This window comes from Aeromonas sp. s3 (assembly GCF_040907805.1).
Lineage (GTDB): Bacteria > Pseudomonadota > Gammaproteobacteria > Enterobacterales > Aeromonadaceae > Aeromonas > Aeromonas dhakensis.
The window spans coordinates 1-56,044 of the sequence record NZ_JBFOCQ010000025.1; the positions used below are offsets into that span (position 1 = coordinate 1).

General features: G+C 62.8%; 50 protein-coding genes and 1 pseudogene. 26 read left to right on the top strand and 25 right to left on the bottom strand.

The features are described from left to right. Window positions 1–83: 83 nt before the first annotated feature. A complete protein-coding gene (locus tag AB5Y98_RS12470; RefSeq protein WP_005306245.1) occupies window positions 84–416 on the bottom strand; it encodes a cupin domain-containing protein in 333 nt (110 codons plus the stop codon). Between the two features lie 229 nt (window positions 417–645). Between AB5Y98_RS12470 and AB5Y98_RS12475 the strand changes: the two genes are divergently transcribed. From AB5Y98_RS12475 to AB5Y98_RS12495, 5 genes are all read left to right on the top strand, one after another. Next, window positions 646–2,004: an NCS2 family permease gene (locus AB5Y98_RS12475; protein ID WP_368231993.1), complete on the top strand. Its 1,359-nt coding sequence runs from the start codon at window positions 646–648 to the stop codon at window positions 2,002–2,004. 239 nt (window positions 2,005–2,243) lie between these two features. Next, window positions 2,244–3,314 (top strand): dihydroxyacetone kinase subunit DhaK, encoded by a 1,071-nt coding sequence (dhaK, locus tag AB5Y98_RS12480; protein ID WP_368231994.1) that lies wholly within the window; start codon window positions 2,244–2,246, stop codon window positions 3,312–3,314. 9 nt (window positions 3,315–3,323) lie between these two features. Beyond that, window positions 3,324–3,953 carry a dihydroxyacetone kinase subunit DhaL gene (dhaL, locus tag AB5Y98_RS12485; RefSeq protein ID WP_005306235.1) on the top strand — a complete coding sequence of 210 codons (630 nt, stop codon included), beginning with the start codon at window positions 3,324–3,326 and terminating at the stop codon, window positions 3,951–3,953. A gap of 2 nt (window positions 3,954–3,955) precedes the next feature. Then, on the top strand, window positions 3,956–4,672 hold the full coding sequence (dhaM, locus tag AB5Y98_RS12490; protein ID WP_368231995.1) for a dihydroxyacetone kinase phosphoryl donor subunit DhaM: 717 nt from the start codon (window positions 3,956–3,958) through the stop codon (window positions 4,670–4,672). 152 nt (window positions 4,673–4,824) lie between these two features. Then, window positions 4,825–5,907 carry a glycerol dehydrogenase gene (locus AB5Y98_RS12495; protein WP_268000118.1) on the top strand — a complete coding sequence of 361 codons (1,083 nt, stop codon included), beginning with the start codon at window positions 4,825–4,827 and terminating at the stop codon, window positions 5,905–5,907. An 89-nt stretch (window positions 5,908–5,996) separates the two neighbouring features. On the opposite strand, the gene dhaR is transcribed toward AB5Y98_RS12495, so the two are convergent. Beyond that, the gene (gene dhaR, locus AB5Y98_RS12500; protein WP_368231996.1) at window positions 5,997–7,907 is read right to left on the bottom strand and encodes a dihydroxyacetone kinase operon transcriptional regulator DhaR; all 1,911 of its coding nucleotides are present in this window, start codon (window positions 7,905–7,907) and stop codon (window positions 5,997–5,999) included. A gap of 67 nt (window positions 7,908–7,974) precedes the next feature. After that, entirely contained in the window at window positions 7,975–8,868 is an 894-nt protein-coding gene (locus AB5Y98_RS12505; RefSeq protein ID WP_368231997.1) for a LysR family transcriptional regulator, read from the bottom strand. Window positions 8,869–9,023: 155 nt separating this feature from the next. Here AB5Y98_RS12505 and AB5Y98_RS12510 point away from each other — a divergent pair, with 155 nt between their 5' ends. Both AB5Y98_RS12510 and AB5Y98_RS12515 read left to right on the top strand, forming a co-directional pair. After that, a complete protein-coding gene (locus AB5Y98_RS12510) occupies window positions 9,024–10,157 on the top strand; it encodes an agmatine/peptidylarginine deiminase (RefSeq protein WP_368231998.1) in 1,134 nt (377 codons plus the stop codon). Between the two features lie 376 nt (window positions 10,158–10,533). Next, entirely contained in the window at window positions 10,534–10,986 is a 453-nt protein-coding gene (locus AB5Y98_RS12515; RefSeq protein ID WP_368231999.1) for a hypothetical protein, read from the top strand. Window positions 10,987–11,514: 528 nt separating this feature from the next. Here AB5Y98_RS12515 and ydiK read toward each other — a convergent pair. Both ydiK and AB5Y98_RS12525 read right to left on the bottom strand, forming a co-directional pair. Beyond that, window positions 11,515–12,600 (bottom strand): AI-2E family transporter YdiK, encoded by a 1,086-nt coding sequence (gene ydiK / locus AB5Y98_RS12520; protein WP_368232000.1) that lies wholly within the window; start codon window positions 12,598–12,600, stop codon window positions 11,515–11,517. Next, window positions 12,597–13,976 carry a phosphatase PAP2 family protein gene (locus tag AB5Y98_RS12525; protein ID WP_368232001.1) on the bottom strand — a complete coding sequence of 460 codons (1,380 nt, stop codon included), beginning with the start codon at window positions 13,974–13,976 and terminating at the stop codon, window positions 12,597–12,599. Before AB5Y98_RS12525 ends, ydiK begins: the two co-directional genes overlap by 4 nt. A 196-nt stretch (window positions 13,977–14,172) precedes the next feature. Between AB5Y98_RS12525 and AB5Y98_RS12530 the strand changes: the two genes are divergently transcribed. Continuing rightward, the gene (locus AB5Y98_RS12530; protein ID WP_268000113.1) at window positions 14,173–14,553 is read left to right on the top strand and encodes a hypothetical protein; all 381 of its coding nucleotides are present in this window, start codon (window positions 14,173–14,175) and stop codon (window positions 14,551–14,553) included. A 54-nt stretch (window positions 14,554–14,607) separates the two neighbouring features. Here AB5Y98_RS12530 and AB5Y98_RS12535 read toward each other — a convergent pair whose 3' ends face one another. Continuing rightward, the gene (locus tag AB5Y98_RS12535) at window positions 14,608–15,381 is read right to left on the bottom strand and encodes an ABC transporter substrate-binding protein (protein ID WP_017787909.1); all 774 of its coding nucleotides are present in this window, start codon (window positions 15,379–15,381) and stop codon (window positions 14,608–14,610) included. Window positions 15,382–15,526: 145 nt separating this feature from the next. Further along, entirely contained in the window at window positions 15,527–16,687 is a 1,161-nt protein-coding gene (locus tag AB5Y98_RS12540) for a hypothetical protein (protein WP_043171844.1), read from the bottom strand. A gap of 214 nt (window positions 16,688–16,901) precedes the next feature. On the opposite strand from AB5Y98_RS12540, the gene AB5Y98_RS12545 reads away from it, so the two are divergent. The 3 genes from AB5Y98_RS12545 (at window position 16,902) to AB5Y98_RS12555 (ending at window position 19,034) form a co-directional block, all read left to right on the top strand. Next, window positions 16,902–17,228 carry a YnjH family protein gene (locus AB5Y98_RS12545; protein ID WP_368232002.1) on the top strand — a complete coding sequence of 109 codons (327 nt, stop codon included), beginning with the start codon at window positions 16,902–16,904 and terminating at the stop codon, window positions 17,226–17,228. A 446-nt stretch (window positions 17,229–17,674) separates the two neighbouring features. Continuing rightward, window positions 17,675–18,172: a GNAT family N-acetyltransferase gene (locus AB5Y98_RS12550; protein WP_368232003.1), complete on the top strand. Its 498-nt coding sequence runs from the start codon at window positions 17,675–17,677 to the stop codon at window positions 18,170–18,172. Between the two features lie 4 nt (window positions 18,173–18,176). After that, a complete protein-coding gene (locus AB5Y98_RS12555; protein WP_368232004.1) occupies window positions 18,177–19,034 on the top strand; it encodes a GyrI-like domain-containing protein in 858 nt (285 codons plus the stop codon). A gap of 71 nt (window positions 19,035–19,105) precedes the next feature. On the opposite strand, the gene AB5Y98_RS12560 is transcribed toward AB5Y98_RS12555, so the two are convergent. Further along, window positions 19,106–20,005, bottom strand: coding sequence for a DMT family transporter (locus tag AB5Y98_RS12560; RefSeq protein WP_017782149.1), 900 nt, complete (start codon window positions 20,003–20,005; stop codon window positions 19,106–19,108). Between the two features lie 148 nt (window positions 20,006–20,153). Beyond that, entirely contained in the window at window positions 20,154–20,594 is a 441-nt protein-coding gene (locus tag AB5Y98_RS12565; RefSeq protein WP_005306181.1) for a DUF2214 family protein, read from the bottom strand. Window positions 20,595–20,703: 109 nt separating this feature from the next. On the opposite strand from AB5Y98_RS12565, the gene AB5Y98_RS12570 reads away from it, so the two are divergent. Beyond that, window positions 20,704–22,314, top strand: coding sequence for a diguanylate cyclase (locus AB5Y98_RS12570; RefSeq protein ID WP_368232005.1), 1,611 nt, complete (start codon window positions 20,704–20,706; stop codon window positions 22,312–22,314). Window positions 22,315–22,329: 15 nt separating this feature from the next. On the opposite strand, the gene AB5Y98_RS12575 is transcribed toward AB5Y98_RS12570, so the two are convergent. From AB5Y98_RS12575 to AB5Y98_RS12600, 6 genes are read right to left on the bottom strand one after another with little or no spacing between them, the layout of a single operon-like run. After that, the gene (locus tag AB5Y98_RS12575) at window positions 22,330–22,989 is read right to left on the bottom strand and encodes an HAD family hydrolase (RefSeq protein ID WP_368232006.1); all 660 of its coding nucleotides are present in this window, start codon (window positions 22,987–22,989) and stop codon (window positions 22,330–22,332) included. A 39-nt stretch (window positions 22,990–23,028) separates the two neighbouring features. Continuing rightward, window positions 23,029–24,036: an ABC transporter ATP-binding protein gene (locus AB5Y98_RS12580; protein WP_260751457.1), complete on the bottom strand. Its 1,008-nt coding sequence runs from the start codon at window positions 24,034–24,036 to the stop codon at window positions 23,029–23,031. Window positions 24,037–24,042: 6 nt separating this feature from the next. Next, on the bottom strand, window positions 24,043–24,819 hold the full coding sequence (locus tag AB5Y98_RS12585; protein ID WP_010635871.1) for an ABC transporter permease: 777 nt from the start codon (window positions 24,817–24,819) through the stop codon (window positions 24,043–24,045). Further along, complete coding sequence (locus AB5Y98_RS12590) at window positions 24,812–25,711, bottom strand: ABC transporter permease subunit (RefSeq protein WP_005306164.1); 900 nt, start codon at window positions 25,709–25,711, stop codon at window positions 24,812–24,814. Before AB5Y98_RS12590 ends, AB5Y98_RS12585 begins: the two co-directional genes overlap by 8 nt. Next, window positions 25,711–26,544, bottom strand: a complete 834-nt coding sequence (locus AB5Y98_RS12595; protein WP_017780865.1) for an alkaline phosphatase family protein — start codon at window positions 26,542–26,544, stop codon at window positions 25,711–25,713. Before AB5Y98_RS12595 ends, AB5Y98_RS12590 begins: the two co-directional genes overlap by 1 nt. A gap of 10 nt (window positions 26,545–26,554) precedes the next feature. Continuing rightward, a complete protein-coding gene (locus tag AB5Y98_RS12600; protein ID WP_005306158.1) occupies window positions 26,555–27,601 on the bottom strand; it encodes an ABC transporter substrate-binding protein in 1,047 nt (348 codons plus the stop codon). Window positions 27,602–27,798: 197 nt separating this feature from the next. Between AB5Y98_RS12600 and AB5Y98_RS12605 the strand changes: the two genes are divergently transcribed. Continuing rightward, complete coding sequence (locus AB5Y98_RS12605) at window positions 27,799–28,617, top strand: UTRA domain-containing protein (protein ID WP_368232007.1); 819 nt, start codon at window positions 27,799–27,801, stop codon at window positions 28,615–28,617. 70 nt (window positions 28,618–28,687) lie between these two features. Here the strand turns inward: AB5Y98_RS12605 and AB5Y98_RS12610 are convergent, their stop codons facing one another. Next, a complete protein-coding gene (locus AB5Y98_RS12610; RefSeq protein ID WP_005306152.1) occupies window positions 28,688–29,452 on the bottom strand; it encodes a helix-turn-helix transcriptional regulator in 765 nt (254 codons plus the stop codon). 445 nt (window positions 29,453–29,897) lie between these two features. Beyond that, the gene (locus AB5Y98_RS12615) at window positions 29,898–30,812 is read right to left on the bottom strand and encodes a LysR family transcriptional regulator (RefSeq protein ID WP_010635876.1); all 915 of its coding nucleotides are present in this window, start codon (window positions 30,810–30,812) and stop codon (window positions 29,898–29,900) included. 257 nt (window positions 30,813–31,069) lie between these two features. Here AB5Y98_RS12615 and AB5Y98_RS12620 point away from each other — a divergent pair, with 257 nt between their 5' ends. From AB5Y98_RS12620 to recD, 6 genes are all read left to right on the top strand, one after another. Further along, a complete protein-coding gene (locus tag AB5Y98_RS12620) occupies window positions 31,070–31,402 on the top strand; it encodes a hypothetical protein (protein WP_042873246.1) in 333 nt (110 codons plus the stop codon). 30 nt (window positions 31,403–31,432) lie between these two features. Beyond that, the gene (locus tag AB5Y98_RS12625; protein ID WP_042006079.1) at window positions 31,433–32,119 is read left to right on the top strand and encodes a pirin family protein; all 687 of its coding nucleotides are present in this window, start codon (window positions 31,433–31,435) and stop codon (window positions 32,117–32,119) included. Window positions 32,120–32,159: 40 nt separating this feature from the next. Further along, on the top strand, window positions 32,160–32,552 hold the full coding sequence (locus AB5Y98_RS12630; RefSeq protein ID WP_024941255.1) for a DoxX family protein: 393 nt from the start codon (window positions 32,160–32,162) through the stop codon (window positions 32,550–32,552). Window positions 32,553–32,775: 223 nt separating this feature from the next. After that, window positions 32,776–36,126 (top strand): exodeoxyribonuclease V subunit gamma, encoded by a 3,351-nt coding sequence (gene recC, locus AB5Y98_RS12635; RefSeq protein ID WP_368232008.1) that lies wholly within the window; start codon window positions 32,776–32,778, stop codon window positions 36,124–36,126. Then, the gene (recB, locus tag AB5Y98_RS12640; protein ID WP_368232009.1) at window positions 36,126–39,743 is read left to right on the top strand and encodes an exodeoxyribonuclease V subunit beta; all 3,618 of its coding nucleotides are present in this window, start codon (window positions 36,126–36,128) and stop codon (window positions 39,741–39,743) included. Before recC ends, recB begins: the two co-directional genes overlap by 1 nt. Further along, window positions 39,740–41,779, top strand: a complete 2,040-nt coding sequence (gene recD / locus AB5Y98_RS12645) for an exodeoxyribonuclease V subunit alpha (protein ID WP_368232010.1) — start codon at window positions 39,740–39,742, stop codon at window positions 41,777–41,779. The genes recB and recD overlap by 4 nt, the downstream gene beginning before the upstream one ends. A 41-nt stretch (window positions 41,780–41,820) precedes the next feature. Here recD and AB5Y98_RS12650 read toward each other — a convergent pair whose 3' ends face one another. Next, window positions 41,821–42,990 carry a helix-turn-helix domain-containing protein gene (locus AB5Y98_RS12650; RefSeq protein ID WP_368232011.1) on the bottom strand — a complete coding sequence of 390 codons (1,170 nt, stop codon included), beginning with the start codon at window positions 42,988–42,990 and terminating at the stop codon, window positions 41,821–41,823. Window positions 42,991–43,429: 439 nt separating this feature from the next. After that, a complete protein-coding gene (locus tag AB5Y98_RS12655) occupies window positions 43,430–44,374 on the bottom strand; it encodes a LysR substrate-binding domain-containing protein (protein WP_368232012.1) in 945 nt (314 codons plus the stop codon). 71 nt (window positions 44,375–44,445) lie between these two features. Here AB5Y98_RS12655 and AB5Y98_RS12660 point away from each other — a divergent pair, with 71 nt between their 5' ends. Continuing rightward, entirely contained in the window at window positions 44,446–44,622 is a 177-nt protein-coding gene (locus tag AB5Y98_RS12660) for a hypothetical protein (protein WP_017780874.1), read from the top strand. 426 nt (window positions 44,623–45,048) lie between these two features. On the opposite strand, the gene AB5Y98_RS12665 is transcribed toward AB5Y98_RS12660, so the two are convergent. Continuing rightward, window positions 45,049–45,447 (bottom strand): VOC family protein, encoded by a 399-nt coding sequence (locus AB5Y98_RS12665; protein WP_021466292.1) that lies wholly within the window; start codon window positions 45,445–45,447, stop codon window positions 45,049–45,051. Between the two features lie 75 nt (window positions 45,448–45,522). Here AB5Y98_RS12665 and AB5Y98_RS12670 point away from each other — a divergent pair, with 75 nt between their 5' ends. The 3 genes and pseudogenes from AB5Y98_RS12670 to AB5Y98_RS12680 all read left to right on the top strand — a co-directional run bounded on the left by AB5Y98_RS12670 (window position 45,523) and on the right by AB5Y98_RS12680 (window position 48,208). After that, window positions 45,523–46,458, top strand: a complete 936-nt coding sequence (locus AB5Y98_RS12670; protein ID WP_164464918.1) for an AraC family transcriptional regulator — start codon at window positions 45,523–45,525, stop codon at window positions 46,456–46,458. Between the two features lie 188 nt (window positions 46,459–46,646). Next, window positions 46,647–47,648 carry a diguanylate cyclase gene (locus AB5Y98_RS12675; RefSeq protein WP_368232013.1) on the top strand — a complete coding sequence of 334 codons (1,002 nt, stop codon included), beginning with the start codon at window positions 46,647–46,649 and terminating at the stop codon, window positions 47,646–47,648. 140 nt (window positions 47,649–47,788) lie between these two features. Continuing rightward, window positions 47,789–48,208 (top strand): annotated as a pseudogene (locus AB5Y98_RS12680) (hypothetical protein). A gap of 57 nt (window positions 48,209–48,265) precedes the next feature. On the opposite strand, the gene AB5Y98_RS12685 reads toward AB5Y98_RS12680, so the two are convergent. The 3 genes from AB5Y98_RS12685 to AB5Y98_RS12695 all read right to left on the bottom strand — a co-directional run bounded on the left by AB5Y98_RS12685 (window position 48,266) and on the right by AB5Y98_RS12695 (window position 49,407). Further along, window positions 48,266–48,616: a hypothetical protein gene (locus AB5Y98_RS12685; RefSeq protein ID WP_005306105.1), complete on the bottom strand. Its 351-nt coding sequence runs from the start codon at window positions 48,614–48,616 to the stop codon at window positions 48,266–48,268. Window positions 48,617–48,836: 220 nt separating this feature from the next. Then, on the bottom strand, window positions 48,837–49,163 hold the full coding sequence (locus AB5Y98_RS12690) for a hypothetical protein (RefSeq protein ID WP_336291761.1): 327 nt from the start codon (window positions 49,161–49,163) through the stop codon (window positions 48,837–48,839). Window positions 49,164–49,233: 70 nt separating this feature from the next. Next, window positions 49,234–49,407 (bottom strand): hypothetical protein, encoded by a 174-nt coding sequence (locus tag AB5Y98_RS12695; RefSeq protein ID WP_279701433.1) that lies wholly within the window; start codon window positions 49,405–49,407, stop codon window positions 49,234–49,236. A gap of 179 nt (window positions 49,408–49,586) precedes the next feature. On the opposite strand from AB5Y98_RS12695, the gene AB5Y98_RS12700 reads away from it, so the two are divergent. The 3 genes from AB5Y98_RS12700 (at window position 49,587) to AB5Y98_RS12710 (ending at window position 53,295) form a co-directional block, all read left to right on the top strand. After that, window positions 49,587–50,309 carry a response regulator gene (locus AB5Y98_RS12700; protein ID WP_005306095.1) on the top strand — a complete coding sequence of 241 codons (723 nt, stop codon included), beginning with the start codon at window positions 49,587–49,589 and terminating at the stop codon, window positions 50,307–50,309. Between the two features lie 10 nt (window positions 50,310–50,319). After that, window positions 50,320–51,705 (top strand): ATP-binding protein, encoded by a 1,386-nt coding sequence (locus tag AB5Y98_RS12705; RefSeq protein WP_005306091.1) that lies wholly within the window; start codon window positions 50,320–50,322, stop codon window positions 51,703–51,705. Window positions 51,706–51,807: 102 nt separating this feature from the next. Then, window positions 51,808–53,295 carry a transporter substrate-binding domain-containing protein gene (locus tag AB5Y98_RS12710; protein ID WP_368232014.1) on the top strand — a complete coding sequence of 496 codons (1,488 nt, stop codon included), beginning with the start codon at window positions 51,808–51,810 and terminating at the stop codon, window positions 53,293–53,295. 34 nt (window positions 53,296–53,329) lie between these two features. Here the strand turns inward: AB5Y98_RS12710 and AB5Y98_RS12715 are convergent, their stop codons facing one another. Both AB5Y98_RS12715 and AB5Y98_RS12720 read right to left on the bottom strand, forming a co-directional pair. Continuing rightward, on the bottom strand, window positions 53,330–55,276 hold the full coding sequence (locus tag AB5Y98_RS12715) for a ligand-gated channel protein (RefSeq protein WP_017782169.1): 1,947 nt from the start codon (window positions 55,274–55,276) through the stop codon (window positions 53,330–53,332). Window positions 55,277–55,646: 370 nt separating this feature from the next. Continuing rightward, complete coding sequence (locus AB5Y98_RS12720) at window positions 55,647–55,856, bottom strand: cold-shock protein (protein WP_005306081.1); 210 nt, start codon at window positions 55,854–55,856, stop codon at window positions 55,647–55,649. Between the last annotated feature and the right edge of the window lie 188 nt (window positions 55,857–56,044).

The following is a 56,044-nucleotide window of genomic DNA, read 5'->3' on the forward strand; positions in this document are numbered from 1 at the left end:
AAGCCCAGTCGAAAGACTGGGCTTTTTTTCGTTTCCGACACCGTCCTCATTTCCCCCGAATTGCCTCTTTTTCCTCACGCGACTCAGTAAAACACGCAGAGCCAGACGGTGGTCATGTCGGGATGGGTCCACTCGACCCTGTGCTTCTGGCGGGCAGGGATATTGATGTGATCTCCCGGCCCCAGCTGGACCAGCTGCTGTTGTTGGGTTTGCGGATCGATGAACAGCAGGCTGGCTTCACCCTGCACCACCAGGATCCACTCATGTTCGTCCTGATCGTACCATTCACCGGGGGCCGTCTGATGGCCATGGGAGAGAATGCGCTCAATCCTCAGGTGATTGGTGCTGACCAGATCCTGAAAGAGTTCGGTGGGGAGTGGCGAGGGGATATCGTTCAGCAGATTGCGGGTGTGCATGGGTATCTCCCGTCTGGCGGCGTGAATGGTTACCTGCAGTATTATAGGTGGGTCGTGCATGCTCGCAGGGGAAGAGGGGCAGCCTGAACCCGTCATATCCGTGCCCGAACGAGAACGTTCCCTGTGATTTTGATGAAAAAATCAGGGAAATCGCTGCAATCCGGATAAATTCTTGCTATTTTGCGCGCCATTCACGCAAACGATTTCCTTCACACTTTCAGGATTAGTTATGGCAAAGCAAGATATGGCCGCCCAATCAGGGAACGGCGGCTTTCTGGACTCTTATTTTTCCATTTCTGCGCGCGGCAGCAGCGTGCGTCAGGAGCTGGTCGCAGGGCTGACCACCTTCCTGGCTATGGTCTACAGCATCATAGTGGTGCCGAACATGTTGGGTGCTGCTGGCTTTGAGCAGGGGCCGGTGTTTGTGGCGACCTGTTTGATCGCCGCTTTCGGCTCCCTGCTGATGGGGCTGTGGGCCAAGCTGCCGATGGCCATCGGTTGCGCCATCTCCCTCACCGCCTTTACCGCCTTCAGCCTGGTGCTGGGGCAGGGGCTGAGCATTCCGGTGGCGCTGGGCGCAATCTTCCTGATGGGTGTGCTGTTCACCCTGATCAGTGTCACCGGTGTGCGCCAGTGGATCCTGGACAACCTCCCCTCCGGCATCGCCCACGGCACCGGCATTGGTATCGGCCTGTTCCTGCTGCTGATCGCCACCAATGGCGTCGGCATGGTGATCAAGAACGAAGGTGCTGGTCTGCCTGTTCAGCTAGGTGAAGTGACCGCCTTTCCGGTCATCATGACGGTGCTGGGTCTGGCCGCCATCTTCGGGCTGGAGCGTCGCAAGGTGCCGGGCGGCATCCTGATGGTGATCATCGCCATCTCCATTCTCGGCCTTGTGTTCGATCCGAAAGTGACCTGGCAGGGCTTCTTCGCCATGCCGAGCCTGACTGGCGAGAAGGGCTCTCTGGTTGGCAGCATGGATCTGCTGGGCGCCCTCAATCCTGTGGTCATTCCGACCGTACTGGCACTGGTGATGACCGCGGTGTTTGACGCCACCGGCACCATCCGTGCCGTGGCTGGTCAGGCGGGCCTCATCAACGAACGTGGTCACATCATCAGTGGCGGCAAGGCCCTGACCGCGGACTCCGTCAGCAGCATGGTGGCAGGCGTCGTCGGTGGTGCACCGGCTGCCGTCTACATCGAATCCGCTGCAGGCACTGCCGCCGGTGGCAAGACGGGTCTGACCGCCGCTCTGGTCGGCGTGCTGTTCCTGCTGATGATCTTCCTCTCGCCGCTGAGCTACCTGGTACCGGCCTACGCCACCGCACCTGCGCTGATGTACGTCGGTCTGCTGATGCTGGGCAACGTCACCAAGCTGGACTTCAACGACTCGGTCGATGCGCTCTCCGGCATGCTGTGCGCCGTCTTCATCGTGCTCACCTGCAACATAGTCACCGGCATCATGCTGGGCTTCGTGGCCCTGGTGATCGGTCGCCTGTTTGCCGCCGAGTGGAAGAAGCTCAACATCGGCACCGTCATCATCGCCGTGGCGCTGGTTGTCTTCTATGCCGGTGGTTGGGCCATCTAACCCGTCAGCTTATTGCTGTTGTAGCGAAGGGCCCCTGCGGGGCCCTTTTTGTTGGCTGTGAGGCGGCTAACAGTTTTCCTCTTATTTGCTCTGCACTGTTTCAGATTGAAACACCAACCCCTCTTCTGCTGTTTCAAATCCGAACCAAACAGCCCGTCATTTTTATCCTCTTTTCTGCCGTTAGACTGGCTCCATCAACCATTTGCCCACCCGAGCGGTGGCAAGCCAAGGAGTGAGCCATGAAGAAACTGATCAATGCCGTCGATGCCGTGGTCCGTGAACAGCTGATGGGGATGGCAGCCGCCCACCCCGAGCTCAAGGTGCGTATCGAGCCCCACTTCATCACCCGTGCCGATGCTCCCGTGATGGGCAAGGTGGCGCTGGTTTCCGGCGGTGGCAGCGGCCACGAGCCGATGCACGGTGGCCTGGTGGGCAAGGGGATGCTAGATGGTGCCTGCCCCGGCGAGATTTTCACCTCGCCTACGCCGGATCAGATGTACGAGTGCGGCCAGGCGGTCGACGGGGGCGCCGGCGTGCTGTTTCTGGTGAAGAACTACACCGGCGACGTGCTCAACTTCGAGACTGCGGTTGAGCTGCTGCACGGTGACGGGGTCAAGGTGGGCTTCGCCCTCATCGATGACGATGTGGCTGTGAAAGACAGCCTCTATACCGCCGGTCGCCGTGGCGTTGCCACGACCGTGCTGTGCGAGAAGCTGGTCGGTGCCGCCGCCGAGGCGGGTTACGATCTGGCGCGCTGCGAGGCACTGGCCCGCCGTATCAACAACCAGAGCCGTACCATAGGGGTAGCCATGCATGCCTGTACAGTTCCTGCTGCCGGCAAGCCCTCCTTCACCCTGGCGGACAACGAGGTGGAGTTCGGCGTCGGCATCCACGGTGAGCCCGGTATCGAGCGCCGCCCCTTCACCGACCTCAACGCCCTGGTGGAGGACATGTTCAAGGAGCTGGTCGACAACACCCCCTATGGCCGCACCCTGCGCCACTGGGACAGAGCCTCCGGCAGCTGGCAGGAGGAGCACACCTTCATCGAGCCGTTCAACAAGGGCGACCGGGTCATCGCACTGGTCAACAGCCTGGGTGGTACCCCCATCTCCGAGCTCTACGGCGTCTATGGCTGTCTTGCAACCCTGTGCGAAGAGGCAGGTATCCATCTGGTGCGCAACCTGATCGGCCCCTACTGCACCTCCCTCGACATGACCGGCATCTCCATCACCCTGCTCAAGGTGGATGACGAGCTGATGACCCTGTGGGATGCCCCCGTTCACACCCCCGCCCTGCGTCGCGGCTGCTGAGGAATATTCATGTTAAGCAAGCATCAAATCGTCAACTGGCTGCTCGACTGCGAGCACATCTTCACCGAGCAGCGTGACTACCTCACGGCGCTGGATACCGACATCGGCGATGGCGACCACGGCCTCAACATGCAACGCGGCTTCGCCAAGGTGGCCGAGAAGCTGCCGGCGGTGGCGGACAAAGACATCGGCCAGGTGCTGAAAACCACCGGCATGACCCTGCTCTCCTCGGTCGGCGGCGCCAGCGGCCCGCTCTACGGCACCTTCTTCATCCGGGCTGCGGCCAGCAGCGATGCATGCCAGAGCCTGACCCTCGGCCAGCTCGGCAAGATGCTGAGCGACGGGGTGGAGGGGATCGTCTCGCGCGGTCGCGCCGAGCCGGGTGACAAGACCATGTGCGACGCCTGGTGGCCGGCCCTGGCCGCCCTGCAGCAGGCGGAACAGCAAGGCTTGCCGCTGCCCGAGGCGCTGGACAAGGCGGTGGCGGCCGCCGCGGCCGGCACCGAGGCCACCATCCAGATGCAGGCCCGCAAGGGGCGCGCCAGCTATCTTGGCGAGCGCAGCATCGGCCATCAGGATGCCGGGGCCACCTCGACCCTGCTGCTGCTGACCGCCCTGCGTGACAGAGCGAGGTTGTAGACATGATCGGAATCGTAGTTGTCTCTCACAGCGCCCAGCTTGCGGCCGGCTTGAAAGCGCTGGCCGATCAGCTGGGCAGCCCGGCGAAGCTGTTGCTGGCGGCCGGGGTCGATGACCCCAACCATCCCATCGGCACCGACGCCATCGCCGTGATGAGTGCGATTGAAGAAGCGGATGATGGCAGCGGCGTGCTGGTACTGATGGATCTGGGCAGCGCCCTGCTCAGCGCCGAGACCGCCCTCGAGCTGTTGCCCCCGCAGCTGAGTGATCGGGTACGGCTCTGCCCGGCGCCGCTGGTCGAAGGCACCCTGGCCGCCGTGGTGGCGGCCGGATCCGGTCTGACGCTGGACGAGGTGGCCGCCGAGGCGCTCGGTGCGCTGGGCCCGAAACAGGCGATGCTGCCGGGCAAGTCGGAGCCGCAGGCCGTTGAAGCCGCTCCTGCCCCCGACGACGGCTGGCAGCGCTGCGAGGTGGTGGTGGACAATCCCCACGGCCTGCACGTGCGCCCCGCCGCCCGCCTGGTGGCCGCCCTCAAGCCCTTTGCCGCCGAACTCAAGCTGCAGAAGGGGGAGAAAGAGGCCAATCCCCGCAGTCTGACCCGGCTCACCATGCTCGATGTGCGCCAGGGGGACACGCTCACCCTGCTGGCACGCGGGGAGGATGCCGAGGCCGCCTTGGCCTGCTTCCAGCAACTGGCAGCGGAGCGCTTCGGCGACTGACCTGCCTGCTTCAAGGCGCTGTGCTCGCTCGCCGAGCCTGCGCAGCGCCACTGTCATGCAAGTAAAAGACGAAGGAGTCCCCGGCACTGCCGCCCCTTCGCCTCCTTTAGTTTCAAAAGAAGTCTTACGAAATAAAGAGAGAGGGATAAAATATGGACCGCATCATCATCAGCCCCAGCAAATACGTGCAAGGCAACGGGGCCCTCGCCAACATAGGCAACTACGTCAAGGCACTCGGCGCCAAGCCGCTGATCCTGGCCGACGCCTTCGTCACCAAGCTGGTTGGCGATACCGTGGCCACCAGCTTCCACGGGGCAGGCATCCAGCCCGAGTTCGACTGCTTCAACGGCGAATGCTCCCGCCCCGAGATCGACCGCCTGCTGGCCCGCTGCAAGCAGACCCCGTTTGACGTCATCATCGGCATCGGCGGCGGCAAGACGCTGGATACCGCCAAGTCGGTCGCCTTCTACCAGCAGGTGCCGGTGGTCATAGTGCCGACCATCGCCTCCACCGATGCCCCCACCAGCGCGCTGGCGGTCATCTACACCCCAGAGGGGCAGTTCAGCGAATACCTGATGATCCCGACCAACCCCAACATGGTCATCATGGATACCGGCGTGGTTGCCCGTGCCCCGGTGCGGCTCTTGGTCTCCGGCATGGGGGATGCGCTCTCCACCTACTTCGAGGCGCGCGCCAACAAGGTGTCCGGTTGCCAGACCATGGCCGGTGGTGCCTCCACCCTGGCGGCGCAAGCCATCGCCGAGCTCTGCTACAAGACCCTGCTGGCCGATGGCTACAAGGCCAAGCTGGCGGTGGAGCAGGGGCTCTGCACCAAGGCGGTGGAGAACATCATCGAGGCCAACACCTATCTGAGCGGTATCGGCTTCGAGAGCAGCGGGCTGGCCGCCGCCCACGCCATCCACAACGGCCTGACCCAGCTGGCCGAGTGTCACCACCTCTACCACGGTGAGAAAGTAGCGTTCGGTACCCTGGTACAGCTGGTGCTGGAGAACGCTCCCATGGCGGAGATCGAGACGGTGCTGGGTTTCTGCCGCTCCATCGGCCTGCCGACCAACCTGCATATGATGGGGGTCAAGGAGCTGGACATGGCGCGCCTGATGGAGGTGGCCAAGGCCTCTACTGCGGAAGGGGAGACCATCCACAACATGCCGTTCAAGGTCACCGCCGAGGATGTGTTGGCGGCCATCGTCACCGCCCATCAGCTGGGGCTGTAACGACCAGCCAGCTTGCCATAGAAAAGGCCCCGCCACTGCGGGGCCTTTTTCATTTTCTGCGAACCGATATGTAGTGGCTCGGGCCGGCGTCAGCCGTGATAGTCGGCGGGATCGATCTCGAGCAGTTTGAGCCGCCGCCAGAGGGTGGTGCGGCTGATGCCAAGATGCTGGGCCATCTGGCTCACCTGCCCCTTGCAGGCGTGGGCACAGCGCAAGATGGTCTGACGCTCCAGCTCGGCCAGAGTGAGCAGCGGTTGTCCCACCACCTCGTCCGCCACCTGCTGATAACCGTGCCGAATGGCGGCTGGCAGCGCCTCGGGCGGGATCTGCGGTTGGCTGGAGTGAAGCAACGCATGCTCGACGGCGCTGCGCAGCTCCCCCAGATTGCCGGGCCAGGGGTAGGCGAGCAGGCAGTCGAGAGCTGCCGGGCTGAACTGGCGCACCGGCTCGCGCCCCTGCGCAGCCAACTGCTGGCTGATAAGGCCGGGCAGATCGGCTGTGCGCTCGTGCAGGCTCGGCAGCCACAGCTCGCATGCCTGCAGGGCATAGAGCAACTGCCGCCCGAAGTGCCCCTCCTGCACCTTCTGCTCCAGCGGGGCGCTGCTGGTGGCGATGATCCGCACCTTGAGCGGCAGGATACGGGCCGAGTCGAAGCGCTGGAGGCGACCGGTCTTGAGCAGTTGCAGCAGCGCCGCCTGCATGGGGGCAGAGAGGCACTCCACCTGCTCCAGCACTAGCGTGCCGCCGTGGGCCAGTTCGAACTTGCCGGCCCGCTCCTGTCCCGCTTCGTCAGAGCCCATCAGCTCCAGCGCCATCCGCTCGCTCGGCAGCGCCTGGCAGTTGAGGGTGATGAGCGGCCCGGCGGCCCGCTCGCTGCCGAAGTGGATCGCCTCCGCCAGCTGGGCCTTGCCCACCTCCTCCTCGCCGCGCAGCAGGATGGGGCCCTGGCTTTGGGCTGCCTGCCGGGCGTAACGCAGCAGCTTGCGCATGGCGCTCGATTCGCCCACCAGCGCCGACAGCTCGGGTACCGTCTGGCGCAGCTGACTGATGGCCCGCAGCCGATCGACCGGGTGCAGCAGGGCGATAAAACTGACCCCGTCCGGCCCGGGTAGCGGCTTGAGGCTCACCAGCGCATTGATGAACTCCCCCTCCTGAGCGCCGAGCTTCTCCAGCGTCACCTCCACATGGCTGAGCGGGGTCTGCCCCTTGATGGCCAGCTGCAACCGCTGGGGCAGCAGCAGGTGCTGCCCCAGCGGCTGGCCGAGGCAGAGATCCGGGTCGAGCCGCAGCCGATTGGCCGCCAGCGCGTTGAGGTAGCGCAACCGGCCCTGCGGATCCCAGGCCAGCACGCCGTCATCCACGCCGTCCAGCAGGGCGTAGAGCTCGCTCAGGTGGTGCTGGGACTCCTGCATCAGGGTCTCCATCTGCAGCAGGTGGGCCAGCTCGCGTCCCGCGCTGACGGTGAGCGCCAGATCGCCGGCGCTCGCCTCCTCCACCTTGCAGGTCAGCGCCATGATGGCGACCTGACGGCCGTTGCTGTTGTAGACCGGGCTGGCGCAGCAGTGCCAGGGGTGCAGGGTCTGGTTGAAGTGCTGGGGGCCGCTGACGCAGAGCGGCACCCCCTCCAGCGCCGCCAGATTGATGGCATTGGTGCCGATGCGCCCCTCGCTGAAGAAGGCGCCGGGGCCAAACCCCAGCGCCGCCAGCTCGCGCAGGGTGTCGGGGTGGCCGGTCTGGGCCAGCAGGCAGCCGCTCTCGTCGGTGAGCAGCAGGGCGCAGGGGCGCCCCTCCATGAATTCGTAGAGATCCTCGAGCGCCATCTCGCCGGTGGTGAGCAGGTCGCGCTTGCGCTGGCGCAGACTCTGCAAGGTCTGCCCCTTGGCACTGTGGGGCGGATGCCAGAGGGTGGCGCTGGTCTGGTGAGCGCAGCGCAGCCAGGAGGCCTGCAGATAGTCTGGCCAGTCCCGGGCTGGCGGCATGGAGGCGGACAGGATGGTCACGACAAGATCCGGCAAAGAGACGAACGCCCATTTAACCACCCTTGTGGGCCCGATTCAGTGACCTGCCTCAGAGGGATGGCAAACCATCCTCGGCGGGAGCTGGGTCGGCAAATTGCAACTCAAGCCAGCGACAGAAGGCGCGGCACTCCGGCATGGTCTCGCTCTCCTGATGTACCAGCAGATGCCACTGCGGCCCCTTGACCCTGTGGGTGGAGAGCGGCAACAGCTGCCCCTGCTGACGGGCGGGACGGGAGAGCCGCTCGCTTACCAGGGCGATGCCGAGCCCCTGGCAGGCGGCGTCCAGCAAGAGGCCGGGATCGGAGAAGTTAAGCCCCCGGGTCTGCAGGTGCAGATCTTCCCCGCCCTTGAGGGTCCAGTGGTGCCAGTCCAGCTCCCGCTCCCCGTGCAATGTGGTGCGCTCTGCCGCAGGCAACGCCAGCACGGCGGGGGCAGCCACCGGCAGCAGGCGGTCTGTCAGCAGCAGCTGGTGACGACACTCGGCCTGGGGAGCCAGATCCCAGCGCAGGGCGAGATCGATGGTCTGCTCGGCCATGTCGGGCTCTTCGTCGCTGGTGAACAGCCAGAGATCGACCTCGGGATGGGCGCGATGAAAGGCCCCCAGCCGCGGCAACAGCCAGTGGCGAGCGATGGCTGTGCTGGTGTTGAGCACCAGCTGGTTGGGTTTGCGGTACTGCTCCAGCCGCTGGATCCCCATCGCCAGCTGCAGCAGCACGCTCTGGGTGGTCTCCAGCAGATCCTGCCCCGCATCGGTGAGGGTGACCGAGCGCCCCTGCCGGTGAAACAGCGGCTGGCCCAGCAGTTCTTCCAGCGAGCGGATCTGCTGGCTGATGGCGGACTGGCTCAGGTGCAGCGCCTGCGCCGCCTGATGAAAACTGCCGAGCCTGGCCGCCGCCTCAAAGCCCCGCAGCACGTTAAGCGGGGGCCACTGTTTGAACACCATTGATTAGCTCCACTTATCACGTTTACGGAAAATCGATCGTTTGTTCGCCATCCATGCGACAGATAGTCTATTACTCAACGCAATTCGATTAACAGCGCTTGTCATTTTCGGCCACTCATCGACGGTCAAGAGCGCAATCATCCAAGGAGTTTTTCATGTCATCCCGACGCAACGTCTTGAAACAGCTGGCCGCCATTGGCGCGCTGGCCGGGCTCGGCAACCTGCCGGGCAAGGCCAGTGCAGCCAGCAACAACGCAGGTGAAGATACCGCCACCAGCGGCGAGCCGTTCCATATGCCCGATGAGGCCGCCTCTCAGACCCGGGTCTGGGTCGCCTTTGCCGCCAGCGCGGATATCTGGGGCCGCGATTACCAAGAGGTGCAGGCCACCATAGGCCGGCTGGTGCAGGCCATGGTGCCCTATACCCAGGTGAACGTGCTCTGCCGCGCAGCCAAACAGGCGCTGGCCCGCCAGCTCTGCGGCGAGCAGAACACCCGCTTTGTCATCGCCGAGCTGGACGACATCTGGCTGCGGGATACCGGCGGCGTCTTCGTCCAGAACGGCGAAGGGGCGCTGGGGCTGGTGGATTTCAACTTCAACGGCTGGGGTGACAAGCAGGAGCACGAACAGGATGCGGATGTGGCCGAGCTGATCAGCCAGCAGGCCAGCGCCCGTTATCTGCGGAGCAGGCTGACCGGTGAGGGGGGCGGCATCGAGGTGGATGGCAACGGCACCGCCATCCTGACCGAGAGCTGCTGGCTCAACAACAACCGCAATCCGGGGGTGAGCAAGGCGCAACTGGAGGCGGAGCTGAAGGCCAATCTGGGGCTGCGCAAAATCATCTGGCTGCCCGGCATCAAGGGCAAGGACATCACAGATGCTCACGTCGACTTCTACGCCCGCTTCGTGCGCCCCGGGGTGGTAGTGGTCAATCTGGACAACGACCCGCACTCCCACGACTACGAGGTGACCCGCCGGCACCTGGCCATCCTCAAGCAGGCCACCGATGCCGACGGCAACAAGCTGGAGCTGCATGTGCTGCCGCCACCGCTGGACGGGCGGGACAACCGTTTCAGCCGCAGCCGTGACTTTGCCGCCGGCTATATCAACTATCTGCCGATCAATGGCGCCGTCATCGCCCCCGAGTTTGGCGACAAGGCCGCCGATAGCTACTGCCACGAGCTGTTGGCCCGTCTTTACCCCGGCCGCGACATCGTGCAGATCAATATTGACCCGGTCGCCGCCGGTGGTGGTGGCATTCACTGCATCACCCTCCATCAGCCAGCCTGAATCTCTCCTACCCACTGATAACCCGGGGCGTTGCCACACCCCGGGTTATATCGCCAGACCCATTTTTGTTAACAACAAGCCTACTGACCTGCAGCTGTTCTGTATCTTGGCCCATCACGCCATATGCCGGGTCACCGCGATCACACTCCCGAGTTATTCATATAGGAGGAAACTGGGTAGTTCTTTCCATTGCGGCTCCAAGAGCGTATTTTTGTCCCACAGGGAAAATGGTCCCCCAAAAGTACCAATAAAATGCAATCAAAACTAACTAAAAATTTTACTCCAATTTAATTCATGTAATTCCAGGCTATATTGAAATTTATTAAAACATTAAAATTTATTGCTACCTAATCACCATTCTACCTTCGGAGGTTATGTGGAGAATAATATAAAGAAGTTTGACAAGTTAGTGGCTTTAATCCTTGCAGAGCTATATAGAAAATTCCCAGTCAGAAGTCACGTCGATATTTATTATGTTTTCGAATGCACTGAGCAAGGAGGAGTAGATGATGAGGGAGTGTGGAGAGAACCGTCTGATCTATCTGAAGATGATCGCCAGTTCTATTGCGATACCATCAAATGGTTAATCGATACAGGTTACGTGATAGGCACTATTGAACATCACAATAGTTCAAGTGTAACTCTATCAATAAAAGGATTACAGCTACTTAAGTCAGTGCCAAATTCTCTAGATAGTTCTGATACTCTTGGGGAACAATTGCTATCTTTTATAAAAAGTGGGGCAAAAGATGCTGCAGGCCAACTAATTAGTTCTGCCCTAAGCCTTGATAACTTACTAACTCGGGTAGGTAATTTATTTAGCTCGTAGGTTCGATTAGCCGTCAGGCGTAATCGGACGTTCGCGTAAAGCAATTCCCCCGCGATAACGGCCACTCGTATTTCCCCTCTGCTAGATGCCGCTGATTCACGGAGATACCGGAACGGCGGCATCTCGATCCTCCAATCTGGCTTCGCTAATCAAACCGGCATAGTCGGTAACACGAGTTGCATACGGGTTGGTACAAATCGGCCATTGCCTATGGCAGGCCTGTGTCGGGCCAAATCGTGGTTAGAATCTGGATAGGCGTCGGCATAAGCAAAAATTGGGGCATTTAACACAAATCCATAAATTCAGCTTATACCGCTTACCCGGTCTGCTTTACCGCCATAAGTCACCCGTATTCCCCCTCTGACGGGTCACCGCTGACTTATGGATACAACCGGCCAGCGGCATCTCGATCGTCCGATTACGCTTCGCTAATCGAACCTACATGGGGCGGTAATAAACAAAAGAGCCGCCCGATGGGCGGCTCTTTGTATCAGCGATGGATGGCTGAATCGTCTTTTTACTGAATCGTTATTGGGCCTTGGGCGGTTCAACCGCAACGGCCGCCGGTTGGTCGCCTTCCTTGATCCAGGCATCCAGCAGGGTGTAACCCACCGCCAACACCACGGGGCCGATAAAGAGGCCGATGATCCCCATCGCCAGCAAGCCGCCGATAACCCCCACCAGAATGAGGATCAGCGGCAGGTCGGCGCCGCGCTTGATCAGGAAGGGACGCAGGAAGTTGTCCATGGTGCCTGCCAGCAGCGACCAGACCAGCAGGAAGGTGCCCCAGGTGGTGTCGCCGCTCCAGTAGAGGTAGCCGACGCAGGCCAGCAGCACCGGGAAGGGGCCGATCTGGGCGACGATCAGCAGGAACATCACCACCACCAGGATCATGGTGTAGGGGATGCCGGCAATCAGCAGACCGACACCGGCCACCGAGGATTGCACCAGGGCGGTCACCACGACCCCCATGGCCACGGCGCGGATCGCCTGTGAAGCGAGCACGGTGGCGTTGTCGCCGCGCTCGCCGGCCAGCCGGTGGGCGAAGTGGCGAATGCCGGTCGCCACCACTTCACCGGAGTGGTAGAGCAGGCCGCAGATGCCGACGGTCAGCAGGAAGTGGACGAACAGCAGCCCCAAATTGCCCGCCTGGGAGGCGAGCCAGCGGGCAGTCTGGCCGAAGTAGGGGGCCAGCTTGGCGAACAGCACCTGACCACCGCTCGCCAGGATCTGCTGCCAGAAGTCGTAAAGCTTGCCGCCCACCAGTGGGACCTGCTGTAGCCAGAGCAACTCGGGGGGCGGGGAGTGGCTGATGGTGGTGCCCAGCTCGATCAGCATGGGTGCCTTCTCCGCCACGTTGGCCAGCGCCATGAAGAGCGGGATGACGAACATCAGCAGCAGCACCAGGGTCATGAAGAGGGCCGCCAGAGCGCGCTTGCCCCACAGCAGGCGCTGCACCATCAACATCAACGGCCAGGTGGCGATGGTGATCATGGTGGCCCACACCAGCGCGGGCAGGAAGGGGCGCAGCACCATGAAGCAGGAGACGATGAGGAGGCTGATAAACAGCACTCCCAGGGTTATCTTGGCTAAATCCACTTTTTTCATATTCATAGCAATCCCTTGTCAGGGCCTGGGCCCTTGGGTAGCGGGTCATTATTCACGAGAGAGAGTATCCACCAGAGACCGGCGCTCAACCAGAGCCCCAGGCAACAATAAAGCAGCCACTGGCCGAGCAGAATGAGCCAGGAGCTGGTCAGCCAGAGCGGCAGCGCCCACCACAATGCCCCCAGCGGCAGGCCACCGAGCAGGGCCAGCAAGGGGAGATGCCAGCTGGCCAGCGCCGTGCGCGGCAGCGGCAACATCATGCCGAGGGGCAGCCCCAGGCTGAAGGTGGCCAAGCCCGCCAGCGCCGAAGATTGGCTCCACCCGGCGGCCAGCGCGCAGGCGAGGGTCAGCCCGGCCCAGCCCCGGCGACTGGCTGCCAGGCCGGCGAGGCGGGGATACAGGGCCAGCAGCAAGGCGCCAAGCAGCAAACCGGCCGCCACGTCCGACAGGAAGTGTACCCCGAGCCAGACCCGGGCCAGGCCGGTCAGGGTGGCCAGCAGCAGGGCCAGGGAGGCACTGCGCCAGGGGTTGGCGGGCCAGCAGACTCTGAGCAATACGCCCCAGAACAGCAGCGCGGAGGCGGCGTGGCCGCTCGGCATGCCGAAGCCTTGGGCGCTGCCCTGTGCCAGGGCGGGGTCGAGATGGAAGGGTCTGGGCCAGCCAATCCCCTCCTTGGCCACCTGCACCAGCAGGGTGAGGGTCAGCATGGCCAGCAGCAGCTGGCGCACCCGGGGCCAGCCCAGCCAGGGCAGCAGCAAGGGTAGCAGGGCAAGCTGAAAGGCGGCTGAACCGAACAGGTTGCTGACCTCGAGCCAGCGCACCTGGGCACCGAGCCAGCTCTGCAGCTGGTGGATCAGCGGGACTTCCATTTGGTGCAGTGCATTGCCTTCGCCACGAAAATCGGGCAGCCACAGCACTGGGCTGTCGGGAATGGCGGCCAGTTGGGGGGGCAGCCAGTCGAGCTGGGCCGGGAAACGGCGCTGATCATCCGGCAACCGGGCCGGCGCGATCAGCCTGGCGTTGAGGATCTCGCCGCCCAGATTGGGGGCCTGCAGCAGGGAGACAAAGTCAGAGCCGGTCTGTGCGCGGATGGGTTCCAGAGTCTCACAGGCAAACAACAGGGCGCGCTGCCATGGCCCCAGCTCGGCGACGACCCGGCCCCGTAGACCGGTCTCTTCATACAGCTCCCGCAGCGCCGCCTGTTGCGGCGTCTCCCCTGCATCTATGTAGCCACCGGTCAGGCTGTAGCGGGAGGAAACCCTGTCTTGCACCAGCAACAGCTGCTGCTGGTGCTTGACCACGCAGACGGCCGCCGTCGGGGCGGCAAGGAGGGGCGGTGACGACAGCAGGAGGCAGAGCAGCAAAAAACAGTGGCGCAACATGAAGGCCTGACCGATAGGGGGTGATGGGCACAAGCGTCACAGAAATCAGATAGTTGGGCAATGGTTTGTGGCCGGACGCCGGGGCCGGGCCGGCGTGGCAAGCGGGCGACCCGGCGCGCAAGGATTGCCGTGGGGTAAGGCAGTCCCTAGTATTGGCAGCTATGTTATTTCCATGCAGCAAACCTTGGGACCTTCCATGAAACAGTTTGGTTTTTTTCTGGGCATCGCCATCGGTGTCATCCTGATCCTGTTCGGCAGCATCGTCATCTTCCAGGCCCTGCCTGCCGCGCTGGACGTGCTGGAGATGCCGAGTCGCATCCCCTTCGTGCGCGAGGTGTACACCTGGCTGATGACCAGTGCCAGCGGCCTGACCGGCCAGCTGGAGCAGAACTTCCTGGAGGCGTTCCAGACCGTGCTCAAGCTGATCCTGCTCATCACCTTCATGTGGGTCTGCGTCAAGCTGGTCAACATGGGGGTCCTGATTATCCGGGCCGGGGTGGACCTGATCCGCACCGCCATCGAGCACAGCGAGAGCGCCCAGAACAAGAAGTCTGAGCACGACCATCACTTCCAGTGAGCGGCTCACACCATGAAGCAGGCCAACTTCGGGTGGCCTGCTTGCATCTGGTACTTACTCTATTCGCGGCAGGTGATCGGCCGGTGGTGGTTGCACCACATCCTGGTAGCGGGCGATGAGCTGCTTGAAGGCTTCCCCCTGTCTGACCTTGTCGAGCGCCTGCTGCAGGCGGGCGACCTGCTGTTTGTCTGCCGCCGGGTTGAAGGCGAAGCAGTTGTCCTGATCCGCCAGGGTGGCGACGGTGACGAAGGTATCGGACGAAAAACCGAGCTGCCTAGCCTGATGAAACAGCATCACCTCGTTGCCGGCCACCAGATCGGTGCGGGCCATGATGAGCTGGCGTACCACCTGATCCATGCGCTCCACCGACATCAGGTTGGCGGGGCTGATGCCTCGGTTGAGCAGCAGCTGCTCCCCCACGTCCGCCTGCATCACCCCGATCTGCAGCCTGGTCAGATCGGCCTTGCCGGTCACCTTGGGAGCATCCCGCTTGCGGCCCACCAGCGATACCCGCGAGTGGCTGATGGGGCAGACCCAGAGGAAGTGGGGATCCCGCGCCCGGGTGTGGGCCGTGGTGAACAGCACGGCATCCGGCTGCTGGGTCAGCAGGTACCAGGCCTTGGCCCAGGGCATGAAGTGGATGGGTTGCTCCGGCTCCCCCATCTCTTGCCACATCAGTCTCAACAGCTCTACCGCCAGGCCGGTGCTGTTGCCCTTCTCATCCTGGCCGTTGAACGGCATGTTCTGCTCGGAGTAATAGGTGAACGCCGAGGCGGGCAGGGCGGCCCCCAGACAGCAGCAGACAAACAGACCGAGCAGACGCGACATGGCAGCACTCCTTGCGAAAAGTCGTCTTCATCCAGTTTAGGGAGTTATGCCGAGAAGTTCATGATTTCCGCTGCCAGGGAGCGGGCGGGAGGGGAGTGCGGGAGGGGAAAACAGCCAGGCCATCTTGCGATGGCCTGGGGAGGGGTTACTTGAGCAGAGCTTCCATCTCGGCTTCGGCGGCGGCGCGCGCGGCTTCGGCCTTGGCAGCCGCATCGGCGACCGCCTTGCCGGCGGTGGTGGCATCCGCGCTGCTGACCGCCTGCTTGGCCGGTTCGGTCACGGCCTTGGTGGCCTGCTGCTGCACGGTGGAAGCGGCACTGCTGACTGCCTGCTTGGCTGGTTCGGTCACGGTCTTGGCGGCTTGCTGCTGCACGGTGGCCGTGGCGCTGCTGACCGTCTGCTTGGCAGGTTCGGTGACTGTCTTGGCGGCCTGCTGCTGCGCGGTGGCAGCGGCGCTGCTGACCGCCTGCTTGGCGGGTTCGGTCACCGCCTTGGCGGCCTGCTGTTGCACGGTGGCCGTGGCGTTGCTGACCGCCTGCTTGGCGGGTTCGGTCACCGTCTTGGCTGCCTGCTGTTGCACGGTGGTCGTGGCGCTGCTGACTGCCTGCTTGGCAGGCTCGGTTACGGCCTTGGTGGCCTGCTGTTGTATGGTCGCAGTGGCACTGCTGGCTGCCTTGCCGGCTTGTTGCTGAGCCGAGGTGGCGGCGCCGTTCACGACCTGCTGGGTGGTGTCAGCCATGGTCTTGCTGGCGCCCTGCTGCAGGGAACCCAGCACGCTGCCGAAGAGCGAGCTGCCGGTGGCGGCGCCGCTCAGGCTGTTGGTGGCACCGGAGAGCGCACTGGCTGCCGGATTGCCCTGCGCCTGCCAGTTTTGCATCTCGCTGGGCCAGCTCGGAGTGCTGGCCGCCAGGTTCTCGCCAAAGACCTGGGGCGTGCCGTCGCCCTTGAGCAGCATCACGGACATCTGGTTGGTCTGCGAGTTCCAGACCATGCCTGCCTGTTTGGCTACCTCGGGCATGGGAGCATAGCGGGAGACCACGTAGAACAGTGGCCCCTCCTGCTGCAGCTCGTTGGCGGTCTTGAGCAACTGCATGGTGCTGTCGTAGTTGGGGCCGAGGATGGCGGTCATCCGGTCCTTGATCAGGGGCTGTTCAAACAGGTTGGCCTGGTTGGGATCGAAGCCGACCAGGGGTTTGAGCAGGGCCCACATCAGCTGGCTGGTGGGGCTCATCATCAGCAGGGGGGCAACGCAGGCGGACAACATCAGGCTCAGGCAGGCCGCCTGGAGCAACGGCATGATACGCATTGGGATAATATCCAAATAACGATTTGATTAGTAAGGTTATATTTGTCTGGGGCCGACAAATTCAACGGGTTTTCCTGGCCCGGTTCTGAGACGGGCGGGCAGGCGCTGGCAGGCTACCATATTGGCTTGGGAATGCCAGAGAGGGCACCGCTTATTAATCAAGTTTGTGCGGCTGCCGGTCGCTTCCATTCTTCATCAAGCGAGGAGTGACATCATGAATTCAGGCAAGAGGGCAGGCGGCTGGCTGCTGCTGGCACTGCTGGGCGGTGCGGCCGGTATCGGCGTGGCGGCAGAACCGAAGCGGACGGAAGTGGGCGGCGAGCTGGTGTTGCCGCTGGGATCGCTGCCGGAGCGGGTCTGCTGGTATCAGGATCAGAAGTATTCGGCAGGGGCCCGGATCCGGCAGGGTGATGACTGGCTGGAGTGCGCTGCGCAAAACGAACAGGAGAGCAACGGGCCTCTGGTCTGGCGTGAGCCACAAAGGGCGTCGGATGCGGCTGGCAAGGCGACGCAGAGCGGCACCATCACCGTGGGCCAGTGAGGCTTTTCTTGATCCAGCTAAAGACATGGACGTGACCTCTATCGCATAATGCGGCTCTTTTCCTCTCTTGACTGGGACTTCAGAAATGGCTCGTCGCTCTTCCAACACTCAACGTCGTCGCAACAGCTGGTGGTACAAACGCCTGTTGGTACGGGAACGTGCAGAGCGCGAAGCGCGTTCCGTTCGAGATTGATACTGCAGTGAAACACGGAGCCTCTGGCTCCGTTTTTTATTCATCATGCGCCGTGATGATGCGGGGGCCCTTGGGCCCCCGTTTTGTTTGTCCGCCGCCCGGTGCAGCCAGCGGACGGGGCTGTTCACCAGGTCCGGCCCGTGGCGCAGCCCCATGAGATGGGACGCCGAATTGCCCGCGCAAATAACCGTGGCAGGGGGATGACCGGACCCTTCTGATACTGCATGATGAAGTTTTCGAGAAGGAGCCTCAGATGCAGATCACCATTCGTCACGCCGAACCGGCCGATGCCCCCGCCTTGCGGGATCTCTATGCCATGCCCAATGCCCAGGCGGGCACCCTGCACCTGCCCACGCCTCCCCTTAGCCAGTGGCAGAAGCGGTTGGAGAGCAGTGATATGGTTGCCTTGGTGGCGGAGGCAGATGGGGGGCTGGTGGGCCAGATAACATTGCATGTGGAGCCTAATCCCAGACGCAAGCATGTGGCAGGTATTGGCATGGGGGTGCGGGATGACTGGGCGGGCAAGGGGGTTGGTTCCGCACTAATGGCTGCAGCACTGGATCTGGCCGATAACTGGCTCAACCTGCACCGGATTGAACTGACGGTTTTCGTCGATAACGAAGCTGCGTTGGCGCTTTATCGCAAGTTCGGCTTTGTGGAAGAAGGGCGGGCCCACGACTATGCCTTCCGGCAGGGGCGCTATGTGGATGTGTTGTATATGGGTCGAGTTGCGGGGGGCGCCAGTCGCTAACAGCATGGTCGATTATCAGGCCAGATTACGTCCGGTGATCCGGGCGCTGGAGCAGGATCCGGATCTCACCATCGAGGCGCTGGCGGAGCGGGCCTGTCTCTCCCTCTACCATTTTCACCGGGTGTTCACCGCCGTGGCGGGGGAAGCTCCGGGCGAGATGTGCCGGCGCTTGCGCATGCAGCGTGCCGCCTGGCAGCTCTGTTACACAGATGCTAGCGTCACCGCCATCGCGCTGGGGGCGGGGCTCGGCAGCTCTCAGGCGTTCGCCAAGGCGTTTCGTCGCTACTATGGCTGCACCCCCGGGAAGTTTCGCCGCGACAAGGGCAAGAATGGACACCTGGAGAGCAAGGATGGACACGCATGGGATGGTCTGTCTCCTTATGCTGAAGGCCACTCATCAGCAAGGAGCAACACCATGAAAACCGTCGAGATGGATGCCCGTACCCTGGCCTATGTGCGGGTCACCGGTCCCTATGGCGAGGGCTATGACGCCGTCTGTGGCCGCCTGCACCAGTGGGCCGCCGCCCGCGGGCTGGAGGGCGGGGAGTGGATCTTCATCTACCACGACAACCCTGAGGTGACGCCGCCGGCCCAGTGCCGCACCGATATCGGCATCACTGTGCCGCCCCAGACCCGGGGCGAGGGGGAGGTGGAGACCCAGCTTATTCCGGCCGGCCGTTATGCCCAGTCTCGCTACCTCATCACCGATCGCAGCCAGTACGGGCCGCGCTGGCAGGAGCATGTGGGCGACATAGTGGCGGCCGGGCTGGAGTTCGGCAGCGGTCCCTGCTTCGAGCTCTACCACAGCGTGAGCAACGATCCCCTGCGCGACGACGTGAGCTTCTGCTCCAGCGTGCGCTAGACGTGCGGCAATAAAACGAGGCGCCTGTGGGCGCCTCGTTTTATTTGGGATGAAGGCTGACCGTTACCTCATCAGGGCTGGCTGGGCACCTTGTCCCGCCGGGATTTCCACCACCAGCGCAGGCGGATCTGGGAGATCAGCATGCCCGCCAGCATCAGGGCGCAGCCGACGAAGGCGCGCTCGTCCAGGGTTTCCCCCAGCAGCAGGACGCCGCCGATGGCGGCGAACACCGTCTCCAGGCTGAGGATGATGGCGGCATGGGCCGGGTGGGCGCCACGCTGGCCGACCACCTGCAAGGTGTAACCCACCCCCACCGACACCAGGCCGGCATAAAGCAGTGCCTGCCAGCCGGCCACTGCACCGGTCACCGAGGGGGTCTCGATGAGGAAGGCGGTGGCCAGGCTGAGCAGGCCGCACACCACGAACTGCACCCCGGCGAGGCGAATGGGGGCGACCCGGCTCGAGTAGTGATCCAGTACCAGCAGGTGTACCGCCCAGAACAGGGCCCCCACCACCTGCAGCAGGTCGCCGTAGCCGATGGTGAAATCCTCGGTGACACTGAGGTAGTAGAGTCCCGCCATGGCGATGAGGGCGCCGACCCAGGTGTTGGCCCCCGTCTTGTGGCGCAGGGCCAGGCCGATGACGGGCACCAGTATGATGTAGAGGCCGGTGATGAAGCCCGCCTTGGCGGCCGTGGTGTAGAGCAGCCCCACCTGTTGTAACGAGGCGGCGCTGAACAGCACGGTACCGGCGATGAGGCCGCCGGTCAGCAGCAGGCGGCGATCCCCGGCCTGCCCGCCCGGCTGGCGGGATTTGAGCCACCACAAGAGCGGCAGCAGGGAGAGGGCCCCCAGCAGAAAGCGCAGGCCGTTGAAGGTGTAAGGGCCCATGTGGTCCATCCCGAGCCGCTGGGCGACGAAGCCCAGCCCCCAGATGGCGGCGGCCATCAATAACATCATGTTCGAACGCATAGATTCATCCCTGAAAGACGGACGGGCAGGGCCGTGCCGCAAAGCTCCAGTCTCCAAGATAACCGTGAGCGGGGGGATTTGTCTTGCGCTGTCGGTGAGGTTGGCGGCGTGAGCGGTTATCCCGCTGCACAGCCGCAGGCCGGGGGACTTAGCCGTTGGCGATTCTGGCCAGCAGGGGAATGAGGGCGAGCAGCAAGAGGTTGCCGCGCAGGATCCAGATCACCCAGAACTGCTGCTGAATGGAGACCATGGGGGCGCGTCCCTGGCGCAGGGAGCGGCGCCAGCGATAGAAGAGGCGGCTGGGGTAGCCAAAGCTGATGGCCATCACGAAGAACAGCAGCAGCTTGGTGCGATAGCCCGGATTGGCGAGCAGCACGGCCGGTTCGTCGGGGTGGGCGAGCACCTGCAGCACCCCGGTGATGAAGATGAGCAGCAGGGCCAGCGCCGCCAGGCCGTCGGCCAGCAGCAGCTTGCGCACCTGCTCGATGGACATGCCGCGGCGGAACAGGAAATATTCGGAGGTGATCGCCCCGGTCAGGGTGATCACGGCGCAGTAGTGCAGCGCCATCAACAGGTCCGGGTTCAGCATCCGTGTCGATTACCTCTAATTGAGCAGATAAACAGCTTCCTTTTGGACGCCATCTCGCGCTGCTGATATTCTGACACTACGCGTGGTCTGGCAATAGCAGGAGTCAGGATTGGTTAAACGAGCGGTCGCCAAAAAAACCTGGTCCCTGGTAACCAGGATGCGTCTGGGCCTGCTTTTGCTGTTCATTCCGGTGCTGATGCTGGGTGGTATCTACTACCTGCACATGGAGCGGAGTCTGCAAAGCGAGCTGCAGCAACGCCTGCTCGCCACTAACCACCAGCTTCGTCACGTCTTCATCGAGCCCTATCTGCACGAGATGGAGCGCCAGTTCACCCTCATCTACGACAGGGTCAAGGTTGAGGACATCAGCGGCCCCCGCCTGCTCAACACCGAGACCTATCTGAAGGAGTGGCAGCTCTACAAGGGGATCATGGCCGATCTGGTTTACATCTATGTCGGCACCGCCGAGCGCCAGATGCTGATCTACCCTGATTGGCAGGCGGATGCCAACTTCGATCCCAGGGTACGTCCCTGGTATCAGCTGGCCAGCCAGCACGTGGGCAAGATGGTCTGGACTGAACCCTATTACGACTACACCAACGGTAACCTGGTGATCGCCCTGGCGCGGGCCCTGACCGACAGGGAGGGCAAGGTGCGCGGGGTCCTTGCGGTTGATGCCATCCTGGCTCCCTTCTCCGCCCAGCTGAATCGTCATCTGGATGAGGGCTACCAGATGATCGTCAACCAGTCCGGCAAGGTGCTGGCCCATCCTGACGCGGCCCAGCTGCTCAAGCCCATGACCCACCCAGAATGGCTCGCTCGCTTCACTCAGGAGGACGGCATCTTCCTGGACAAGGACTCCCGCCAGTTCGTGGCCTACAGCAGGCTGCAGGAGCGCAACTGGGTGCTGATCAGCGTGCAGCCGGCGGCCAGCGTGATGGCGGTGGTGGACAGGGTCTCCCTCAACGTGTTGCTGATGGTGGCACTGGCCTGTGTGCTCTACCTGATGCTGGCACTGATCTGGTCCCGCTATTTTCGCCGCATGCTCGACGAGATCTCGAGCATGATCCGGGCCAGCCGGATGGAGCCTGACGGGGTACCCCAGGGGGGGATGCGCGAGCTCAGGCACGTCTATGCCGAGCTGGCCGAGGTGAGCAAGGATTATCACGAGGCGCGCCAGCAGGCCAACCTGGACAAGCTGACCGGTCTCTACAATCGCCGCTTCTTCGATGAACGTTTCAACCGACTGCTGCAGGATCAGCAGCCGTTCTGCCTGGCCATGGTGGATCTGGACGACTTCAAGCGGGTCAACGACACCTTCGGCCATCAGACCGGGGATGTGGTGCTCAAGCGGGTGAGCCAGCTCGGCCGGGCCCTGCTGGGGGATCACGGCTGGGTCTGCCGTTACGGTGGCGAGGAGCTGGTGGTGCTGCTGGTCAACCCGGACATCCACTTCTGCCAGATGCTGCTGGAGCAGTTCCGCAAGGGGGTGGAGTCACTGGACTGGCGCGAGCCGGGGCTCAGGATCACCTTGAGCGGCGGGCTGGTGGCCAGCCGGGTGGGGATGGATGGCAAGGCGCTGCTGGCGGCGGTCGATGCCGAGGTATATCGCGCCAAACGCGACGGCAAGAACTGCATCCATCTGGGCCGAGCAGAGGCGAAGGGGCAGGAGGAGACGCCCCCTGCCGACGATGCACTGCTGAGCAACGAAGAGACCTGAGGGCCTCTTCTTCATTCAGGAGGCCAGCTGCCAGTCGAGAGTGGGCCAGACCTGCTCGGTGGCGATCTGGCGCAGCCCCGGGGCGGGATTGACTGCGTGGGGGTGGGTCACCGCCTGCAGCAGCGGCAGATCGTTGTGGGAGTCGCTGTAGCCGTGGCTCTCCCGCCAGGGGTCGGCGCTTGCGGCAAACAGCTGGTTGATGCGGGCCACCTTGCCCTCGCGAAAACTGAGGGTGCCGCGGGTCTGGCCGGTCAGCATGCCGGCCTCTTCATCCAGCAGGATGGCCACGCAGTGATCCATCCCCAGCATCTGCGCCATGGGGGCCACCAGATGCTCGCCGGAGGCGGAGATGAGCACCAGCTCGTCGCCCCGCTTGCGGTGCCACTCGATGCGCTCCACCCCCTCAGGGTAGATGCGCTCGCGCAGCACCTGCTCGGCAAAGCGGGCACAGAGCGGGTCGAGCCACTGGCGCGACTTGCCTGCCAGCGGCTGCAGAGTGAAGGCCATGTACTGGTGCATGTCCATCTTGCCCTGATGGTAGAGGGACATCATCGCCTGCTCCTCGGCAATCATGCCGGCCGGGGCCAGCTCCTCGGTCACCATGTACTCCAGCCAGAGGCTGGCGGAATCCCCCGCAATCAGGGTCTCGTCCAGATCAAACAGTGCCAGTGCCATGGGTGCTCCTCGCAGTGAAAATGGAAATGTAATGGGGCGTCATGCTACCTCACAGAGTTGATCCCGGGCCACCGCCAGGGTCACGGCACTGCCCACCGGCAGCAGATCCCGGGCCGAGCGGTTGAGGCAGTCCACCGTGAGCATCCCCGCCGCGCAGCTCACCTGATAGCGGATCACGTTGCCGAGCAGCTGCTGCCCGCTGATAACCCCCGGCAGGTGTGGCTCGTCGCTGCGGGCGCCGGCCGGCAGCAGGGAGAGGGACTCCGGCCTCAGCGCCAGCTTGCCACGGCAGTGCTGGCCGAACAGGGCCTTGGCCTGCTCGCCATCGAGCAGGTTGTAGTTGCCGATAAAGCCTGCCACGAAGGCGTCGGCGGGGCGGGTGTAGATCTCCTCCGGCGTGCCGCTCTGGACGATGGATCCCTTGTTCATCAGGAAGATCCGGTCCGACATGGTGAGCGCCTCCTCCTGATCGTGGGTGACGAAGATGGTGGTGAGCTCGAGGCGCTGCTGGATCTCGCGGATCTGCTGGCGCAGGCTGCGGCGGATGCGGGCATCCAGCGCCGAGAGCGGCTCGTCCAGCAGCAGGATCCGCGGTTGCACCACCAGGGCCCGGGCCAGGGCCACCCGCTGGCGCTGGCCACCGGAAAGCTCGGCCGGATAGCGGCGCTCGAAGCCGGTCAGCTCCACCAGCGCCAGCGCCTCCTGCACGCTGGCGGCCAGATCCCGTCCCGGCTGGGGCTTCATCTTGAGGCCGAAGGCGACGTTGTCCCGCACCGTCATGTTGGGGAACAGCGCATAGCTCTGGAACACCATGCCGATGCCCCGCTTCTGGGGCTCCTGCCAGGTGATCTCCTCACCGGCCACCCGCACCTGGCCGCCATCCACCGGGGTGAGCCCGGCCAGTGCCCGCAGCAGGGTGGACTTGCCGCAGCCGGAGGGGCCGAGCAGGGTCACCAGCTCCCCCTTGCGGATGCCGAATTCGATCCCCTCGAACACTCTGGTGTCGCCGTAGGATTTGTGCAGTTGATTCACTTCTAGATGGAACATCTTGATTCACCTATGAAATCTGTTCGCCGCCCAGGTGAGTAGCAGGGTCAGCAGGAAGTAGCTCATCACCAGCGCGCTGGTGAAGTGGCCCGAGGTCGAACGCATGTTGTAGAGGTAGACCTGCAGGGTCTCGTAACGGGTGCCCACCAGCATGTTGGCGAACACGAACTCGCCGAGCAGGAAGGAGAGCGACAGAAACAGCGCCGCCAGCAGCCCCTTGCGCAGGCAGGGGATCACCACCAGCAGGAAGGCGCGCCGGCTGCTCGCCCCCAGCAGGTGGGCGGCATCCATCAGATCTTTCAGCGGCACCCCCTGCAGGCTGTTGGCCAGCGCCCGGTACATGAAGGGGAGCACCACGGTGAACCAGGTGCCGATCAGGATCCACGGCGTGCCGATAATGGGCAGAACGCCGTCGGCGTAGATCTGCAGCAGCCCTACCGAGGAGACCACAGGCGGCACCGCGAAGGGGAGCAGGATCAACAGGTTCATCCAGGGATCCAGCTTTGGGAAGTAGTAGGCCACCACCAGCACGGTGGGCACCAGTACCAGGGTCCCCAGCAGCAGGGTGGCGAAGCAGACCAGCAGGCTTCGGCCAAACGCCGCCAGAAAGCGCGGGTCGCCCCAGAGCTTGAGATACCAGTCGAGGGTGAAGCCGTCTGGCAGCAGGGTGGCCCCCCAGCGGGTGGAGATGGAGTAGAGAAAGGTAGCCAGCAGCGGCAACAGCAGGGTGGCCACCAGGGCCCCCAGCACCCAGCGCGGCCAGCCAGGTTTCAAATCATGCATGGGATTGCCCCTTGTTCACGTAGCTCTTTTTCAGCAGCCACTGGTTGGCGGCCGTCACTACCCCCAGCAGCACCATCAGGATCACCGCCAGCGCCGCCGCCATATTGGGCTCGAGGAAGATGTCGCCGGAGACCAGGCTGGCCACCCGGATGGTCACCAGGTTGAAGTTGCCGGTGGTGAGGGCATAGGCAGAGGCATAGGCCCCCACCGCGTTGGCAAACAGGATGATCAGGGTGCCGAGCAGGGCGGGAGTGAGCACCGGCAGCGCCACGTGCCACACATATTGGCTCTTGCTCGCGCCCAGCAGGGCGGCGGCCTGGGGCCACTCATCCTGCAGCGCATCGAACGCCGGATAGAGCAGCAGCAGGGCGAGCGGGATCTGGAAGTAGGTGTAGATGAGGATGAGACCGCTGCCGGAGTAGAGGTTGAAGCCGTCGATGAGGCCCCAGGATTTCAGCAGCAGGGTCACGGCGCCATTGATGCCGAGAATGATGATGAAGGCGAACGCCAGCGGCACCCCGCTGAAGTTGCCGGTCATGGTGACAAAGGCCAGCAGCAGCCGTTTCACCCGCTCACCGCTGTGGCGCAGCGCCGCCGCCCCCAGCGTGCCGATGGCGAGCCCCGCCAGACTGGCGATGCCGGCGATGCGCAAGGAGTTGCCGAACGATTGCAGATAAAAGGGGGAGCTCAAAATCTCCCGGTAGTAGTCGAGGCCCCAGCCGTCCGGGGTCTGAAAGCTGCCCACCAGCACCCATACCATGGGGGCGAGCTGGAACAGGATCATCAGGAGAACGAACGGCAGCAGCACCAGCGCGGGCAGCCAGTGGCGGCGCAGCCGGCGCCGGGTGACGGTCGGTTGATCCGCGAGGATCTCGGTGGTGGCGGGCATCATCAGTGTACCTCCGGCAGGTTGCCGGCCTTGAGCAGCGGCGGGCAGCCCGGCTTGTCGTGGGAAACTCCCAGCAGGTCGGCCATCAGGGCGCAGAGCTGGGTCTGCTGCATGGCTGGTCCGGCTGGCCACTGGGCCACGAACGCATCGCCAAACAGCCAGAGCGGCACCCGGCGCTCTTCGGTCAGAGTGCCGCCGTGGCTCAAGTCGTTGTTCATGCCGTGATCCGAGGTGATCACCACCTGATACCCCTCCGCCAGCCACTGGGGCAGCAGGTCGGCCAAGAGGCTGTCCATGCGGCGCGCCTGATTGCGGTACTGACGGGAGTCGAGGCCGAACTGGTGGCCCGCGTCATCCACCCCCATCGGGTGGATCAAGAGAAAATCGGGGTCGTACTGGCTGCGCAGCCACTCGCCATCCATCAGCAGATGGCTGTCGGGGTAGCCGTCATCCCAGTAGAAACAGCCGTGCTGGATGGGCAGTCGCTCGTCATGGGTGAAGCGGTCCCGCGCCGCTTGCCAGGGGCTCTGGTTGTAGAGCTCGCTCACCCAGTGGTAGGCCGCCGCCGCGGTGCGTTTGCCGCCCGCCCGGGCCAGATGGAAGATGGACTCCTGCCGACTGAGACGGCTCACCCCGTTGTGGGTGATGCCGCTCTCCACCGGCGTCGTTCCGGTCAGGATGCACTCGTAGAGGGGCCGGGAGAGGGAGGGCAGGGCGCAGCTCAGGGTGGCCTGCAACCCCTGTCCCGCCTCCACCATGCCCGCGAGGTAGCCCATGCAATGGGCTACCTCGGCAGAGAGGCCATCCACAAGTACCACTATCACCTTGTGTTGCACTGGCCGCTCCTTACTGCATGTTGATCATGACGGTTTCCTGCCACTGGCGCGGCAGGGCTTTGGAGCTCTGCTCCCAGGCGGCGTGATCCTGGACCGGTTTGGCATTGGCGTACTGCTCGGCCGGCAGCAGCTTGGCCTTGACGTCATCCGGCAGAGTCACGTTGCTGCGGATGGGGCGGGCGTAGCCGCGCGCCAGGTTGATCTGGCCGGCGTCGGAGAGGATGTATTCCCGCGCCAGCTTGGCGGCGTTGGGGTTCTTGGCCCACTTATTGATGATGGTGGTGTAGCCGGCGATGACGGAACCGTCGCTCGGGATCACCACATCAAACTTCTTGGGATCGATCTGGTCGCGGTAGTTCAGGGCATTGAAGTCCCACAGCACACCCACTTCCACCTCGCCCTTCTCGATGTTGGCGATGGTGGGGTCGTTCAGCGACAGACGGCCCTGCTGGGCCAGCTTGCCGAACAGCTCCAGCGCGGGCTTGAGGTTCTTCTCGCTGCCGCCGGTGGCATAGGCCGCCGCCAGCACGCCGTTGTTGGCCTGGGAGGCGACACCCACGTCACCCAGGGTCACCTTGTAGTCGCCGCCCAGCAGGGATTGCCAGCTGGTGGGGGCGGCCTTGACCAGATCCTTGTTGATCAGGAAGGCGATGGTGCCGGTATAGGCCAGCATCCAGTGACCATCCGCATCCTTGGCCCAGTTCGGAATGTCGGCCCAGGTGGAGGGTTTGTAGGGCTGGGTGACCCCCTGCTTGACCGCCACCGGGCCGAAGGCGCCGCCCACGTCGCCGATGTCGGCGGTGGCGTTGCCCTTCTCGGCGGCAAACTTGGCGATCTCCTGGGCCGAGCTCATGTCGGTGTCCTGATGCTTGATGCCGTAGATGCTGCCGAGCTGCTGCCAGGTATCCTTCCAGTTGGCCCAGCTGTCCGGCATGCCGACGCTGCTGAGCTGGCCTTCACCGCGGGCGGCCTTCTCGAGATCCGCGATGTTCTCGGCGGCAAACAGTGGCTGACTGATGGCCACCAGGGCCAGTGCACTTGCGATCACGCTTTTCATCATTCCATCCCTCTGGACTAGGTCAGTTAAGGTTCGAGAGGGATGCTAGAGGGGAAATATGACGGTGGCGGGGCGCTTTGATGGCAGTTTGATGACAATCGCTCTGTCATGGCGCTGTCATCCTGCACGGTTACAACTCTCAATCCGAGTGAGGCTGGACTACTCCAGTGAGGGTTGAACCAGCCACGGCAGCCAGGATGAGCGACAGGAAGATGAGCGTGATCGAACCGAGATTGAGCGAGCGGGCAGTGGCCGATGGCCGCGCCTCCAAGTGTGAACAGATTTGCCAGACCCTGCGCCGCTATATCGGCAGCGGTCAGCTGGGGGCGGGGCAGCAGCTGCCCGCCGAGCGGGCCCTGAGCGAGCGCTTCGCCACCACCCGCATCACCATCAAGGAGGCGCTCTCCAGTCTCGAGGCGGATGGCCTCATCTACCGGGCTGAGCGGCGCGGCTGGTTCGTGGCGCCCCCCAGGCTCACCTACGACCCCGCCATCCACACCCACTTTCACCAGTGGATCGGCGAGCAGCAGCGCACCGCCGAGACCCGGGTGCTGGCCCACGGCGGCGAGCTGGCCAGCAGCGAGCTCTGCCGCTGGATGGGGCTGGAGCCTTTCACCCCGCTCTATGAAATCCGCCGCCTGCGCCTCATCGACGGGCGCCCCGTGCTGCACGTCAGCCACCATCTGCTGGCAAGCCGCTTTCCCGATATCGCCAGCGCGCCGCTGGCCAGCTCCCTCACCGAGCTCTATCGGGAGCGCTATGGCATAGGCCAGGGTGGAGCGAGCCTCGAGATCACCCCCTCGGCGGCGCGCGGCGCCATTGCCCGCGCCCTCAATCTGGCAGAGGGGAGCGCCGTGCTGCGGCTGGTGCGGGTCAACTACGACGAGCGGGGAGCGCTGGTGGATTGCGACATCGAACACTGGCGACCGGACGCCATCCGCATCTGTTTCGATACGCGAGCATTGCAGCCCCTCGCAGGCAAGCTGCAGCAAACCCGGCTCGTGGATCAGGGGTGATCCGGCGTGTCCTGGCGGGTCATGCCTGTGCGGAAAGGAGGGGGAGCGGATCCCGCGGGATCCGCCGGGATCAGTTGTCGATATTGGGGATCAGATCGTCGAAGCTCTGGTAGCCGCAGTCGGCCAGCTGCAGCGACATGGTGTAGGTCTTGCTGCCCTCCCGCTGGCCGATGGCGGGGCGGTTGAGCTTGAGCTCTTGATGCCAGTACTCTTTCATCCGCTCGATCAGCGCCATCGCCTCGCTCTCGTCCAGGTGGAGCTGACACAGGGCCATGTAGTTGTTGGGCCTGTGCATGTTCTCCACCAGATAGTCCCCCAGCACCGACATCGCCTGGCGCGCCTGCTGACGGGCGAAGCGGCTGTGCTGCTCGAAGCTGATCCGCTCGCTGATGAGGAAGTGGTAACTGTTGTCGATGCCGAGCTGCAGGATACCGAGCTTCTCCAGCTTGCGCAGGTAGAGGTAGCAGGAAGCGTCGGTCAGGCCGTACTCCCGCTTGAGATCGATTAACGTCTTGTCGCGCCAGAAGATGTTGGCGAGAAAAGCGTAGAGGCCGGGCTCCCTGTGGAACGCCTCGTCCTGCTCCTGGGTGAAGACGGCGCGCCGGCTCTGGGCGTCCTGGGTGCGGTCCAGCAGCTCCTCGAATGAGAGCCCCACCAGGTGGCACACCTCCAGCAGGGTGTCGAACGGCAGGGAGGGCTTGTTCATCATCCGTTTGACGGTGGCGATGGAGACCCCCATGGCTTCTGCCAGGGTCTGATAGCGGATCCCCTTGTCGGTCAGGGTCTTCTTCAGGGTGTCGAGAATATTGTTGGCCAGGGTCTGGCTGTAGGTCATGCAACTATTCCTTTATCTGCATTTTTATGTTGTGTCAGAAATTGAGTTCTTTTGTCGTTGTGGGCTCAGATATTGACACTTTAAAAAACCAGAGGAAACAAACCCGACCTAATCGATTGAAATGGCCAGACCAGTCGCGCTCGAAGGTTGCAGATAGTGATACTCTGCGGTGCATATCCTTCAACCGTTCAACATTTTGCTGGTGGCGCATAAAACATCGCGCATAATTCAAAACGAATCGGATTCAAGACCTTCCTGGTTGAGAAATCGATTGTTTGCTTCCAATTTAAGGGTTTTTTAAACCGCAAGGTTTTTTATTCTTTCCTGGCATTGAGCGGAACTCGCAAGAGGGCCGCTTTTTTCTTTTCCTAGAATCTGAGCCCGCCGTCAAGACAGGGGCTCAGTTTCGGCACTTCCTGCGCCGCCGCCCTCGCGTGGCAGACATTTATTCCCCCTTGCAGGGAAACAGCTTGGGTATCTCCCGGATCAGCCAGCTCTTGGCCTTGCCCATGGTGTCGCGCCGCCAGGCCAGTACCACCTGGATCTGGTGGCGATACTCGGGGCCGATCACCTTGAGCCGTCCGGCCCGGATGTCCTCTTCAATCCAGCTCAGCGGCATGGTGCCGACCCCGATCCCCGCCAGCAGGGCGTCGCGCTTCTCGCCCATGGTGCTGACGGTCAGCCGCGGCTGCTTGTCGAGCAGGCGATAGGTGAGCACCGGCTTGCGCAGCGCCGTATCGGCCACCGCGATGGCCCGGTAGCGGCGCAGGGTATCGTCCGCCAGGGGCTCGGGCTCCTGATGCAGGGGGTGATCCGGGTGGGCGACGTAGAGCATCACCTCCTCCTGCAGCGGCTGGTGCTTGATGCCGGTCATCATGATGTCGGGATTGAGGGAGGAGATGAGCAGGTCGGCCCGGCCATCCTCCAGACACTCCCAGCTGCCCGCCAGTACTTCGGCCCGCAGCCGCAGCCGGGTATCGGTCAGCTCGGCCAGCCGTTCCACCAGCGGGTAGAGCGCCTGCAGCGGCACCAGCGCATCGACGGCGATGGTGATGTCGGTCTCCCAGCCGCGGGCCAGCGCCCGGGTCTCGCCCACCAGATGCTCGGCCGCCTCCAGCAGAATCCGGCCGCGCTCCAGCAGCATGCGGCCGGCCGGGGTGAACTTGGTTCTGTGGCCGCTGCGGTCGAACAGCATGGCGTCCAGCTCGTCTTCCAGCTTCTGTACCGTGTAGCTCAGCGCCGAGGGCACCTTGCCTAGTTCGTCGGCGGCCGCCGCGAAGCTGCCGCGGCGATCGATGGCATCCAGCACCCGGATGGCTTCCAGGGTCAGCGCCCGTTCCTTGTTCAGTTCCTTGGCCATAAATTGCCTTCAATTTTTTTGAACATGTTTGCCAGTTTATCTCGCTAACAAGTTAGGCCAAGTGTCTTTAATATTCAATCAACGCTTAGGCAGGAGCGCCAAGCAGCCAAATAAACGGGTAGTTCCAGACTGTGACCCCCTCAATCAGGGAGTCTGACTTCGGTGAAAGAACAACACACTATTTGAATGACCTCTTGCATGGATGCATTGATTCTGGCCACAGCGGCCTTGGCAATGACATAAAACCAAGAGAGTGAATGAACATGAAAAACGTAATCAAGATGCTGGCCGTTGCAGGCCTGATGACCGCAGGTTTTGCTCAGGCTTCCGTCCCGGCCGACCTCAACGCCGCCCCGGGCGTGCTGTTTGTAAACTGGCACGCGACCGCCGCGGTGGAAGGCAAGGGCAACCCCATGCTGGAAGTGCGTGACGAGTCTGGTGATGTGGTTGCCTCCGTGCACGCCAACCTGATGGGCAGCCAGCAGGTGCAGATCCCGAGCCGCACCCAGGGCAACCTGACCGTGAGCCTGGGTGAGCAGAGCAGCGACTACCGCATTCCGTTCGGCATCGGTAGCGGCAAACAGCGTTAATCAACCGTATCGGTACGTGAGGAGCACACCATGATGAAATTGAGAGCCGCAGAAGCGCGCGGCAAGGCCAACTTCGGCTGGCTGGATGCGCGCCACAGCTTTTCCTTCGGGCACTACTACGACCCGGACTGGATGGGGCATTCAGTGCTGCGGGTCATCAATCAGGATCTGGTGGCGCCGGGTGGCGGTTTCGCGACCCACCCTCACGCCAACATGGAAATCCTGACCTGCGTGCTGCAAGGCACCATAGAGCACAAGGACAGCCTCGGCCATGCCGAACAGATCCCGGCGGGGGATTTCCAGCTGATGAGCGCAGGCTCCGGCATCCGGCACAGCGAGTACAACCCCTCGCAGACCGAGCCGCTCTCCCTGCTGCAAATCTGGATCGAGCCGAACGAACACGGCACGACACCCGGCTATCAGCAGAAGAAGATTGAAGCCAACCCGGGCATGACGCTGGTGGCGTCACCGGACGGCGAAGCAGGATCCTTCAGGATCCGCCAGCAGGCCCGCGTCTGGCGGCTGCAGCTTGAACCGGGTGAGAGCCTCACCTGGGAGCTGGCCGGCCGACACGGCTACCTGCAGATGATTTCAGGGGAGCTTGCCGCCAACGGTCTGGCTGCCCGACCCGGCGACGGGGTTCTCAGTCGTGATGAGCCCAAATGGGATCTGGTGGCCGCGAGTGCCAGCCAAGCCCTGTTATTTGACCTACCCTGAAGCAGTCAGCGGTGATGTGACGCAAAACGAGGATATTGAAATGGACAAGATGAAAGATTTGGCACTGCTGGTGGGTCGCGTACTGCTGGCTCTGATGTTTGTGATTGCGGGCTGGGGCAAGATCGGCGGTTACGCCGGTACCCAGGGGTATATGGAAGCCATGGGCGTGCCCGGTTTCATCCTGCCGCTGGTGATCCTGCTGGAGCTGGGCGGTGGCCTCGCCATCATGCTGGGCCTGTTTACCCGCAGCCTCTCCGTACTGATGGCCGGTTTCACCCTGATGGCCGCCTTTATTTTCCACTATCAGCCTGCCGATCAGATGCAGATGCTGATGTTCATGAAGAACGTCTCCGTGGCCGGTGGTTTCCTGGCCCTGGCGGCGGCCGGTGCAGGGGCCTTCAGCCTGGATGCCCGCCTTGGCAAGAACTGGTAATACTGCAGGTTCGAGTTTTCCAACGCCTTTTGGCCGGTGCAATTGCACCGGCTTTTTTATGCTCGCCACATTTGCCTGCGGCAGATGGGCGACGTGATCGGCGACAACAAGCGCCTTTTGCATCTTATCCCCCGATCCCCGACAATCCCGATACCTGTGACGTGACGGGGATCCTTGAGGTTTTCCCGCGCTGACCCCTCTTTTGCACTGGCGGGAATTGCCCATGTTTACCCTCTACCACTCCAATCAGCTGGATCTGCTCAAAGAGTTGCTGGTGAGCCGCATCCGGCAGACCCCCCTCGCTCACCCCTTCGAGCGGGAGCAGATCCTGGTGCAGAGCCCGGGCATGGCCCAGTGGCTCAAGCTGGAGCTGGCCAAGGCCTTCGGCATCGCCGCCAATATCGACTTTCCGCTGCCCGCCAGCTTTATCTGGGAAATGTTCACCCGGGTGCTGGCGGACGTGCCGCGCCAGAGCCCCTACAACAAGGGATCCATGAGCTGGCAGCTGATGACCATCTTGCCCGCCCTGCTCGACCGCCCCGCCTTTGCGCCGCTGGCCGCCTATCTGGGCGGGGATGACGCGGATCCCGCCAAGGCGCCCGAGCAGGTGCGGCTGTGGCAGCTCTGCCAGAAGGTGGCGGATCTGTTTGACCAGTATCTGGTTTACCGGCCGGACTGGATCGCCCGCTGGGAACAGGGGGAGGGATTGAGTCAGGAGCTGGCCGGGGTGAGCGGCCAGGATTGGCAGCCGGAGCTCTGGCGCGAGCTGGTGGCTCGCACCCTGGCGCTGGCTCCCAGCGGCTACCACCGTGCCAACCTCTACGAGGAGTTTATCCACGAGCTGGAGCGCACCCCGGATCTGCCGGGCAAGCTGCCCCGGCGGGTCTTCGTGTTCGGCATCTCGGCGCTGCCGCCGCGCTATGTGGAGGCGCTGCTGGCCCTCGGCAGCCGGGATGAGGTGGAGGTGCACCTGTTCGTCACCAACCCCTGCCGTTACTACTGGGGGGATCTGCTGGATCGCAAAACTCTGGCGCGCCTCGAAAACAAGCTCAAACCCGGCACCGATCTCGACACCCTGCAGGGCCCCGCCAACCCCTTGCTCGCCTCCATGGGCAAGCTGGGGCGCGACTACCTGCACCAGCTGATGGAGCTGGAGGTGCCGCAGATCGAGGCCTTTGTCGATATCGACGATCAGGATGAACAGGGCCAGGCCAGGCTGCTGCGCGCCACCCAGCAGGATGTGCTGGAGCTGGCCGAACGGGGGGCCGGTCAGTTCGATCTCGACAGCAGCCATCACAAGAGCCCCATAGATCCGGCCGATGGCTCCCTGCAGATCCACGCCTGTCACGGCCCGATGCGCGAGCTAGAGGTGCTGCACGACCGGCTGCTGGCGCTGTTCGAGCAAGATCCCACCCTCACCCCGAAAGACGTGGTGGTGATGATGCCGGATGTGAACAGCTACGGCCCCTATATCCAGGCGGTGTTCGGGGCGAGAGGCCAGATCCCCTTCGCGGTATCCGATCGGGCGGCCAGTCAGGAGAGCCCGCTGCTGCAGAGCTTCCTCGCCCTGCTGAGACTCCCCAACGCCCGGCTGGGAGCCGGCGAGCTGCTCGCCATCCTCGAGGTGCCCGCCGTGCTGCGCCGCTTCGAGCTCGATGACGACGAGTTCAACCAGCTGCGGCGCTGGGTGCAGGAGACCGGCATCCGCTGGGGGCTGGATGACGGCTACCCGGAGCGCTTCGATCTGCCGCGCCTCTCTGGCAACAGCTGGCTGTTCGGCCTGCGCCGCATGCTGCTCGGCTTTGCCATGGGCGACGGCGAACCGGTGGCCGGCATTCTGCCCTACGCCGATATCGAAGGTCAGCAGGGGCTGGCGCTCGGCAAGCTCGCCTGGTTTGTCGACTCCCTGGCGGAATTTTTGCCCCGCCTGCAACAGGCGCAGCCGCTGCCAGAGTGGATCGCCTGCCTCAACGAGCTGCTGGAGCGCTTCTATCTGGCCGACGAGGATGAAGAGCGCCAGCTGCAGCTTATTCGCAGCCAGCTGGCGGAGTGGCTCGCCCAGCTTGGCGAGGCGCGCTTCGAGCAGGCCATCAGTGCCGACCTGCTGCAGGATTACCTCGGCAGCGTGCTGGGGGAGTCCCGCTCCAGCCAGCGCTTCCTCGCCGGTCAGGTCAACTTCTGCACCCTGATGCCGATGCGCTCCATCCCCTTCAAGCAGGTCTGCCTGCTCGGCATGAACGACGGTGTCTACCCGCGCACCCTGCCGCCCATGGGGTTCGACCTGATGGCGGTGGCCGGCCGGCGAGGGGATCGCTCCCGCCGCGATGACGACCGCTACCTCTTCCTCGAGGCGCTGCTCAGCGCCCAGCAGGGGCTCTATATCAGCTATCAGGGCTTCAGTGCCCAGGACAACAGCGAGAAGGTGCCTTCCGTGCTGCTGGCCGAACTCATCGACTATGTGCGCCAGGGCTTCGTGCTGGCGGGGGATGAGGGCCTCGACGACGAGACCTCCGGCCAGCGGCTGCTGGAGCACCTGATCGTCGAACACCCGCTCACCCCCTACAGCCGCAGCTACTTCTATCCAGAGGCGGATTCCGGCCTCTTCACCTATGCCGCCGACTGGCTGCCGGCCCTGAGCCCGCAGCGCGGGGCCGCCAACTTCCAGAGCGGCGAGCTGCCGCTGCCCCCCGAATGGGGGAAAGAGCAGGGGTTGGAGCTGGCGGAGCTGCTGCGCTTCTATCGCCAGCCCGCCAAATATTTCCTCAACCGCCGCCTCAAGGTGTGGTTCGAACTGGATGAGGCCGAGATCGAGGACAGCGAGCCGTTCGAGCTGGACGGCCTGCAGCACTACCAGCTCAAGGCGTTGCTGCTCGATGCCCATCTGGCGCAGGGGGAAAGCGAGGAGCGCCGCCAGCGCCTGCAGCTCTCCGGCCTGCTGCCCCAGGGCTGGTTCGGCAGCCTGCTGCTGGATGATCTGGATGCCGAGATGGGCAAGCTGGCGGCGCGCCTGCGCCCCTGGGTGGCGGCCAATGAGGCGGACAAGCAGGCGGTGGAGATCGATATCTCCCTGACCCAGGGCCAGTTGCAGGGGTGGATCGACACCCAGAAGGGGCGCTTGCTGGTGATCAAACCCGGCAGCTTCAACGGCAAGGATCTGCTGCTGGGCTGGATCCAGCACCTCTGCCTCTCCCTGAGCGATGCCCCCGGTGACACCCTGCTGTTCGACGCCAAGCAGAGCCTGCGCCTGCCCAGGCTTGCGGCTGACGAGGCGCGGCCAAAACTGGCGGCCCTGGTGGCGCTCTGGATGCAGGGGATGAAGCGGCCGCTGCCGTTTTTCCCCAGCACCGCTTGGGAGTGGATCAAGGGGATCGAGAAGGATCCGGAGAAACCGGAGGCCGCCGACAAGGCGGCCCTCGCCCGCTTCAACGGCGGCTACATGGTGACGGGGGAGGGGCAGGACGTCTACGTCGCCCGCTGCTTCCCGGAACTCGATGACGAGGTGCTGGCCCAGTTGCAGGCGCTGGCCCGTGAACACCTGACCCCGCTGCTCAAGGCGCTGGAGGAGTTGCAATAATGGCCAATCCGCTCAATACCCTGCGTTTTCCCCTCCATGGCGAGCGGCTGATCGAGGCCTCTGCCGGCACCGGCAAGACCTACACCATCGCCGGTCTCTACCTGCGCCTCTTGCTGGGTCATGGTCCGCTCATTGAAGAAGGCGCTGATGCTGGTCAGGCGAGCGCCCACGAGCGGCCTCTGTCGGTGACCGAGATCCTGGTGGTGACCTTTACCGAGGCGGCCACCGCCGAGCTGCGCGGGCGGATCCGTGGCCGCATCCACGAGGCGCGCCTCGCCTTTATGCGCGGGCAAAGCGGCGATGCCCTGCTGGCCCAGCTGCTGGCGGAGGTGGAGGATCACGAACTGGCGGCCCGCCGCCTGCTGGCCGCCGAGCGGCAGATGGACGAGGCGGCCGTCTTCACCATCCACGGCTTCTGCCAGCGGATGCTGAAACAGAACGCCTTCGAGTCGGGCGCCCTCTTCGAAACCGAATTTCTCACCGACGACAGCCAGCTCAGGCTGCAGGCGGTCAGCGACTACTGGCGCGCCGAGTTCTATCCGGTGGATAAAACCCTGGCGAGCGCGGTTCGCGCGCTCTGGCCAAGCCCCGCGGCCCTGCTGCGGGAGATGAACGGCTGGCTCGACAACAGCGAACTGGAGATGCGCCCGCCGGCCGGGGACGAGACCCTGGCCGCCCGCCATCAGGCGGCCATGAGTCGCATCGCGGCGGTGAAGGAGGTCTGGCTGGCGCAGGTGGACGAGATCCGCCGCCAGACCGACGGCCATATCAGCCGCTACACCGGCAAGAACTACGAGGGGTGGCTCGCCAAGATAGCCGACTGGGCGCAGGACGAGGCCAGCGGCTACGCCATTCCTAAGGAGCTGGAGCGCTTCGGCCAGACGGTGCTGGAGGCGAACCTCAAGAAGGGGGGCGACGTGCCGACCCTGCCGCTGTTCAGCCAAATCGATGAACTGCTGGCGAGCCGCCCCGGTATTCGGGATCTGATCCTGCAACGGGCGGCCAAGGTAGTGCGCAGCCGGATGCAGGCCAGCAAGCGGCAGGCCCATCAGCTCTCGTTCGACGATCTGCTCAAAGACCTCGACGGGGCGCTGGGTTCTAGCCTTGGCGAGCGGCTATGCGATCGTATTCGCGCCACCTACCGGGTCGCGATGATCGATGAGTTTCAGGATACCGACCCCCAGCAGTACCGCATCTTCCATCGGCTGTACGGCGGCCACCAGGACACTGCGCTGCTGATGATCGGCGACCCCAAGCAGGCCATCTACGGCTTTCGCGGCGCCGACATCTTTACCTACATTCAGGCGCGGCGAAATGTGAGCGCCCACTACACCCTGGGGCGCAACTGGCGCTCCAGCGGCGCCCTGGTGGCGGCGGTCAACGGCCTGTTCGAGCGAGCCAAGGATCCCTTTATCTACGAGGCGGATATCCCCTTCCTGCCGGTGGAGGCGCAGGGCAAGAGCAAGGCGCTGCGCCTCGACGGTGAAACCGCCCCCGTGCTGCACTGCTGGCAGCTCACCGGCCAGCCCACCTTCAACCGGGGGGATTACCAGAGCAAGATGGCCCGCGCCACGGCGGCGGAGATCCACCGCCTGCTGACGCTTGCTCGCGAGGGCAAGGCGCTGATCGGCAGCGAGCCGGTGAAAGCCGGGGATATCGCCGTGCTGGTGCGCACCGGCGCCGAGGGCAAGCTGGTGCAGCAGGAGCTGGCACGCCTCGCCATCGCCTCGGTTTATCTGTCGAATCGCGAGAGCGTGCTGGAGCAGGTGGAGGCGCGGGAGATCCTGCTCATTCTGCACGCCTGCCAGAACCCGAGTGAGGAGAGAAGTTTGCGGGCGGCGCTTGCCACTGGCCTGTTCGATCTCGACGCCAAGGCCCTCGACGAGCTTGCCTCCGACGAGCGGGCCTGGGAGAGCGCGGTGCAGGAGTTTATGGAGTACCGCAAGGTCTGGCATCGCCGTGGCGTGCTGGCCATGCTGCGGGCCCTGCTGCACCGGCGCAATCTCGCCTCATCGCTTTTGGCGAGCCCCTACGGGGAGCGGCGGCTGACCAACTTTCTCCATCTGGGGGAACTGCTCCAGCAAGTGAGCAGCGAGCTGGACGGCGAATACGCCCTGCTGCGCTGGCTGGGGGAGGCGGTAAACCGCCAGAGCGGCCAGGATGCTGAGCAGATACTTCGCCTGGAGTCCGAGCAAAAACTGGTACAGATCGTCACCATCCACAAATCCAAGGGGCTGGAGTACCCACTGGTGTTCCTCCCCTTTATCTGCAGCCACCGCAGCGCCGATACCCCGCTCTATCACGAGGCCGATGAGGCGGGCAATCGCACCATCCTCGATCTCACCGGCGCCGAGGATTCTCTCGCAGAGGCCGACAAGGAGCGCCTCGCCGAGGATCTGCGGCTGCTCTATGTGGCGCTGACCCGGGGCGTCTACGCCACCTGGCTGGGGCTGGCGCCGGTGCGCTCCGGCAATGGCAAGTCGGAGAAGACCGACCTGCACCAGACCGCCATCGGCTACCTGCTGCAAAAGGGGGAGGAGGGGGACGCCGCAACCCTGGCCACCGCCCTCAGTGCGCTTGCTGAAGATCTGCCCGGAGTGGCCGTCGGTGAGCCCTCGCTCACCCGCCCGGCCCCGCTGCCGGAAGAAGAGGAACAACTGGGTGAGCCCCAGGTGCGCCGCTTTGGCGGCACCCTTGAGCGGGACTGGTGGATCAGCTCCTACTCTGGTCTCGCGGCCCAGGGCCACGGTCACAGCAAGGGCGTATTGGCCAATCCCGGCTTCGATGACGAGGTGGTCACCGAGGCAGCGGCGCTGGCTGCCGAAGAGCCAGTGCAGGCGCCCCAGCCCTCCATCTTCACCTTCCCGAAGGGGGCGCGCCCCGGCACCCTGCTGCACAGCCTGTTCGAGACCATCGACTTTGAGAGTGCCGCAGGCGAGCCGCTGGCACAGCATATCGCCACCCTGCTGGCGCAAGATGGCTTCGACGAGAGCTGGGCTCCCGTGCTGCAACAGCAGGTGGAGGCGGTGCTCGATACGCCGCTTGAAACCGCGTTACTTGCAGAGAGTGGCGAGCCGGTACGGCTGCGGGATCTGGCCCCCGAGTGCAAGCAGGTGGAGCTGGAGTTCTTCCTGCCCATGGGGCGGGTGACGGCACCTGCGCTGACCGCGCTTTGCCAGCAGCACGACCCGCTGTCGCGGGGCAACAAGCCCCTCAGCTTTGCCACCGTGCAGGGGATGCTCAAGGGCTTTATCGACCTGGTGTTCGAGTGGCAGGGGCGCTGGTATCTGCTCGACTACAAATCCAACCACCTCGGCATGAGCCCGGCCGACTACAGCCGGCCGGCGCTGGAGCAGGCCATGGTGGAGCATCGCTACGACCTGCAATACCAACTCTACTCCCTGGCACTGCACCGGCTGCTCGCCCTGCGTCTGCCGGGCTACGATTTCGACCAACACTTTGGCGGCGTCTTCTATCTGTTCCTGCGCGGCATGCCACAGGGTGGGATCTTCCATACTCGCCCCAGCCGCGAGCTGGTGCTGGGGCTGGATCGGCTGTTTAGCGAGGGGGCAGCGCCCGCCCTCGCACAAGTTTCGGATAACGGGGTAGAAGCATGAACGGCACCATGATGATTGAACGGCTCAAGGCTCTGGCGCTGGCGGGGCGCATCCGCCAGCTGGATCTGCAATTTGCCAAACTGGTGGCCGATCTGGGTGGCAGCCCCGAGCTGGTGTTGGGGGCTGCGCTCGCCTGCTTCGAGCTGGGGCGCGGCCATGTCTGTCTGCCGCTGGAGATGCTATCTGCCGGATCCCTGCGCCCGTTTGGGTTGGATCCGGATCAGGGCCGGGATCTGCTGGCCGATCTGGCGGATCCGCCGAGCTGGCCCGCCCTGTTTGCGGCCAGCCCGCTGGTTGGCAGCGAACAGGATGAGGGGGAAGCCCCGCGCTGGCCGCTGCGGCTCTGGCACGGGCGCCTCTACCTCACCCGCTACCACGATCACGAGCAAGGGGTGGCCCGCCATCTGCGTGCCTTGGGTGAACGTGCCGAATGGCCGGAGATTGCCCCGGCCCTGTCGCGCCTCTTTGCCCGCGACTACGGGCTGGTGTTCGCAGCCCTGCTCAAGGCCCGCCTCGCCCCCGACTTCTCGGCACGCCACTTTATCGAGAAGTACCTGGATCTGGTGTTCCCCAACGAAGTGGAGTGGCCCGCCATCGAGGCGCTGCTGACCAGCGCCCAGGCCGCAAACGACCTGAACAAGCTGGATGCGCTGGTGCCCGAGTCGCTCTGCTGCAACGGCCAGAAGCTGGCGGCGGCCACGGCGGCGGCACGCCCCTTTGCGGTGATCTCCGGCGGTCCCGGCACCGGCAAGACCACCACGGTCGCCAAGCTCTTGGCCATTCTGGTGGAGACCGGCCTGCAAGCAGGCAAGGCCCCGGCGATCCGGCTGGTGGCCCCCACCGGCAAGGCGGCGGCGCGTCTGACCGAGAGTATCGGCGCTGCCCTGCAGGCGCTGGACTTGCCCCCCGAGTGGGTGGAGGCCATCCCCACCGAGGCGGGCACTCTGCACCGGCTGCTCGGGGTGATCCCGGGGCGCAGCCAGTTCCGCCACCACAAAGGCAACCCGCTGCACCTCGACCTGCTGGTGGTGGATGAGGCCTCCATGGTGGACCTGCCGATGATGGCGCGCTTGCTGGACGCGCTGCCAAGCCACGCTCGCCTCATCCTGCTCGGTGACAAGGATCAGCTCGCCTCGGTGGAGGCGGGGGCCGTGCTCGGCGATATCTGCAGCTTTATCGAACAGGGCATCAGCCCCGCGCAGGCACAGTGGCTCTCCCGCCAGACTGGCTACCGGCTGCAGGGCTCGCCTGCCGGGGCACCGGTGCGTGACAGCCTCTGTTTGCTGGCCAAGAGCTGGCGCTTCGATCAGCACTCCGGCATCGGCCAGCTGGCGCGCGCCTGCAACAGCGGCGATGCGGCGGCGGTGGAGGCGGTTTGGGGCGCAGGATTTATGGATATCAGCCTGCATCCCTGGGCGGGGGAGGCCTACGACGAGTTGATTGCCCTGGGGGTGGTCGGTTACGGCAGCTATCTGAAGGCGGCCCGCGCGGGGGAGGCACCCGCCGCCGTGTTCAAGGCGTTCAACGGTTTCCAGATCCTCTGCGCCCTGCGCGATGGCCCGTTTGGGGTCGAGGGGCTTAACGAGCGGCTGGAACTGGCCCTGTCACGGGCTGGCCTGATTGCCCGCGATGGCGACTGGTATGCCGGTCGCCCGGTGATGGTGGTGCGCAACGACCACGGCGTCGGCCTCTACAACGGCGATATGGGGCTCTGCCTGCCCGATGAAAGCGGGCGGCTCAAGGTATGGTTTGAGCAGCCGGACGGCACCCTGCGGGCGCTTTTACCCAGCCGGCTGCCACCTCACGAGACCGTCTACGCCATGACCATCCACAAGTCCCAGGGCTCGGAGTTTGCCCATACCGTGCTGGTGCTGCCCGACAGCCCCAGCCCGCTGCTGACCCGCGAGCTGGTCTATACCGGCATCACCCGCGCCAAGGCCCGGCTCGATCTCTACGGCGATCGCGCCCTGTTGGCCCAAGCAGTTCGGAAAAAGACCGAGCGGTATTCCGGATTGGCACAGAGGTTGGGGGAGTGAGCGATTGGACGGCGGGAAAGAAATTTGCCGCCGTTTTAATGTCATTCACTAATTGAAAATTCAGAGGGAGGATTTATTTGTTCAAAAACCCATTCCGAAAAAACTTTTTCAACATCCCATCTATTATAATTTTCGTTAGGGTAATGCTTCCTCATTAAATCTGACTTGCAGGAGTTAAATTCATTATATTTTTCCATGAATTTTTTGGAAAGTTCATTTAGTTGACTATCACTGTCAATTATAAAAAACGGCAATTTTATTATGGGTGGTTTCAGTTGAGTTGTGATTGGTGTAGACAGTGTTTGATATGTATCACAACGCACTTCACTTTTTCTTATATGTTGAAATAGACTATATTCAATAGTTCCTTTTTTATAATAGTAAATCTCACAGTAAAATTCGGCATTTGCCCCATCTTGAGCTTCTGGATAGGTAATAAACTCAATGCTTGGGAATGGTATAGTCAGACCCTCGTTGTAGAAATTAACTACAGGCAAGGTTTTAATAATTTTGTTCTTATATTTTAAGTGGTAGTCAAACTGTCTTGCATTCTCAAAATATAAGTTCTGCCACCAATAATTACCTCCCTCATGTTCTACACTCCCAATCTCAATAGTGAAATCAGGATCATTAGAATAGAAGGCTTGGCTAATACCATCATAGTTCCAACATCTGGCATCTTCTAAAAGAATAGAGAATCTATCAGGGGCTGTTAGGTTGAGACCGAACCTTTCAAACCACATCGTTCTGACGTCAATTGGATTGGCACATGAATCTAATGGTGTATTAGCATCATTTGTCCGTGAATAAACAACACCAGCTCGTATTGTTCTACCCTGATGACTGTATTCTTTTGTCAGGTAATATGGTTTTAAAGGCTCATTAAATATTGTTAGGATTGCTAACTTGGCTTCATTAAATTGTAAGAAATCAAGCTGAATTCTTGGAATGTTATCTTCACTAAAACGTAGTCCTCTAAGCGCAGTTATAATATCAGCTTGAGTGTATTTTTTATCACTGTCGTTTAATCCAACTACTTCTAATGAATCAGATATTCCGAAAACTATGTATCTATTCCCATTGTGAATTACATTAGCCATACATAGAATATCATGAATCATTGTAACAATATTATTGTGGAACTTTTGTTTGAAGTCCCACCAGAGACCTTCTTTACCTTTTGAGAGTAAGTCATATATGATGCTGTTCATTTAATTAAACCATGAAATAATGTAAATTGTATTGTGTAATTGTCGTCAGTTTACCTTCAAATATGACCGCAATGGAACTATTTACATGCTTATAAGCTGAACTCGCATGTTGGGCTTCGCAGGTTCAGCACCAACCTACCGATTTTGTAGGTTGTGGCTGAGCGTAGCGAAGCCCAACGTTTACCGCGAAATCTCTTTTTTCCTTCCCCTTATCCCCAGCCCTTCTCCTCCTTTTTTAATAAACGGGAGAAGGGAGGTTGGGCATCTTTTTATATCTTTCGCACCACGGGATTATCCGGCATTTGTAGGTTCGATTAGCGAAGCGTAATCGGACGGTCGCGTAACCCGATGAGCATCTAATTGGAGGCTCTCTTAAGCGGGATTTCGGCAAGCCAGAGATGCGAGTGTCGAATATCCACACTCCCCAACCGCCTCAGGCTTATGGTTCGGCCTGTATATCCGGCTGGCAGCCGGGGCCTTGGGCGACCTCCTCCTTGAGCCAGTCGGTAAAGCAGCGGATCCGGGTCAGTCGGGGAGAGTCGGGATCCCAGATCAGGTGGTAGTCGTTGTCGGGGTTGTAGCTCTTGGTGAAGAGGCGGGTCAGCAGGCCGCTGGCGATCAGATCCCCCGCCAGCACGTTGCGGCTCAGGGCGACCCCCTTGCCGGAGAGCACCATGTCGATCGCCAGGCTGTTGTTGTTGACCTCGAAGCGCTTGATCCGGCTCAGGTCGAGCCGATAGCCCGACTCCTGCAGCCACTTCTCCCACGAGACTCCGGCGTAGTCGGGCCCGGAGACGATGACGGTGTCGTAGAGATCCTCGATACGCTGCAGCCGCTCGGCCAGGGCCGGCGAGCAGACCGGAAAGACGCACTCCCGGATCAGCAGGCAGGAGCTCAGCTCGGGGTCGACCCGGTTGCAGTAGCGGATCGCCAGATCCATGCCACCCCGACCTATGGGTTGCACCTGGGGGTTGGCGTTGAGGCGCACTTCGACCTCGGGGTGACGTTCGACGAAGCGCCAGAGCCTCGGCATCAGCCAGCGGCTGGCGAAGGAGGGGATGACGGTGACGTTCAGCACCCCTGCCAGCGGCTCACACTCGAGGGCGGCCATGCCCTGCTCGAACGCCGCCATGCCCTGGCTGACCCAGGGAAGCAGGCGTGCACCCCGCTCGGTCAGGCGCATGTTGCGCCCCTCGCGGACAAACAGCTTGACCCCCAGACTCTGCTCCAGCCCCCGGATCTGCTGGCTGACCGCCGCCTGGGTGATGAACAGCTCCTCGGCAGCGCGGGAATAGCTGCCGTGGCGGGCTGCCGCCTCGAAGGTGTGCAGGGCGCCGATCTGGGCGATGTATAACTTGCGCTTATGTGTCTGGTTAGCTTTCATCGTTGGCCTTCCTGGCCCGGATTAATAACACTCGACGTCCAATCAAACGGCGAAATCAAGGCGAGGTTATCATGGAAACGGCAGGAAGCAATCTGATCGAATCGATCATGAAAATATTGACCAGAAGGGCCGACAAGACCCGCACATTCAAGCAGGAGAATATGCCAGACTGGTTGCGACATGATATGGGGCTGCACGATGATGACAATCAAAAGCAGCACCACGCCAGAGACAGGATTAAATATTGAGACGTTGTTTTTGGTACCGTGTGCCAGATTAATATTTGTTTTTCTGAATATAATATTGAGCGGCGCTGGTGTCACCCTGTCTGAGATATGTATGGCGCCTCAGGTGATATGATCTGGCGATTGGTAGTCCCGTATATATTTCTGCTCGAGACCCGCATCAATCAATCTGGTGCGAAGGTGGTGGCTGAGCGTAGCGAAGCCCAACGTTTACCGTGTAATCTCTTTTTCCTCCCCCCTCATCCCCGACCCTTCTCCCGCAAGGGGAGAAGGGAGCAAATACGCTGTCCGATTACGCTTCGCTAATCGAACCTACCTGGCTGATGGTATTGCGGTTAACTGAACCGGTGTGGTGAGCGATCATGCTCCCGATACCGCATGATCCCCTCTCCCGTTGGGAGAGGGCAGGGTGAGGGGAGCATTCAGGTATTAGATGGTGAGCTCCAGCCGGTTGCCTTCCGGGTCGAGGAAGGTGCTCTCGTAATAGCCGTCGCCGGTCCAGCGGGGGCCGTCCAGGTGTTTCACCTCGGCCCCCTTGAGTAGCTTGAGGCGGGCGGTCATCTTGTCCACCTCCTCTGTGCTGCCGAGGGAGAAGGCGATATGGGCCAGCCCCTGCAGCGGGTGTGGCAGGCGCAGATCCGCCGGAAACAGGATGGGGGTGTGCATCAGCTCCAGACTGGCCCCCCCTTCGAAGCGCACGAAGTAGGAGCTGAACTGTTTGCTTGGATTGTGGTAACGCTCATTGGCCTGCCCGCCAAACAGGGTGCAGTAGAATGTTGTGAGCGCCTCCAGATCCTGCGCCCAGATGGCGACGTGATGGATATGCATGGCTTATCTCCTGTGACTTGATGCCCTTAATGCTATGCTGGGGCCTGCCCCTTCGACATGGTTGAGTCCGTCCTGATGATGTCTGAAACTGCCAACATCGAGCTTATCGATGTCTCCCCCGACTGCCGCGAGCAGATCTGCTGTGACAGCCTGCTGCCGGCCCTCGCGCAGGAGCAGGTGTGGCTGGCGGGCTATTCTCGCCTCAAGACTCGCTACCGCATCGCGCGCCGCTTTGCCGATATGCACTGCTTCTTGCTGACCCTGGGGGGCGAGGGGGAGGTGCTGGTGGGCGATCGCATGGCGCGGCTGCAGGTGGGTGAGTGGGCGCTGATCCCGGCCGGGGAGCCGCTCTGCTATCAGTTGAGAGAGCAGCTTAGTGAGCAGCTGAGTGAGCCGATTAGTGAGCCGCCGAGCGAGCCGTTGAGCCAGCAGTCGAGTGAGTGGGAGCTGGTGTGGCTGCTGCTGCACAAGGACTCCCCCTGGGATGCCTTCGCCAGCCAATCCCGGTTGGGTTGCACCTCCCAGCAGGCCACCCTGCTGCGTACCATCGAGAACCTCTATGCGGAGCAGGAACGCCATCAGGACCCGCTGCTCAGTGCCCTGCTGGTAGAGCAGCTCGGCTTCTATCTGCGCCGTCTGCTGCAGAAGGGGGAGGGGCAGCGGCGCGGAGAGCGGCTGGCGCTGCGCCTCGAGCTGCTGCTCAAGGAGGCGCTGGCCGAGCCCTGGGACATAGCGCGCATGGCCGGCGCCCTGCATCTCTCCGAGCGCCAGCTCTACCGGCTCTGCCAGCAGCACTTCGCGCTGGCACCCATGGCGCTGCTGCAACGGCTGCGCTTGCAGCGGGCGGCGCTGTTGCTGGCCAGCCGGGCCGATTCGGTAAAGCTGCTGGCCGAGCAGTGCGGCTTTCGCAACGAGTACCACTTCTCCACCGCCTTCAAACGCCAGCATGGCCTGGCGCCCAGCCACTATCGCCACCGGCATCATCCCGCCTTTAAAACCGGAAAAGGCTAGTGTATTGAGTCACACTGGTTGCTACTGTTGTTCAGACGAACCTGATTGCGGCCGATAACCGGAGACGGGCCATGAGCCGGCTGGCCGCGACAGGGTTGGGTTTCATGGGAGTCGTCTCCCCATAGTCGTTTTTCTTCAATCAGATTGCATTTCCCGCAGTTGGGGGTGAGAGGGCAAGGATGGTCTCTATGCTGCAAGACAGTGACACGATCAGGATCTCGGACGTCAGCGAAGCCGTGGTGCACGGCATCCTGGCGGTGGTGAGCGACGGTATCTGGGACTGGAACGCCAACACCGGGTTCGTCTATCGCAATCCCGGCTGGTACCGGATGCTGGGCTACGAGCCCCACACCCTCGGCAACACTGTCTTCACCTGGGAGAGCGTGATCCATCCCGACGACATGGAGCAGGTGATGGCCTGCTTCGATGCCTACCTGAGCGGCGCCGCCCCCGACTACCGGGTCGAGTATCGCTGCCGTAGCCGTAGCGGCGACTACATCTGGATCGAGGATTGCGGCCGCATCATAGCCCGCAACCCGGACGGTTCTGTGGCCCGGATGATCGGCGCTCACCGCAACATCCACGCCCAGAAGCTGCTGCTGGAGCAGCTGGAGCGGCGCAATCACACCCTGGAGCAGCAGATCGCCTTGCGCACCGCCGAGCTGGTGCGGCTCAACGAGGCGCTGCAGCAGAAGGCGGAGGAGAATCGCCAGCTGGCGGAAACCGACGCCCTGACCGGTGCCGCCAGCCGCTACCGGTTGGAGCGCACCATTCGGCAGGAGTGCGAGCGTGCCAAGCGTTTTCAGCAACCCTTCTCCGTCATCGCCATGGACGTGGACGACTTCAAGCAGATCAACGACAGCCACGGTCACCAGGCGGGGGATCAGACCCTGATCAACATAGTGGCGCTGGTGCGGGCACATATTCGCGAAATAGACCTGATCGCCCGCTGGGGCGGGGACGAGTTCATGGTGGTGCTGCCCAATACCGGCCTGGCCGATGGCTGGCGGGTGGCCGACAAGCTGCGGCAGTTGCTGATGGCGACGCCGGTGTGCGAGCACTTCCCCATCACCATGAGCTTCGGGCTGGCCGAGTACCGGCCGGACGAGAGCATGGGTCAGCTGATGGTCAGAATGGATCGGGCCCTCTATCAGGCCAAGCAGACAGGCAAGAACCAGATCTGCCAGTAGCCGGCCGCCCCGCCAGGCCGCTGGCTGCCGAATGGTGCTAACCCTTCCCCCCGAATGCGCCTTGACCGCAGTCTCATCTTAGCTCCGTTCGGGTGCGCTGGTCTGGTGCGCGCTCTTTAATCCCCGTGAGACATGAAACGATGAAAAAGAGCATCCTGGTTGCCCTGACTGCACTGCCCCTGATGGCCAACGCCGGCCTGATGGACTCCCTGACCGACACAGTGACCAGCAGCGTAACCAGCACTGCCAAAGAGATGGCCGGCACCGCCATGGACAGCGCCTCCAACTAGGCGATCAAGAAGGCGCTGGACATCAAGGAAGGCGGCTCCAACAAGCAGGCCATCAAAGAGAAGCTGGGCGCACCGGCCAGCACCAAGACCGAAGCCGGTCTGGAAGTGTGGACCTATGATCTGGGCGCCCTGAACAAGGTCTCCCCCATGCTGGCAGAGACCTCCAAGAGCCTGTTCAAGGAGTCCTAAGTTGCCCAGAAAACCGTGCTCATCAAGTTCGAAGGTGAAACCGTCAAGACCCTGAACCTGGCCGACAAGACCAAGGCCTGAGTCTGAACGACGTGCATGAAAAAAGGGGCCCGCGGGCCCCTTTTTGCTGCTTTCGAATTACTGGTGCGCTTCGGCGAACTGCTTCATCGCTTCGGCGTGCTTGGTCATGCCGTCGGCACGCAGATTCAGGTTTTTCACGAACTCGGCCTTCTTGGCCGGATCTTCGATCTTGTCGTAACGCTGCTGCAGATTCGCCTGGATTTGCTCAGGCGTCATGTTCTGCATGCGGGCCATCTTGTCGTGGCGGCCGCCATGGTGCTTGCCGCCCATCATGCCGCTGCCGTCCATCGGGCAGTCGGTCATCATGCCGGGCTGGGCAGTGCTGACGGCTTCGCTGGCGGCATAGGCGCCAAGCGGCAGGCCAAGGATCAGGGTGGCGGTCAGCAGGGTCTTGGTCAGTTTTTTCATGGTCTATCTCCTTGCGGATTGAGTTCGGGGTCGGCTTGCTCGCCTTGACCCTGATTACACACCAGACAGGTGTCTGAACTTTGCCAGTTGAAGCCTATTTTGTAGCAGAGTGTGACACCATGACCCTGTACTGGGCATTGACCGGGCCCATGCTGGGCGGGAAATAAAAATACCCCGTCAGTGTCTGTCACTGGCGGGGTATTTTTCCGGATGGGCGGGCTTAGTGCTGGCGACCGCTACCGACGCTGTAGGGCATCCGATAGCTGCTGCTCTCGCCATCCAGGCTGAGGGTCAGGTCACCCTGGGCCCGCATTGGCAGGCGTACCTGCTGCATGCCGTTCAGCCGGGCGGGGACCCGCTTGATCAGGTCGCCGGCGGCATTGTGGACCTCCAGGGTCGGATGGGCATCGCCGCTGCTGGCGGTGTCGTGCCAGTTGACGAACAGCAGGCCGGGGGCAACGCTGACGTCGGCCGGCAGGGCGGCCTGGGCCAGCCCGGTGTGGGCCAGTCCGGCCAGCATGAACAGGGCCATGGTCTTGTTGATCATGAGTCGATTCTCCTTGATGAGATGCCGCAGGGGCGGCGGGAAGGTCAGGGTGCACACCGGAGGGGGCGCATCATGACGAAGGGGGCTTGGTCGCCTGGTCGGCGGGCACGCCGGTATCGTCTGCTGCCGCGTCGACGGCGCCGGCTTGCACCGGGTCGGTCTGGCCGGGTGTGCGCCTTGCCTGTCTGGCAAGGGCTTCGCTGGCGGCAAAGGCCAGCAGCAAGGGGGTGGTGAGGGCCAGCATGGCCTGTCTGCTCCTGCAACCGATGGGGTGGCCACAGTAAACAGCCGGTCTGTGTCTCAACTTTGCCGAGCGGCCGCTTTTTTGTAGCAGAGTGTGGCATCTTGCTGATCTGGCACACTTTGACACAAACCGCCCGGCGGATTTTCGTATACTCGTGCCAGCTCTAACAGGAGGTCCCCATGAATCAAAACAGCACCCACATTCTGGTGGTCGACGATCACAGCGAGATCCGCGATCTGCTGAAGCGTTTTCTGGAACAGCACGGCCTGCGGGTCAGCTGTGCCCGCGATGGCAAGGAGATGAAGCGGTTGCTGGAGGAGCGGGAGTTCGATCTGCTGGTGCTGGATCTGATGATGCCGGGGGAGGATGGCCTGACCCTCTGCCGCGAGCTGCGGGCCAAGTCCAGCCTGCCCATCATCATGCTTACCGCCATGGGGGAGGAGACCGACCGCATCATAGGGCTGGAGATGGGGGCCGACGACTACCTCGCCAAGCCGTTCAATCCGCGCGAGCTGCTGGCCCGCATCAAGGCGGTGATGCGCCGCACCCAGGTCGAGCCGCAGCCGGTGGCCGAGGCCTTGACCCGGGATCTGCGCTTCGATCGCTGGCTGCTCGACATCAACCGGCGCGAGCTGGTGGATGAGGAAGGGGTGGGGCTGAGCCTCTCTACCGCCGAATTCGACCTGCTGCGGGTCTTTCTGGAGCGCCCGCAGCGGGTGCTGAGCCGGGATCAGCTGCTGGATCTGGCCCGCGGCCGCGAGGCGGTGGCGTTCGACCGTGCCATCGACACCCTGGTGAGCCGGCTGCGGCGCAAGCTGGAGCGGGATCCCAAGAATCCGGAGCTTATCAAGACCATCTGGGGCGGCGGTTACCTGTTCGCCGCCGATGTGACTCAGGTATAAGGCGGTGGGGATGTTAAGACGCGGCTGGTCGAAGCTGTGGCCCAAGGGGCTGACGGGCCAGATCATCCTGGTGGCGCTGGCCGGGCTGGTGCTGATCCAGCTGCTCAGCATCCAGATCTATCGCACCGATCGGGAGGAGGCGCTCGGCTACGTCAACAGCCGCAACGCCATGCAGCGCATCGTCTCGGTGGTGCGGCTGCTGGCCCTCTCGCCCCCCTCTCTCTATGACGAGATCCTCAAGGCGAGCCGCAGCGAGACCCTGCTGCTGCGCATCGCCGACGAGCCGCTGCAGCCGGACAACCGCAGTCCCCGCTTCGAGCAGCTGGTGCGCTCCCGGCTGGGTTACCCCTCGACCCTGATGGTGGAGATCAGCGCCGAGCTCAAGCAGGATGCCCAGCGCAGCCGGGCCTGGCAGCACCACAACCGGATGATGAAGGACCGCAAGGGGGTGCCGCCGCCGCAGGACATGCGGCTGTACGGCTCCATCCAGCTGCCGCGCGGCGGCTGGCTGCAGTTCAGCTCGCTGGTGGACAAGGAGTCGGCCAGCTGGTCCTGGCAGACCACCTTCAACCTGATGCTGGTGGCGAGTCTGGTGATCGGCATGATGATCTGGCTGTTCCGCCGCGCCACCCGGCCGCTCAAGCAACTGGCCGCCAACGCGGACAGGCTCGGCCGCGGCGAGGACATAGAGCCGCTGCGGGAGGAGGGGCCGACCGAGGTGCGCGAGTCCATCCAGGCCTTCAACCGCATGCACACCCGGCTCGATCGCTTCGTGCAGGACAGAACCCGCATGCTGGCGGCCATCTCCCACGATCTGCGTACCCCCATCACCAGCCTGCGGCTGCGTACCGAATTTCTGGACGAGGGGGAGGACAAGGAGCGGATCCAGCAGACCCTGCAACAGATGGAGCAGATGCTGGCGGCCACCCTCAGCTTCGCCAGGGAGGAGGGGCAGCAGGAGGCGACCCGCGAGCTGGACCTGGTCAGCCTGCTGGAGAGCCTGTGCGACGACTATGCCGACACCGGCCAGCCGGTTACCTGCCTGGCAGAGGGCAAGCAGGTCTACGCCTGCCGCGCCAACACCCTGCGCCGGGTGCTGCAAAACCTCATCGGCAACGCCATCAAGTACGCCGGCAGCGCCGAGGTGTCGCTGGAGCGCACCGACAGCGAGCTGGTGATCCGGGTCTGCGATCAGGGGCCCGGCATCGATCCGGCCCGGCTGGAAGATGTGTTCAAGCCGTTCGTGCGCCTCGACGAGGCCCGCAACACCGAATCCGGCAGTGTGGGGCTGGGGCTCTCCATCGCCCGCACCCTGGTGCACCAGCATGGGGGCGAGCTGACCCTGCACAACCGGGAGCAGGGCGGGCTGGAGGCTCGCATCAGCCTGCCGCTGTGAGGGGCGAACGAGTCGATGAAAAGGGCGCCTGCGGGCGCCCTGTTCGTTTTTGGTCTTGCACTGGTCCGGCCGGCATCACGCTCGTTTCATACTCGCTCATGCTTGTTCTCCTATGCTGAAGATGGTGATAATCGATGGCCGCGCAGACGGCCAAACAGCAGGGTCGGTACAGGGATGGCAGGTGAGTCGGGAGTCAGATGGCGAGTCGGATACGGGGGGTTGCTGCTGCTCTGGGCGCTGGTATCGCCGGCATGGGCGAACACAGCGCCCAAACCGCTCATCGTGGCGAACTCCAAGGCCTGGCAGCCCTTCTCCTATCTCAATGAAGCGGGCCAGCCCGATGGCCTGTTGATCGATCTGTGGCGCGAGTATGGCCGCGTCACCGGTCGCCCCATCCAGTTCAAGCTGGTGGACTGGCAGAGCTCGCTGGATCTGGTCCGCAACGGCCAGGCCGATGTCCATGGTGGCCTGCTCTGGTCGCCGGAGCGCAATAGGGTCTACGACTATGGCCAGGCTCTCTCCCACCTCGACGCCCAGCTCTTCTTCGCCAACTCCCTGCGCGGTTCGGACGTGAATTACTACCTGCTGCACGAGAGCGTGGGGGTGGTGTCGGGAGGATTCGAGGAGTACTACGCCCGCAAGAACTTCCCGCGCACCCGGCTGCGCACCTTCGATGACAACGACGCCATGCTGCGGGCTGCCTTGAACGGCGAACTGGAAGCCTTCATCGCTGACCTGCAGGTGGCCAACTTCTACATCTACACCGCGGCGGATCCTACCCGCTTTATCCCGGTGCGCCACCTCTACAGCGATGACGTCCGCTTTGCCGTCGCCAAGGGCAATCAGGCGCTGCTGCAGGAGCTGGAGCAGGGTTTCACCCGCATCGGCGAGGCGGATCGGGAGCGGATCATCCGCAAGTGGATGCATATCGAGACCGTCTACCCGGCTCATCTCTGGCCCTGGCTGCTGGCCGTCGGCGGTCTGGTGCTGATGGCCTACATCATCCAGTTGCGGCGGGCGGTGGCGAGCCGTACCGCCGAGCTTATCCAGGCCAACGCCAGGCTGGAGCGTCTCGCCAGCACCGACTCCATGACCGGCATCCTCAATCGGCGCGCCTTCTTGCCGCTGCTGGAGCAACGACTGAGCAGCAGCGAGCCGTGTGCCCTGCTGCTGTTCGATCTCGATCGCTTCAAGGGGATCAACGATCACTTCGGGCACGGGGTCGGCGACGAGGTACTGTCGGCCATGGTGGAGCGCGTGCAGCGGGTGTTGCCCGCCAGCGCCCTGTTCGCCCGCATCGGCGGCGAGGAGTTCTGCATCAGTCTGCTGGTGGCCGACATGGCGACGCTGCAGCAGTGGGCCGAGCGGATCGGGCGGGAGGTCAATGGCCGCAAGCTGTCGACCAGCGCCGGGGAGCTTGGCATCTCCATCAGCACCGGGGCGGTGTGGGTGTCGGCCGAGGTGAGAGCTGAGGGCCGACGAGTGCTGCTGCAGGCGGATCAGCTGATGTATGGCGCCAAGTCGCTGGGGCGCAACACCTGGCAGGCGGCAAGCTATGTGAAAGAGATGGCAGACGAGGCGGGGCAATAAAAAACCGCCGCCCAGGGTGGGCGGCGGCGGGTCATCAGAAGTTGTAGGTCATGCCCAGGGTGTAGCGGCGACCATCCAGCACTGTGCCGAAGCTGCTGTAGTCCACCGTCTTGTCGAACAGGTTGTAGACGCCTGCGGTGACGTTCAGATGTTCGTTGGCCTTGTAGACCAGACCCGTGTCGAAGAAGGTGTAGGAAGGGGTGCCGTCGGCCATTCTGACCCGGCTCAGGTAGTCCGAGGTCTTGCTGCGGAAGTTGACCCGTGACCAGAGGCTGACGTCATCGGTACTCTTCCAGTCGACCGTGGTGTTGAACATGTGGCGCGGCATCTGGTTAAGCGCCTTGCCCTCGTTCGGACCGCTCTTCTGCTCGGACTGGGTGAAGGTGTAGCTGGAGGCCAGCGACCACTTTTCGTTGATGGCCCAGTTGGCCGTGCCTTCCACCCCGCGCATGTTCGCCTTGTCGACGTTGATGCGGTCGCTGATGAAGTCATAGGTGTGACCGTTCAGGGTGCAGGAGGGGTCATCCTTGCTGGTGCAGCGGCGGATCTCGGAGATCTTGTCCTCGAAGTCGGTATTGAACAGAGTCAGCCCTGTGCTCAGCCCCTCCTGACCATCCCACAGCAGGGCGATCTCCTGGCTCACGCTGGTTTCCGGTTTGAGCTGCGGGTTGCCAACCAGCATGCCGTCCTGGGTGCCGCCGCCGGTGGCCTGGCCCCAGTTGGCGGCCGACATGCGCAGATCCGGTGAGCGGTAGCCGGTGGAGACGCCGCCCTTCAGGGTCCAGAATTCGGCCGGGTGCCAGACGCCGTACAGACGCGGGCTCCAGTGGGTGCCGTAGTTCTGGTCACGGTCCATCCGCACGCCGCCGGTGAGGGCGAAGCTGTCGGTCAGCGACCACTCGTCTTCCACGAACAGGGCCCAGCTCCAGCGGGTCAGCTGATTGGCACGGTTGGCCACGTTGAGCTGGTTGCCCTCATCCTGCAGATCCTCGTGACGGTATTGACCGCCCACGCTCAGGTAGTGAGCCCCCAGTTCGAACTGGGTATGGGTGTCGGCGATGGTGTTGATGAGCTTCATCTGACGGCCGGGGTTGGTGTTTTCTTCCCGCTGCAGGTAGCTGGTGGAAGAGCCGAAGTCATAACGGCCGTCGTGGGTGATGGCGTAGTTGGTGCGCCCGTAGGTGTTCAGGCTGGGCTTGGCCTTGGCTGCCAGCGAGTCGCCCGGTGTACGGTTGCGATCCTGCAGACCGCGGCTGGCCTCGAAGTCAAAGCGGTTGTGCTCGTCCGGTGTCAGGCTGAACACCACAGTGCCGCTGCGCATTTCCTGTTCGGCGAACCCGTTCTGGAACTGATCCTCGCCGCGGTGGGAGAGCAGACCGTTCACTCGCACCCCCAGCAGGCCATCCACCAGGGCGCCAGCGGTGTAGGCGTTGCTCTGGAAGATGTTGCCGGAGTCCTTGTTCTCCTGGAAGGTGGAGTCGGCCTGCACCGAACCTTGCCAGGCCGTCATGCTGGCGGTCTTGCGGGTGATGATGTTGATGACGCCGCCCATGGCGTCAGAGCCGTAACGGGAGGACATGGGGCCGCGCACCACCTCGATCCGCTCGATGGCCTGCAGCGGCGGCAGCCAGCCCTGCTCGATGCCGGGGCCGTCGCTGTTGGGACGGGTGCCGCGGCTGTCGACCCGCTTGCCGTCGACCAGCATCAGTGTGTACTTGGAGCTCATGCCGCGAATGCTGATGTCACTGCTGCTGCCGCCGCCGGTGATCACCACCCCCGGCACGTCCTTCAGGGCGTCGGTCACGTCACGGTAGGCGCGTTTCTCCAGTTGCTCGCGCGTCACCACCGAGATGGAGGCGGCGGTGTTCTCGATCTTCTGCTGGAAGCCGGAGGCGGTCACCACCATGACCTCCTGTTCGGCGGCATGGGCGTTGGCGGCGAGGACGGCGAGAATGAGCGTGGTCAGCTTGTTGCGGTGCATTGTTATCATGTTGGCCTGAACTCTTTTTTAGTAAGAAGATGCATTCATCCTTTGGGTGAATCGATGGGGGGTCTCGCCGCATCCCGCGTGAAACCCGGACCAGGCAGGTTCAATCGAATAGTGATCCCGGCGGTCGGCAGGCATTGTAGTGATCACTGATGGCTGTGTAAATGATAATTAATCTCATTAATATTGTGCGGTTATCCTCTCGCCAGCAGAGGAGCGGAGGTATGCAAGGATGGGAGCAGGGCGGGGATGGCGGGCAGGGTGAATTCGAGGCAACAAAAAACCCGCCGAAGCGGGTTTTTTCAATTCTTGCAGTGGATCCGTTCAGCCGGCAGAAGCGGGGTGACGGTATCCCTGACTTGAATTACAGGGCAACTACGTTGGCAGCAGCCGGGCCTTTCTGGCCTTGCTCGATGGTGAACTCAACGCGCTGACCTTCTTCCAGGGTTTTGAAACCGTTGGACTGGATAGCGGAGAAGTGTACGAACACGTCTTTGCTGCCGTCAACCGGGGAGATGAAGCCAAAACCTTTTTCGGAGTTGAAGAATTTTACGGTACCAGTCACTTTGGACATAATAATTACTCTCAAATTTAGTGTTTGAAATGCCATCAGATGGCAAGTTTTGATTTTTCGTCAGCAATACGTAGGGGAAGCACTAAAGAAGGAGAATTATTCGTCAAGCATCATCGAAATAACACTTGCACTAATCACTGCTTTACTAAAATGACTGCCTAACATAAACAGGACTGAACTGCCGAACT

Excerpts from the sequence above, each read along its gene's own strand:
- AB5Y98_RS12620 (WP_042873246.1), top strand. The coding sequence starts at position 31,070 with ATGAACATGAAAAACGTAATCAAGATGCTGGCCGTTGCAGGCCTGATG.
- AB5Y98_RS12690 (WP_336291761.1), bottom strand. The coding sequence starts at position 49,163 with ATGATCAACAAGACCATGGCCCTGTTCATGCTGGCCGGACTGGCCCAC.
- AB5Y98_RS12510 (WP_368231998.1), top strand. The coding sequence starts at position 9,024 with ATGTCATCCCGACGCAACGTCTTGAAACAGCTGGCCGCCATTGGCGCG.
- AB5Y98_RS12610 (WP_005306152.1), bottom strand. The coding sequence starts at position 29,452 with ATGACCTACAGCCAGACCCTGGCCAACAATATTCTCGACACCCTGAAG.
- dhaL (WP_005306235.1), top strand. The coding sequence starts at position 3,324 with ATGTTAAGCAAGCATCAAATCGTCAACTGGCTGCTCGACTGCGAGCAC.
- AB5Y98_RS12525 (WP_368232001.1), bottom strand. The coding sequence starts at position 13,976 with ATGTTGCGCCACTGTTTTTTGCTGCTCTGCCTCCTGCTGTCGTCACCG.
- AB5Y98_RS12580 (WP_260751457.1), bottom strand. The coding sequence starts at position 24,036 with ATGTTCCATCTAGAAGTGAATCAACTGCACAAATCCTACGGCGACACC.
- dhaM (WP_368231995.1), top strand. The coding sequence starts at position 3,956 with ATGATCGGAATCGTAGTTGTCTCTCACAGCGCCCAGCTTGCGGCCGGC.
- AB5Y98_RS12705 (WP_005306091.1), top strand. The coding sequence starts at position 50,320 with ATGTTAAGACGCGGCTGGTCGAAGCTGTGGCCCAAGGGGCTGACGGGC.
- AB5Y98_RS12560 (WP_017782149.1), bottom strand. The coding sequence starts at position 20,005 with ATGCGTTCGAACATGATGTTATTGATGGCCGCCGCCATCTGGGGGCTG.
- AB5Y98_RS12625 (WP_042006079.1), top strand. The coding sequence starts at position 31,433 with ATGATGAAATTGAGAGCCGCAGAAGCGCGCGGCAAGGCCAACTTCGGC.
- AB5Y98_RS12675 (WP_368232013.1), top strand. The coding sequence starts at position 46,647 with ATGCTGCAAGACAGTGACACGATCAGGATCTCGGACGTCAGCGAAGCC.
- AB5Y98_RS12590 (WP_005306164.1), bottom strand. The coding sequence starts at position 25,711 with ATGATGCCCGCCACCACCGAGATCCTCGCGGATCAACCGACCGTCACC.
- AB5Y98_RS12720 (WP_005306081.1), bottom strand. The coding sequence starts at position 55,856 with ATGTCCAAAGTGACTGGTACCGTAAAATTCTTCAACTCCGAAAAAGGT.
- AB5Y98_RS12540 (WP_043171844.1), bottom strand. The coding sequence starts at position 16,687 with ATGCGTATCATGCCGTTGCTCCAGGCGGCCTGCCTGAGCCTGATGTTG.
- AB5Y98_RS12685 (WP_005306105.1), bottom strand. The coding sequence starts at position 48,616 with ATGAAAAAACTGACCAAGACCCTGCTGACCGCCACCCTGATCCTTGGC.
- AB5Y98_RS12565 (WP_005306181.1), bottom strand. The coding sequence starts at position 20,594 with ATGCTGAACCCGGACCTGTTGATGGCGCTGCACTACTGCGCCGTGATC.
- AB5Y98_RS12615 (WP_010635876.1), bottom strand. The coding sequence starts at position 30,812 with ATGGCCAAGGAACTGAACAAGGAACGGGCGCTGACCCTGGAAGCCATC.
- AB5Y98_RS12545 (WP_368232002.1), top strand. The coding sequence starts at position 16,902 with ATGAATTCAGGCAAGAGGGCAGGCGGCTGGCTGCTGCTGGCACTGCTG.
- AB5Y98_RS12530 (WP_268000113.1), top strand. The coding sequence starts at position 14,173 with ATGAAACAGTTTGGTTTTTTTCTGGGCATCGCCATCGGTGTCATCCTG.
- AB5Y98_RS12575 (WP_368232006.1), bottom strand. The coding sequence starts at position 22,989 with ATGGCACTGGCACTGTTTGATCTGGACGAGACCCTGATTGCGGGGGAT.
- AB5Y98_RS12495 (WP_268000118.1), top strand. The coding sequence starts at position 4,825 with ATGGACCGCATCATCATCAGCCCCAGCAAATACGTGCAAGGCAACGGG.
- AB5Y98_RS12600 (WP_005306158.1), bottom strand. The coding sequence starts at position 27,601 with ATGAAAAGCGTGATCGCAAGTGCACTGGCCCTGGTGGCCATCAGTCAG.
- AB5Y98_RS12665 (WP_021466292.1), bottom strand. The coding sequence starts at position 45,447 with ATGCATATCCATCACGTCGCCATCTGGGCGCAGGATCTGGAGGCGCTC.
- recB (WP_368232009.1), top strand. The coding sequence starts at position 36,126 with ATGGCCAATCCGCTCAATACCCTGCGTTTTCCCCTCCATGGCGAGCGG.
- AB5Y98_RS12550 (WP_368232003.1), top strand. The coding sequence starts at position 17,675 with ATGCAGATCACCATTCGTCACGCCGAACCGGCCGATGCCCCCGCCTTG.
- AB5Y98_RS12715 (WP_017782169.1), bottom strand. The coding sequence starts at position 55,276 with ATGCACCGCAACAAGCTGACCACGCTCATTCTCGCCGTCCTCGCCGCC.
- AB5Y98_RS12700 (WP_005306095.1), top strand. The coding sequence starts at position 49,587 with ATGAATCAAAACAGCACCCACATTCTGGTGGTCGACGATCACAGCGAG.
- recC (WP_368232008.1), top strand. The coding sequence starts at position 32,776 with ATGTTTACCCTCTACCACTCCAATCAGCTGGATCTGCTCAAAGAGTTG.
- AB5Y98_RS12630 (WP_024941255.1), top strand. The coding sequence starts at position 32,160 with ATGGACAAGATGAAAGATTTGGCACTGCTGGTGGGTCGCGTACTGCTG.
- dhaK (WP_368231994.1), top strand. The coding sequence starts at position 2,244 with ATGAAGAAACTGATCAATGCCGTCGATGCCGTGGTCCGTGAACAGCTG.
- AB5Y98_RS12555 (WP_368232004.1), top strand. The coding sequence starts at position 18,177 with ATGGTCGATTATCAGGCCAGATTACGTCCGGTGATCCGGGCGCTGGAG.
- AB5Y98_RS12585 (WP_010635871.1), bottom strand. The coding sequence starts at position 24,819 with ATGCATGATTTGAAACCTGGCTGGCCGCGCTGGGTGCTGGGGGCCCTG.
- ydiK (WP_368232000.1), bottom strand. The coding sequence starts at position 12,600 with ATGAATATGAAAAAAGTGGATTTAGCCAAGATAACCCTGGGAGTGCTG.
- AB5Y98_RS12475 (WP_368231993.1), top strand. The coding sequence starts at position 646 with ATGGCAAAGCAAGATATGGCCGCCCAATCAGGGAACGGCGGCTTTCTG.
- AB5Y98_RS12670 (WP_164464918.1), top strand. The coding sequence starts at position 45,523 with ATGATGTCTGAAACTGCCAACATCGAGCTTATCGATGTCTCCCCCGAC.
- AB5Y98_RS12505 (WP_368231997.1), bottom strand. The coding sequence starts at position 8,868 with ATGGTGTTCAAACAGTGGCCCCCGCTTAACGTGCTGCGGGGCTTTGAG.
- AB5Y98_RS12695 (WP_279701433.1), bottom strand. The coding sequence starts at position 49,407 with ATGCTGGCCCTCACCACCCCCTTGCTGCTGGCCTTTGCCGCCAGCGAA.
- AB5Y98_RS12605 (WP_368232007.1), top strand. The coding sequence starts at position 27,799 with ATGAGCGACAGGAAGATGAGCGTGATCGAACCGAGATTGAGCGAGCGG.
- recD (WP_368232010.1), top strand. The coding sequence starts at position 39,740 with ATGAACGGCACCATGATGATTGAACGGCTCAAGGCTCTGGCGCTGGCG.
- AB5Y98_RS12535 (WP_017787909.1), bottom strand. The coding sequence starts at position 15,381 with ATGTCGCGTCTGCTCGGTCTGTTTGTCTGCTGCTGTCTGGGGGCCGCC.
- AB5Y98_RS12650 (WP_368232011.1), bottom strand. The coding sequence starts at position 42,990 with ATGAACAGCATCATATATGACTTACTCTCAAAAGGTAAAGAAGGTCTC.
- AB5Y98_RS12660 (WP_017780874.1), top strand. The coding sequence starts at position 44,446 with ATGGAAACGGCAGGAAGCAATCTGATCGAATCGATCATGAAAATATTG.
- AB5Y98_RS12470 (WP_005306245.1), bottom strand. The coding sequence starts at position 416 with ATGCACACCCGCAATCTGCTGAACGATATCCCCTCGCCACTCCCCACC.
- AB5Y98_RS12655 (WP_368232012.1), bottom strand. The coding sequence starts at position 44,374 with ATGAAAGCTAACCAGACACATAAGCGCAAGTTATACATCGCCCAGATC.